Here is a 57,671-nt window from a genome sequence, read left to right as displayed (position 1 = left end):
TAAAGGCTGGCGACTTTCTGCCAGACCTTCGGCTTGAAGAACAGGGTTTCACCCTTGGCCAAGCCGATCAGGCTGTCGTGGTCTTTCACCACTTCAGCCTCGATCAAATCCGTCTGCCCCTCAACCTTCAGCGTCACCCGCGTGGTCGCGCCCAACGGCCGGATATCGCGCACCTCTGCCGCATGGTGATCCTCCAGTTCATGCCTGGACAACGACACCTCATGCGGACGGAACAGCACGTGATTGTCGTCGCTCAGCAGCAAGCGGTTCGAATCGCCGAGGAAGTGATAAACAAAATCGCTGGCCGGGTTTTCGTAAACGTCGCCCGGTGAACCGATCTGCTCGATCACACCCTTGTTCATCACCACGATACGGTCAGCAACTTCCATCGCCTCCTCTTGGTCGTGGGTCACGAACACCGACGTCAGGTTGATGTCTTCGTGCAGACGCGCCAACCAGCGGCGCAATTCCTTACGCACCTTGGCATCAAGGGCGCCGAACGGCTCATCCAGCAGCAACACTTTCGGCTCCACCGCCAAGGCACGGGCCAAAGCGATGCGCTGACGCTGACCACCGGACAACTGCTCCGGATAGCGATCCGACAACCAATCCAGCTGAACCATGTTCAGCAGTTCGTGAACCTTGACCGCGATCTGGCTTTCGCTCGGGCGCTGGTTTTTCGGTTTCATGCGCAGGCCGAACGCGACGTTGTCGAACACGGTCATGTGGCGGAACAACGCGTAATGCTGGAACACGAAACCGACGTTGCGATCACGCACATCGTGGCCGGAAACGTCTTCACCGTGGAAAACGATGTTGCCGTTATCCGGGGTTTCCAGACCGGCAATGATCCGTAGCAGCGTGGTCTTGCCGCAGCCCGACGGGCCGAGCAGCGCGACCAGTTCACCGCTGTGGATGTCCAGGCTGATGTTGTCCAGCGCCTTGAACGCATTGAAATTCTTGCTGACGTTACGCACTTCGATCGACATGAATTATTCCTCCGCGGCGCTGGCGCGCAGGCGGTTGATACGGTTTTCGCTCCACTGCTTGGCCAGCAGGATGAAGAGCGCCAGGATCAGCAACAGGCTCGCCACGGCGAACGCGGCCACGTGGGTGTATTCGTTGTAGAGGATCTCGACGTGCAGCGGCAAGGTGTTGGTCACCCCGCGAATGTGCCCGGAGACCACCGACACCGCACCGAATTCACCCATGGCCCGCGCGGTACACAGCACCACGCCATAGATCAGGCCCCACTTGATGTTCGGCACGGTGACATGCCAGAACATCTGCCAGCCATTGGCGCCGAGCAGTCGCGCGGCTTCTTCTTCCTGCGTGCCTTGTTCCTGCATCAGCGGAATCAGCTCACGGGCCACGAACGGCACGGTGACAAAAATCGTCGCCAGTACGATGCCCGGCAAGGCGAAAACGATCTGGATGTCGTGATCCTGCAACCACGGCCCGAACAGGCCCTGCGCGCCGAACATCAGCACGTAGACCAGACCGGCGATCACCGGCGACACCGAGAACGGCAGGTCGATCAGCGTCACCAGCATGCTCTTGCCGCGGAACGAGTACTTGCTCACGCACCATGCGGCGCTGACGCCGAACACCAGGTTCAGCGGCACCGAAATCAGCACGGCGAACACGGTGAGTTTCAGTGCCGACAGTGCGTCCGGCTCAAAGATCGCGGTGAAAAATGCGCCGAGGCCATTCTTCAAACCCTGCGATACGACGATGAACAACGGCAGCAGCAGAAACAGGAAAAAGACCAGCCAGCCAAGGCCGATCAGGACTCTGCGCGAAGTGGCACTGCCACGGCGTGCAGCGTTGGCCGAAGAGGCGGCCGCAATAGACGATTGGGACATTGTTCGCGCCTCCTTATGGGGTTTCGATGCGCCGCTGCAGCAAGTTGATCAGCAGCAACAGGACGAAGGAAACCACCAGCATCAACACGCCGATAGCGGTGGCGCCGGTGTAATCGTATTGGTCGAGTTTGACCATGATCAGCAGCGGCAGGATCTCGGTTTTCATCGGCATGTTGCCGGCGATGAAAATCACCGAACCGTACTCGCCGACGCCACGGGCGAACGCCAGGGCAAAACCGGTCAGCCAGGCGGGCAGCAGCGCAGGCACGAGGATGTGGCGGAACACCTGCAAGGGTTTCGCACCGAGGCACGCGGCGGCTTCTTCGACTTCACGGGGAATGTCGGCCAGCACCGGTTGCACCGTGCGCACCACGAACGGCAGCGTGACGAAGGTCAGCGCGAGGGTGATACCGAGCGGGGTGTAAGCGATTTTGAAACCGAGGTCAGCGGCGAATTGCCCGACCAGGCCGGCCGGCGCGTACAGCGCGGTCAGCGCGATACCAGCTACGGCGGTCGGCAGCGCGAACGGCAGATCGATCATCGCGTCGATCACCTTGCGCCCCGGGAACGTGTAACGCACCAGCACCCAGGCCAGCAGCGTACCGATGATGCCGTTGATGATCGCGGCACACAGCGCGGTGCCGAAGCTCAGCTTCAATGCCGCCAGCACGCGCGGTGCGGAGATGATCGCCCAGAACTGATCCCAGGTGAGTTGAGCGGCGTGGACGAACATCGCCGCCAGCGGGATAAGCACAATCAGGCTGAGGTACACCAAGGTGTAACCCAGCGTCAGCCCGAAGCCGGGTATGACGGGGGAGATACGACGCGACATAAAAGTCCTTGGTTGTGTGGCGAGGGAGCTTGCTCCCGCTGGACTGCGCAGCAGTCCCTACTTCTTATGAGCGCTGCGCACTCAAGCGGGAGCAAGCTCCCTCGCCACAATGAGTCCGGGGTCTGCTCAGATTACTGCGCCTGATAAATCTGGTCGAACACGCCACCATCGTTGAAGAATTTCGGCTGCGCAGTTTTCCAGCCGCCGAAGTCTTTGTCGATGGTCACCAGATCCAGTTTCGGGAACTGCTGGGCGTATTTGGCGGCGACTTCTTTGTCACGCGGACGGTAGAAGTTTTTCGCGGCGATTTCCTGACCGGCCGGGCTGTACAGGTGTTTCAGATACGCTTCGGCGATCTGCTCGTTGCCTTTTTTCTCGGCGTTTTTGTCGACCACGGCCACTGGCGGCTCGGCGAGGATCGACAGCGATGGCACGACGATGTCGAACTTGTCGGCGCCGCCATCCTCTTTCAGTGCCAGGAACGCTTCGTTTTCCCAGGCCAGCAACACGTCGCCCTGACCGTTGTTGACGAAAGTAATGGTCGAACCGCGCGCACCGGTGTCGAGGATCGGCACGTGCTTGAACAGGGTCTGTACGTATTCTTTAGCTTTGGCTTCGTCACCGCCATTGGCTTTCAGGCCGTAGGCCCACGCGGCGAGGAAGTTCCAGCGTGCGCCGCCGGAGGTTTTCGGGTTCGGGGTGATTACCGAGACGTCGTTCTTGACCAGATCGCCCCAGTCCTTGATGCCTTTCGGGTTGCCCTTGCGTACCAGGAAGACGATGGTCGAGGTGTACGGCGTGCTCGCTTCCGGCAGACGCTTCTGCCAGTCGGCGGGCAGGGTCTTGCCGAGTTTGGCGATTTCGTCGATGTCGCCGGCCAGAGCCAGAGTCACCACGTCAGCGCGCAGACCGTCGATCACTGCACGGCCCTGCTTGCCCGAACCACCGTGGGATTGCTGGATTTTCACGGTGTCGCCAGCGTGATCTTTCTGCCAGAACTTGATGAATTCCGCGTTGTAGTCCTGATACAGCTCGCGCGTCGGGTCATACGACACGTTGAGCAGCTCGTAATCCTTGGCAACGGCAGAACCGGCAAACACAGCACTGGCCAGGGCGGCCAAAGCGTAACGGCGAATCGACGACATGGTGAAAGCTCCTGGAATTCGGGTGGTGGCTTTTTCTTATGTATTTCGGAAATCGTGTTGCCGGTTCAAAGATCGCAGCCTTCGGCAGCTCCTACACACACAGCCCCCTGTAGGAGCTGCCGCAGGCTGCGATCTTTTGATCTTCAACTCAGCCCGGTTGTTTACCGGGTTGCTGCAAACGGAATTTCTCTTTGCGTTCGATCTGCACGACTTGCGCGTTGTGCACAGTGATCTCCACCGCGCCAAATCGCAGATCGCGCAGAGCGCTCTGGATTTCACGCAAAATGGTGGTTTCGTCCTGACCGTCAACGCTGCGAAGGGATGCGCTCATGGTGCTGCTCCTTTGAATGGGATATGCCTGGCAGTGGGCGGCACTGCGTTCGGCGTGGGAGCAATATAAGAGAGGCGCGGATATTCTTAAAAAGACTATTTAAGAATGTTTATATAACTGAAAAACATTATGTGGCGTGGCAAGGGTTTGCAGCCTGTTGAAGCAAAAGATCGCAGCCTTCGGCAGCTCCTACACAATTACTGTAGGAGCTGCCGAAGGCTGCGATCTTTTGATCTTTAACCAATCAATGGTGCGCGCTCCCAATCAATCTCAACCGCTGGAACCGGCCGCCCAAACCAATACCCCTGCCCCAGCTCACATGCCTGCTCCAGCAAAAACACCGCCTGTTCCGCCTGCTCGATCCCTTCGGCGTGCACCTGCATGCCCATGCTGCGCGCCAGCGCGATGATCACCCGGACAATCGCCGCATCATCTTCATCCCACGGTAAACCCGCGACGAAGCCCTGATCAATCTTCAGCTTCTGCACCGGCAAGCGCTTGAGCCGCAACAACGACGAATAACCGGTACCGAAATCATCAATCGCCAGACGAATCCCCAATTCACGCAAGCGGTGCATCTGCTCCAGCGCCACTTCCGGATCGTCCATCACCGCGCTCTCGGTCACCTCCAATTCGAGATACGCCGGATCCAGCCCAGTCTCGCGCAGCACCTGTGCCACTTGTTGATACAGTTCACGCCGCGCAAACAACCGCGACGAAACATTTACCGCGACAAACGACAGCACCACCCCGGCCCGCTGCCACTCGCACATTTGCTGGCAAGCCTGCTGCATCACCCAGGCGTCGATTTCGGCGATCAACCCGGTGCGCTCGGCAATCGGAATGAATTCCGCCGGCGACACCAGTCCACGCTGCGGATGCTGCCAGCGCACCAGCGCTTCTACGCCGATCAGGCGACTGGTTTTCAGGTCATGCACCGGTTGGTAGTAGACGCGCAGCTCTTGCAGCTCCAGCGCCCGGCGCAGTTCGAAAGCGAGTTCGACCCGTTGCTGAGCGTGAGCGGTGAGTTCTTCGGTGTACAAGGCGTAACCGTTGCGCCCGCTGTTCTTGGCTTTGAACAGTGCGGCATTGGCGTTGCGCAACAGTTGTTCCGCGCTCAAGGCATCGCTGGGGAACAGGCTGATGCCGATGCTGGCATTGATGAACAGTTCGTGGCCGTCGATGCAGAACGGTTCTTTGCAGCCATCGAGAACGCGCTGGGCCAGCGCCGCCGCTTGCGCAGGCTGTGGACAACTTTCCGCGAGCACCGCGAACTCATCACCGCCGAGCCGCGCCAGGGTGATGCCGGGGCCGAACAGTTCCTGCAACCGCGCCGCCACCGCTTTGAGTAACCGATCACCGACGTTATGCCCGAGGCTGTCGTTGATCATTTTGAAGAAATCCAGATCGATCAGCAGCAGCGCACAGCCACGTTTGTGGGTCTGCGCAGACGTCAGCGCTTGCTCGGCGCGATCGCTGAACAGCAGGCGATTGGGCAGATCGGTCAATGGATCGTGGTGGGCGAGGCGTTTGAGTTCGTGCTCGGAATCCTTGATCGCGGTGATGTCGGAAAACACCGCCACGTAATGGCTGACCTCACCGCGATCATCGTGAATGACGCGGATGGTTTGCCATTGTGGATATATCTCGCCGCTTTTACGGCGGTTCCAGATTTCGCCGCTCCACTCTTCCTGCGACGCCAACGTGGCAAACATCGCCTGATAGAAACCCGGCGGGTGATGGCCGGATTTGAACAGACTCGGGCGCTGACCGATAACTTCTTCACGCTGATAACCGGTGATCTCGATAAAGGCGCGGTTAACGTGGACGATCAGCCCCTGACGATCGGTGACCAACACGCCTTCGCGGGTGCAATCGAACACGGCCGCCGCCTGCCGCAGACGCTCGCGATCGGCGTGACGCTCACGCAATCGCGCTCCGATGCCGAGAAACTCACACAAACGTGCGCGCGCCAGAAAAATCAGCCCGGCGCTGACCGCCGCAAACAGATAACCGTTGATCAGTTGCCAACGAGCAAGATCGACGGAGTTATCGAAGAAATTGTTTAATAAATAATCAGAACCTTGCAACCAGACAGCGGCAAGCACGAGATAGAGCAGCGCTGCACGCAAGGCATCGCGATAAGTGGCAGACATTCGGCTGTCCATGTCCCTACAAAAAGGTTGGAATTATAGGCCAAGTAACATCCAGCGACTCTTATCTGAAAGGGCGACTGGTTTTATCTGTGTGCTTAGTGATAATGCAACGGCTGTTTTTATCTTTATCGAGGGCCCTATAGCCTATGTGGTACGAAGGTTTTCTTGGCTTGTCGGCCTGGTCTCTGGTCGCGGTCACCCTGCTGATGACCCACGTGACGATTGTAGCCGTCACCGTCTATCTGCACCGTTATTCGGCCCATCGCTCGCTGGAGCTGAATGCTGGCCTGAAACATTTTTTCCGTTTCTGGCTGTGGCTGACCACGGCGCAGAACACCCGCGAGTGGACAGCCATCCACCGTAAACACCACGCCAAGTGCGAAACCGAAGACGACCCGCACAGTCCGGTTATCAAAGGTCTTTCTACCGTGCTGCGTACCGGCGCCGAGCTGTACCGCGCCGAAGCGCAGAACCCGGAAACCCTGCGCATCTACGGCAAGAACTGCCCGGAAGACTGGATCGAACGCAATGTCTACAGCCGTTATCCGCTGCTGGGCGTGGCGATCATGGGCGTTATCGACCTGATGCTGTTCGGCACCATCGGCATCACCATCTGGGCGATCCAGATGATGTGGATCCCGGTGTGGGCCGCTGGCGTCATCAACGGTCTGGGCCACGCTGTTGGCTATCGCAATTTCGAATGCCGCGACGCGGCGACCAATCTGGTGCCGTGGGGCATTCTGATCGGCGGCGAAGAACTGCATAACAACCATCACACCTACCCGAACTCGGCCAAGCTGTCGGTGAAGAAGTGGGAGTTCGACCTCGGTTGGGCGTGGATCAAAGTCTTCAGCTTCTTCCGTCTGGCCAAGGTTCAGCGCGTTGCACCGATCGCCCACCGTGTCGAAGGCAAGGGCAATCTGGACATGGACACCGCGATGGCGATCCTCAACAACCGCTTCCAGATCATGGCCCAGTACCGCAAATTGGTGATCGGCCCACTGGTTCAGCAAGAACTGGCCAAGGTCGATCACTCGGTGCGTCACCAGTTTCACCGGGCCAAGCGACTGTTGTCGCGAGAAACCAGCCTGCTGGAAGACCGTCACCACTTGCGCATCCAGAACATGCTCGAGCACAGCCAGGCATTGAAGGTGATTTACGAAAAACGCCTGGCCCTGCAGCAGATCTGGGTCAAGACCAGCTCCAATGGCCACGACATGCTCGCCGCCATCAAAGAGTGGGTTCACGAAGCGGAAGCCAGCGGTATCCAGTCCCTTCGCGACTTCGCCGGCCAACTGAAAACCTACTCCCTGCGCCCTACCGCCTAAACACCGGCCCCAAGTAGGAGCTGCCGCAGGCTGCGATTTTTTGATTCTGGTTGTTGAATTCAAAAGATCGCAGCCTCGTTTCACTCGACAGCTCCTACAGATGCGCCGCGATGGCCACTTGGCAGGATCCGGTAAAAACCGGGAACTTCGCCCAAAATCCCCTATCTCAAAGACACTTCGCCATCCCGGCGGGCTGTTCTGTGGCCGTTGTCGATTGCGGCACGCCCTTTGAGACTTGTGCCGATGGTCAATAACAACCAAAAAGACTCATCTTTCCCGCAGTGGCCCGAAGCCGCGCAAACCCTGATGGCGCTGATGCACGCCCAGGGCGAAGTCGCCCGTTTGAGCGAACGCGAACAGCTGTTCAGCTCGCTGCTGGTCAGCGTCAACGCGGTGCTTTGGGCGTTTAACTGGGAAACCCGTCAGGTGCTGTACGTCAGCCCCGCGTATGAACGAATTTTCGGCCGTTCCGCCGGCCTTCTCCTCGCCGACTATAACCAGTGGCGCGACAGCATCTACCCCGACGACCTCGAATACGCCGAACGCAGCCTCGCCGAAGTCCTGCACAAAGGTGCGGTGGAAGACCGCGAATACCGGATCATCGCCGCCGATGGCCAGATCCGCTGGCTCAGCGACAAATGCTTCATCAATCGTCAGGACGATAGCGGGCAACCGGTGATCATCGTCGGCATTGCCGAAGACATCACCGAAAAGAAGCAGATGGAAACCGAGCTGCATCGTCTGGCGACCACCGACGTACTCACACAAAGCAGCAACCGCCGACACTTCTTCGAATGCGCCAACCGCACGTTTGAAGAGGCGCGGTTGCAAGGTTCGCCGATGGCGTTTCTGTTGCTGGACATTGATGACTTCAAAGTGATCAACGACAGTTACGGGCATCCCGAGGGCGACAACGTGTTGCAGCGAGTCGCCGAGTGCGGGCGCGGCTCGCTACGACGCGGCGATCTGTTCGGGCGGATTGGCGGGGAGGAATTTGCGGCTGTGTTTCCAGGGTGCGCGCCGGACATGGCGATGCAGGTCGCGGAACGCTTGCAACAGGAGATTCAACGTCTGAGTTTCAACCACGATGGCCAGACCTTCAGCATCACCGTGAGCCAGGGCCTGACCAGCCTCACCGACGAAGATGAAAGCCTCGACAGCCTGTTCGCCCGTGCGGATGCAGCGATGTACGAAGCCAAGCGCCAAGGCAAGAACCGCATTATCTCTGCCTGAACACGAACACAAACCCTGTAGGAGCTGCGGCACGCTGCGATCTTTTGATCTTGTTTTAAAGATCAAAAGATCGCAGCGTGCCGCAGCTCCTACAGGGGAGTTGTGTGAAATGTTATTTGCGCATCCGCATCAGCTCCGGCAAGCCGATCTTGAGCAGCCGTGCCGTGCGGCTTTTCGCCAATTCTTCTATGCCTTCATGCTCGGTCAGGTGCGCCATTTGCGCCGCCATGTTCATCACCAGCGCTTCACGGGAATACACCCCGCCACCGAGTTGATACACCGCCGCAATCAACTCACGCAGCTCCAGTGGCAAACGCCAGCGCGTGCGCAACGCCGAACCATACGCCGCGCCAAACTCAGCCAGCGCCTCGCCGACTTCTTCAAGCTCATCCAGCGCACCACCGGCCTGCTGCCATTCCTGCAAACAACGCAGCAACGCCAGATCACCCAACCGATGCAGCATCCCCGCGCAGTAGCAGCGCTCCTGGTCCAGATCGAGCAAACGCGCCAACGTGCGCGCATATTCGGCAGTGTGCAGCGAAAGCCCCCAATAACGCTCGGCATAATCCGCCAGACACGGATCGCTGAGCCTGGCGCTACGCTTGAGCGCCAGCCCCAGAATCAAATTCATGCTCTGCCCGGTACCGAGCCGGTGCAGTGCCTGCGCCAGTGTCTGCACGGGCGCGCCATGGTGCTGCGCCGCGCTGTTGGCGGCAGCGATCAACACGGCAGTGATCTGCGGATCGGTTTTTATCTCATCTTCGAGCACCTTCAGATCCAGCCCGCCAGGGTTGAGGCTGCGCTTCACCGCCACCTGCACATCGGTCATCAGCGGCGCGCCGTCGGCCTGCTCACGGCGTCGCTCGAGAAACACTGACAACGTCATACCCGGCGCCAGCGCCGGCACTTCGCAGAACACCTCTTCCCCGGCATTGAGCAGCAACCCCTGCAAACGCTGGGTCAGGCTTTCCATGTTCAGCGGTTTGGTCAGGTACGCTGTCGGCGCCAGCGGAATCGCTTCGCGCACGCTGGCGCTGTCGTTGCGGCTGCTCATCAGAATGAACGGCAGCGGCGGATTGCGTTTGCGCTGCCGCACGCTGCGCAGCACGTTCAGACCATCGACGCCGGGCAGCTCCCAGTCGACGATCGCGAGGTCATACGGCACTTCGCTGAGCAACGACATCGCTTGCTGGCCATCGGCGCACAGATCCAGCCGCGCATCGCAACGCACGTTCAGCAGCACTTGTTTGAGCAGGTCGCGCGACCACGGGTCGGCCTCGGCAATCAGCACTCGGGGTACGGCGGGTAAATCAACGGCGGTCATGCGCGCTCTCCCTTGCAATGCCTGAACCTTAGCCAATGCTGGCCTTTCGATACAGTGCTAAAGCCCCGATGTGTTTCAACGGGCGTAAAAAAACCCGCCGAAGCGGGTTTTTTGTCGATCAGGTCACACTGGGTGATCAGAGCTCGGAGAAGCACTCTTCGATGATCGCCAGACCTTTGTCCAGTTGCTCGTCCGGCGAGGTCAGCGGTACGAGGACGCGCAGAACGTTGCCGTAGGTGCCGCAAGACAGCAGGATCAGCCCCTTGTCGCGTGCCTTGGCCACAACCGATGCCACTGCTGCAGCGTTCGGCTTGTGGCTGTCGCCGTTTTCGAACAGCTCGACCGCGATCATCGCGCCCAGCGCACGGACTTCACCGATCACCGGGTACTTGGCCTGGATAGCTTTCAGGCCAGTCACCAGACGCTCGCCGACTGCTTTGCAGCGATCCAGCAGATTCTCTTCTTCGAACACTTCCATCACGGCCAGCGCAGCGGCGCAAGCGATCGGGCTACCGGCGTAGGTGCCGCCCAAGCCGCCTGGAGCAATGGCGTCCATGTATTCGGCCTTGCCGCAGACACCGGCCAGCGGGAAGCCGCCAGCGATGGATTTGGCGAAGGTGGTCAGGTCGGCAGCAACGCCCATCTGCTCCATGGCGAAGAAGGTACCGGTACGGCCAGCGCCGGTCTGTACTTCGTCAGCGATCAACAGGATGCCGTGCTGGTCGCACAGCGCACGCAGACGCTTCATGAATTCCTTCGGCGCGACGTAGAAACCACCTTCACCCTGCACAGGCTCGATGATGATCGCGGCGATGTCTTTCGGCTCGGCGTCGTTCTTGAAGATGCGTTCGATGGAAGCGATCGAATCGTCGATGCTCACGCCGTGCAGTTCGTTCGGGTACAGCGCGCGGAAGATGCCGCCTGGCATCAGGCCCATGCCGGCCGAGTAAGGCACGACTTTACCGGTCAGGCCCAGGGTCATCATGGTGCGACCGTGGTAGGCGCCGGTGAAGGCGATCACGCCGGCACGGCCAGTGGCGGCACGGGCGATTTTCACGGCGTTTTCGACGGCTTCGGAACCGGTGGTAACCAGCAGGGTTTTCTTGGCGAAATCACCCGGGATCTTCGCGTTGATTTTTTCGCAAACTTCTACGTACGGCTCGTAAGCCAGCACCTGGAAGCAAGTGTGGGTCAGCTTGTTCAGTTGTTCGGTCACGGCGGCGATGATTTTCGGGTGCACGTGGCCGGTGTTCAATACAGCGATACCGCCGGCGAAGTCGATGAACTCACGACCTTCAACGTCAGTCACGGTAGCGTTTTTTGCCGACTCAGCGAAGATCGGGTGAATCTGGCCAACACCACGTGGAACAGCTGCGGTACGGCGGGCCATCAGTTCAGCGTTAGTCTTGCTCATTACAGTCCTCATTCGCCGCTCATCGGGCGGCGTTGTTCAAGGATTAAGCGGGAGGAAGCGACGGTGGCAGCATGCGATGATCGACTGCCACGGCGTTCCCGGCCGCAGAGAAAATTCCGGTTTGAAACGACGCAAAGGGACAGCGCTCTCGTGCCCTTTGCGTTTGCAGCGATCTTTGACCGGGCTTAGATGCCCAGGCAGAGGTATTTGATTTCCAGGTAATCTTCGATGCCGTACTTGGAGCCTTCACGGCCCAGGCCCGAGGCCTTGATGCCGCCGAACGGCGCGACTTCGTTGGAGATCAGCCCGGTGTTGACGCCAACCATTCCGTATTCCAGCGCTTCCGCGACACGGAACACACGACCCAGATCGCGAGCATAGAAGTACGAAGCCAGACCGAACTCGGTGTCGTTGGACATCGCGATCACTTCGGCTTCGTCTTTGAAGCGGAACAGCGGCGCCAGCGGACCGAAGGTTTCTTCCTTGGCCACAGCAGCATTTTTCGGCACGTTGGTCAGGATGGTCGGTTCGAAGAAGTTGCCTTCCATCGCCTTGCCACCGGCCAGCACGGTCGCGCCTTTGGCCACGGCGTCAGCAATGTGTTCTTTGACCTTGGCCACGGCTTTTTCGTCGATCAGCGGGCCAGTGGTGGTGCCGTCTTCCAGACCGTTGCCGATCTTCAGTTTGGCCACAGCCACTTTCAGCTTCTCGGCGAACGCGTCGTAGACCGAATCCTGAATGTACAGACGGTTGGCGCAGACGCAGGTCTGGCCGTTGTTGCGGTATTTGGAAATGATCGCGCCTTCGACGGCCTTATCCAGATCCGCGTCGTCGAACACGATGAACGGCGCGTTGCCGCCCAGTTCCAGCGAAACTTTCTTGATGTCCTTGGCGCATTCAGCCATCAGCTGACGACCGATTTCGGTCGAACCGGTGAAGGACAGTTTGCGCACGATCGGGTTGCTGGTCAGCTCGCTGCCGATGTCGCCGGCGCTGCCGGACACCACGCTGAACACGCCCGCAGGAATGCCGGCACGCTGAGCCAGTTCGGCCAGAGCGAAAGCGGAAAACGGTGTTTGCGAAGCAGGCTTGAGCACCATGGTGCAACCGGCAGCCAGTGCCGGGCCGGCTTTACGGGTGATCATCGCGGCCGGGAAGTTCCACGGGGTGATCGCGGCGGTCACGCCGATTGGCTGCTTGATCACGATCAGACGCTTGTCTGGCTGGTGGCCCGGAATCACGTCACCGTAGATGCGCTTGGCTTCTTCGGCGAACCACTCGATGAACGAAGCGGCGTAAACGATTTCGCCCTTGGCTTCGGCCAGTGGCTTGCCCTGTTCGAGGGTCATCAGGCGCGCGAGGTCGTCCTGATTCTCGATCATCAGTTCGAACCAGCGACGCAGCTTGCCTGCGCGCTCTTTGGCGGTCAGTGCACGCCAGGCCGGCAGCGCTTTGTCAGCGGCTTCGATGGCACGGCGGGTTTCGGCGGCGCCCATTTTTGGCACGGTACCGAGGATTTCGCCGGTGGCCGGGTTATTAACCTTGATCGTCTGACCGTTGTCCGCATCGACCCAAGCGCCATCAATGAAGGCTTGCTGGCGGAACAACTGGGTGTCTTTAAGCTGCATGTCGGCTTTCCTTAACAGCACCGCGGCCTGCGCGGAGCAAATTATGATTGTAGAAAGGCGCCTCGCAAGGCTGCCGTCAGGGAAATCAGTGACCGGGTGTGGCGCATCAACCGTGGACGATTCGAACCACCGGCGCTTCAACACCCGCTCAACGAGCGTTTGAAATCTCAAACGGATCGTAGGATCAAAGGGGTCAAAGGACAATAGGTCGTTCGAAAAAAAGAACAAAAACGCCGTTTTTGCCGGATTTTTCAGATCAACGAGCCAAAACCCGTTGCCGCAGCAAAACCATAGATCAACCCCGGGAAAGCGCCAAGCGAGGGTTTTGCAGGACGTTACAGCTTTAAGGAATACAGTGATTTAAGCGAACACGCGCACTGACAAACCCCAGCATGGACGCCCCGAGCCGACCTAGGTATGATGTCGCCCGCTGCACCAGTAGCTCAGCTGGATAGAGTACTGCCCTCCGAAGGCAGGGGTCGTGGGTTCGAATCCCGCCTGGTGCACCATTGATCTAAACGAGAAAGCCCCGGACTGATGAAGTCCGGGGCTTTTTTGTGGGCGATGTTTTTTGAGTAATGAACAAGAGCGAATCGGGCATTTGTAATTCAAGAGCGTACAACCGCCGCCAGTCCCCTCACTCATCGCCGTTGAGGAAGAATTCGGTAATTGCGGTCATGGGGTCAAACACCTACCTTGTGAGCCCCATTTCGATGCCATTGCTGCAGGCGCACCCAAGCTTTTCGATGACCTCCCCGATCAAAAATCCATTTATGCCACGGACGGCAAAGGTGACATGCAAATGATGCAAGGCTATCCAAAACCCTGGCACAGCTATCAACAACAATTAGCGTTGCTCCAATCCCGCGGCATGGCTGTAAGCGATCCGCCGAAAGCCTTGGATTATCTGGAGCGCATCGGCTATTACCGCTTGAGCGGCTACTGGTTCGCCTTTCGCGAGCGCACGGAGATGTGTTGTCCCTTGGATCCGCAGAGCAAGAAACTGTCTAAGTCCAAACCGACGCGTCTGCCGCTCGACACTTTCAAACCTGGAACGACATTTCAGAATGCGGTGGATTTGTATGTGTTCGACAAGAAGTTGAGGTTATTGACGCTGGATGCGCTTGAGCGCGTTGAAATAGCACTGCGAGTGGATATTTCACATGTGCTGGGCAAGCATGAGAAGTTCGCCTACTTGAGACCCGAGCTTTTTCACGAAAGCTTTTCCGTCAGCCTTGATTCGAAGACGGGCCTGACCCGACATCATTCCTGGCTTGGCAAGCATGCCTCATTGATCAGTCGTTCCAACGAGGATTTCATTCGTCATAACAAAGAAAAATATGGACTGCCATTGGCCGTCTGGGTCGCGTGTGAGGTTTGGGATTTCGGCACGCTTTCAACCTTGTACTCAGGCATGACTGAGTCTGACCAAGACGCTATCTCGCAGGCATACGGCATCAGCAACGGAAGAACTTTCGCAAGCTGGCTTCGAAGCCTGAATTACCTTCGCAACGTATGCGCTCATCACAGTCGGTTATGGAACCGAAACATCGTAGATCAACCAAAGCTACCTCCGCCGGAGCAAACCCCAGCCCTGAAAGCCTTTCATGATGACCCACATAAACGCGCCCGGCCGTTCATGCTTTTATGCATGACCCAACATTTGATGAAGGTGATCAATCCGACTTCGAGCTGGGGACGACGTTTACAAGCACTATTGGAAGATGGATTTCCGAATTTGACTCATCTGGATCTTGAGCTGGATCGGATGGGCGTCGATCCGGATTGGAAAAACCGGGACTGGTGAGAAAAAACAAACAAAAAAAACCCCTGAGCAGTCTCAGCGCCGTAGCGCATCAACCGACAGGGGCCGTGTTGGTGCCGATTATAAGGGTTGATAAGACCGAGTCAACCTGACGAATCGGCTCATGAAAAGAGCCCTAAAGGGCTGTTCTATTCCGTCGTCCAATCAAACTCATCATATTCATCGCCATCCTCTTCCCCCTCAACCTCTTCAAAAACCTCGTCTTCATCAACGACGTCTTCTTCCGGCTGGTTCAGCAGAAATTCCTTACGTGCCTCGGTAATAGCGCGCCGCATCTCTTCGCCCTTTTGCGGGCAGTTGAGCAGTTGGGCAATGCGGTCAATTTTCGATGCCACGTTGTCCTCCGGCGTATTGGCAATGCCCCGATAGTGCGCGTTTTTGCGGGGCATTGCCAAATGGCTGAGGTTTACAGGGTCATTTTTCTTGCAACTGTTCGAGTCGGGCGTCGAGATCGACGTTCGGGTAGCGCTTATGCAGGTTATTGAACAGGCTATCGGCGGCCTGCGATTGGCCGGATTCGCGCAGGCGCAGAACTTCGCGCAGTTGTTCGTCGAGACCATTGGGTGGGGCGGCGGCGCGCTTGCTGACCTTGGCTTCATCGGCGCTGATCGCCTGGCTTTGCATTGGCGCGGCCATTTCCATCATCGGCGCGGGCGCGGCTCGGGGCGCTGCCGGGGCGGACAATCGGTGCAGTTGCGCGGAGTCCGCTTCGGCCATCGGCACAGCGAGTTTCGGCGCCGGGGCGTAGTCGTATTGGCGCAGCGGTTCGGGCGAGCGCTGCACCAGCGACAACATCAACGCGACGCCAACGAGGCTGGCGAATGCGACTTGCCAGCGCGGTTTGCGGCAGGCCTGCAACCAGCGTTGCCACAGGCTCAGTTGCACCGCAGGCGTTTCGCGGCGCGCGGTATTGACGATGAACGCGTCGAGATGCGCGGGCGGTTCAGCGTTGTGCTGTTCGCGCACGTGTTTGATCAGCGGATCTTCGGGTGTCTGGCGGGCGTCAGTCATGTGAGTACCTCCTCGGCCAGCAGCCGACGCAGTTTTTGCTGGGCGTAGCGCAAGCGGCTTTTGACGGTTTCCAGCGGTGTTTCGGTGAGGCTGGCGATTTGCGCCAGGTCGAGGTCGCCGTGGGCGCGCAGCAAGAACACTTCGCGCTGGTCGGCGGGCAAGGTTTGCAGGGCGCTTTCGAGGCGCTGGCTGTCGCGGCTGAGGCTCAGCAGTTGCTCGGGATCGCTCGCTTCATCGCTGACCGCGTGAGTTTGTTCGTCATAGCTGTCGTGCAGCGGTTGTTGAGCGCCATGTTTGCGCCAGTGATCGATCAGGCGATTGCGCGCAATCTGGAACAGCCACGTACGAAATGTCGCGCGACCTTGTGGCTGACTGGCGCTGCGGATCAGGCTGAGCCAGGTTTCCTGAAACACCTCATCGGCCAATTCCGGTTTATCGCTCAACCCAAGCAGAAACCGGTACAAACCCTGACGATGGCGGGCGTACAAGATCTCGAACGCCGCGCCGTCGCCCTCGCGATAACGCGCCAGCAGCGATTCATCGCTGCTGGCGGTCGGGCTGTCTGCCGAAGCAAACAGCTGGCTGATAAAACCCTTCAGACGATTCACTTATTCAATCCGTCGTTCAGTGGCCTGCGCATTCGATGCTGTAGAAGTGCGCAGACTCTGCGCCAGCTGCACCAGTTGCACGAACTCGTTGCGCAAGCCGAAACGGTCGTCGCCGCGAGCGCCACGGGCCAGCGTTTCGGTGTCTTTCAGGCTGAAATCGCCGGTGTAACGAGCGTCCTTGAGTTGCTGGGAAAACGCGGCGACCGCAGCGGCAAAGCGTAGATCCTCACTGGCGCTTTTCACCTGATTGGCAATCGGCCGCTCGATCAGCAGACTTTTCCCACCTTCGGGCTGTTGATATCGCACACGCAGCATCGCCAATTCCCCGTTCGCCTCAGAAACCGCTGGCGTCGATTTGCCGTAACGCAGCGGCTCCAACCAACCCTTCTCACCTGTTGGAACAATTTCGTACAGCGCGGTCACCGTATGGCCTGCACCGATTTCGCCGGCATCGACCTTGTCATTGCTGAAATCCTCACGCTTCAACGCGCGGTTTTCGTAGCCGAGCAGACGATATTCGCTGACCTGCGCCGGGTTGAACTCCACCTGCAACTTAACGTTTTTTGCGACCACGGCGAGTGTCGAACCGAGTTGATCGACCAGCACTTTGCGCGCCTCGCGCAGGTTGTCGATGTAGGCATAGTTGCCATCGCCCGCATCGGCCAACTGCTCCATCAAATGTTCATTGTAGTTATCCACCCCAAAACCCAGAGTGGTCAGCGAGATTCCGGTTTTGCGTTTATCCACAGCCATTTGCTTGAGGCTGTCGAAGTCGCTGACCCCGACGTTGAAATCACCGTCGGTGGCCAAGAGGATGCGATTGATGCCTTTGCCGATGAACGCCTGCTGTGCCATTGAGTAAGCCAGCTCGATGCCTGAAGCACCTGCGGTCGAACCGCCAGCGGTTAACTGCTCGATGGCTGTACGAATTTTCGTTTTTTCCCGTCCGGAAGTCGGTTCAAGCACCACTCTCGATTCGCCGGCGTAGACCACCAGCGACACGCGATCCTGATCGCGCAATTGATCGACCAGCAATTTCAGCGTGCTTTTGACCATCGGCAAGCCTTCACGGCGATCCATCGAGCCGGACACATCGACCAGAAACACCAGATTGGCCGGAGGCAATTCCGACACCGCGCGATCGGAAGCCTTGATGCCGATGCGCAGCAAGCGCGTGTGCGGGTTCCACGGTGACGCGGCCAGCTCGGTGGTCACGCCAAACGGCGAGCCATCGCTCGGCGGCGCGTAGTCATAAGGGAAGTAATTGACCATTTCCTCGAGCCGCACCGCACCTTCCGGCGGCAGGCGTCCTTGATTAAGCAAACGGCGGACGTTGGCATAAGCACCGGTATCGACGTCGGCGCTGAAGGTTGAAACCGGGGTTTCGGCGACGCTGTGAATCGGGTTATCGGCCAGCGCTTGATATTGCTCGCGCTGCTCGTCGCGATAGCCTTGTGGATAACTTTCGCTCTGCAGCATCGGCGCGCTGCCCGCGTTGGGCATTTTGTACAACGCGCGTTTAGCGATTGTGCTGTCGGCCATCAGCGCTTCCTGCTGGATCAATTGCGCAGGCTGAGCGGGCGCCAGCACGGCAGCGGATTCCGGATTGGAGGAAACGCCGCAACCGGCCACCGCCAGCAACACACCAACAGCAACGGGCCGCAAGAAATACACAGGACGGGACATGGGGGCTGACCTCGGGGATGAAATTGATCATTCATCCACTGAGACGGGCAGCCCCTTCAGTTCGGGTTAAACGCCGCTGAAAATATTGTCAGCGGTGATAACGCCGCACCGCACTGCTGTTGCGCAGCACGTGACCTTTGATTTTTTCCATCAGTTCGGCGCGGGTCAGACCAGCCGGCAAGGCATCCGGCGCCAGATCAAGGGCGTAGATCTGAATGATGTAGTGGTGCGCGCTGTCGCCCACTGGCGGGCACGGGCCCATGTAATGGGTGTTGCCCTTGCTGTTGGTGCCGCCGACGCCTTCGAACGCGGATTTCGCACCGACACCGGCGGCAATCTGGTGCGTGGTGGCTTTGATGCCGTAGTGAATCCAGTGATCGACGCCCAGACCTTTCTGGCCGTCCGGATCGTGCATAACGATGGCATAGCTCTGAGTACCCGCCGGGCCGGCGTTCCAGCTCAGCGCCGGCGACTGATTCTTGCCACCGCAACCGGCCGCATCGCTGGCCGCTGCCGAGGTGAACAGACGGTTGTCGGAAACACCCGGGATGCTCAGGGTGAAACGCTCCTGGGCCTGCGCCGGAAACTGCACGCAAAGGGCGACGGCAATGGCCGCCAGCCAAGGGTTGAGAGAGGTCAATCGGGTCATTCCGGGAGCACCTTGTGCAGTTGGGCCGTCGTCGGCTTGCAGACTATAGCTGTACCGTTCGTGCGGTGGCACCAGGAAATCGCTGAACCTCGCACCACGGCGCAAACTCGTAAGAGAAATGCCTGTGAGGAAGCCGATTATGTCCCTGCACCGTGTCGCCCGCTTCGCCGATGTCCCTGAAGACCGTGGCCTGCAAGTTGAAATCGGCGACTGCAAGATCGTTTTGCTGCGTGCGGGAGGCCAGCTACGCGCGTTTCAGGGCGAATGCCCACACGCCGGCGCGCCGCTGGCTGACGGCGCGTTGTGTCACGGACGGCTGATTTGCCCGTGGCACAAGGCTGCTTTTCGCGCGGAGGACGGCGCGTTGTGCGAGCCACCAGCGCTCGACAGCCTCAAGCGTTATCCATTGGAATTGCGTGGCGATGAGGTTTGGGTCGATGACCAAGCGCTGGCAGATCCGCACACCCCGCCGGCGGACGATGCGCGCACTTTCGTGATTGTCGGCGCGGGGGCAGCAGGCACCGCGTGTGCGGCGGCCTTGAGGGAAAAGGGTTTTGGTGGTCGCATCGTGATGATCGACCGCGAACCCGACGCCGGTTACGACCGCACCGTGCTGAGCAAATTTGTCCTCGCCGGGGACATGCCGCCGGAAGAAACACCGCCGCTGCGAGATGAAAGTTTCTATAAAGAGCAGCGCATCGAACGCCAGCGAAGCGAAATCACCTCCATCGATGCCGAGACTAAAAGCCTCCATTTCAATGACGGCCAAACGCTGAGCTACGACGCAGCCGTACTCGCCACTGGCGGCGAACCCAACCCTCTGGAATTGCCCGGCGCCGACCTGCCACAAGTTTTCGTCCTGCGCTCAAAAGCCCAGGCCGAACAGATCATGAAAGCGGCCAGCCCCGATCAACGCGCAGTGATCATCGGCGACAGCTTTATCGCCCTCGAATGCGCCTCGGCCCTGCGCCAGCACGGTCTCGACGTCACGGTGCTGGCGCGCCACGAAATTCCTTTCGCGGCGCAATTCGGCGAGGCGGTAGGCAAAGCGATCCGCGCGCTGCATGAAGAAAAAGGTGTGAAATTCATCACCGATCATGAGGCGACAGAGGTCATTGGCGACGGCAAAGTCGAGGCGGTGCTGCTGGACAACGGACTGCGCATTTCAGCCGATCTGGTGCTGGCGGGTATTGGCGTGCACCCGGCGACTGAGGCGTTCGCGTCACTGCCGAGGGAAAAGGATCAATCTTTGCGCGTTGATGACGGCATGCGCGTCACTGAAGGCTTGTGGGCGATTGGCGACATCGCCACGTTCCCGCTGCACGGCCAGCCACAACGCATCGAACACTGGCGCCTGGCTCAGCAACATGCGCGCATCGCGGCGGCCAATATGCTTGGCGGCGAGGAGCATTATCTGGACGTGCCGTTTTTCTGGACGTGGCATTTTGGCAAGAATTACGACTACCTCGGACACGCCGAGCATTGGGATGAAGTCGAGTTTCTTGGCGAGCCGGAGCATCCGCCGTTTATTGGGTTGTTCGGCAGAAACGGCATTCTGGTCGCCGCGGTGGCCTGCGAAAAGGAACGAGCGATGGCAATGCTCGCCGAACGCATGAAACAACCGCTGATGATGGAAGAAGCCTGGGCCCTCATCCGCGACTGACGCCCCCCTGTGGGAGCCGAGCTTGCTCGCGAAAGCGTCGGGTCAGCCACTAACGATCTCGGCTGTGCTGACGTCTTCGCGAGCAAGCTCGGCTCCTACAGTGGATCGTGTGGTTCGCGAATTTTTGATCGTTCCCACGCTCCTGCGTGGGAATGCAGCCCGTGACGCTCCGCGTCACTGGACGCGGAGCGTCCCAAGAGGCATTCCCACGCTCCAGCGTGGGAACGATCGGTCAAGCACTGGGTTACCGGGTCAAAGGCTCGCGATTTTCGTCATCTTCGGCATGCAGAAAGATCACCCGTGGGTGCTCCAGCGGTGCTAGCGGTGCTGGCAATTCGGCCTGTTTGACTGGCCAGAAATGCGTCACCACATGGCTGATGTCGCCATCCTGATCGTTGTGAATGGTCATCACCCCCGGCGTGCGCAATTTTTGGAAACGGTCATCGCACAGCTTGAAGCTCTTGCTCAGCCCTTCATCGTCAATCACCGGCGACGGCAGACGACGCTGGGCGAAGCTGCGACTTTTGCGCTGTTGATAGCGCGCCCAGGAAATCAGCACCACCGCGTTGACCAAGGCAATCCACATGTAGATCTGCAACGTGCCCAGCGCATCGAACGCCGAGTTGTCGATACGCGGCGCGCCCGCATGCGTCTCGATCAACGGCCACAATCCGCGAATCAGCAGATACAGCAGGCCAACCCACGCCAACACGGTGAGGATCACGTCGATCACTACCAGGAATGGCCGCTGGCGAGTCCGGATGATTTTCATTTGATGACCTCTTCTTCGTCGTCGCCGAGCGGTTTGATGCCCCGGTCAGGGCTGACCCAACGCGCACGCTTCTGATGTTGGCCGAACAGTACTTTCGGAAAACTGACCAGCGTGGTCAGCAGGCTGATGAGCCAGAACACCAATGGATACCAGACCACCCAGAACATGGTCTTGCCCAGACCCGGCTCGTAGCGGCGGTCGATGATGATGCTGACCGCGAACTGCACCAGGCAGACAAAGGCCAGCAGCAGACCGGTGAAGGCCGGCGGCATCAGGTGATCCACCGCGATGGCTTCCGGCATGACCACGAATTTGCCAACGCCCCAGAAAATCACCGACAGCAGAAAGGTGAACGCCCAACCGGTCGACAGGCAGTATTCGAACAGCAGTGGCCACAGGTAACGATGGCGGTATTGCCAGATGCCGCGAATGTTTTTGAACAGCACTTCGGCGCCGCCCTGAGCCCAACGCAGACGTTGCTTCCACAGACCGCCGAGGGTTTCCGGCATGAGAATCCAGCACAGCGCGCGCGGCTCGTAAAAGATGCTCCAGTGATCGAGTTGCAGCTTCCAGCTGATGTCGATGTCTTCGGTGATCATGTCCGGGCTCCAGTAGCCCACCCGGTTCAGCGCGGTACGGCGGAACGCGACGATCACACCGGACACGGTAAAGATTCGCCCGAACACCCGTTGCGTGCGTTTGATCAAACCGATAATCGAGGAGAACTCGCCAACCTGAACCCGCCCGACCAGCGTCGAACGTGTGCGGATCCGTGGGTTGCCGGTCACCGCGCCAAGGCGTGCGTTGTCCAGCATCGGCGCAACCAGATAGGCCGCGGTGTTCGGCGCCAGCAGCGCATCACCATCGATGCACACCAGATATTCACTGCGCGCAGCAATTGCGCCCATGCGCAGGGCCACAGCCTTGCCCTGGTTTTCCGCCAGGTGAAGAACACGCAGGCGCGGATCTTCCTTGGCCAACGCGTCGAGTACTTGCGCGGTGTTGTCCTTGGAGCCGTCGTTGATCGCGATGACTTCGATGTTCGGGTAATGCTGAGCCAGCGCCGCGTGGATCGTGTCGGCGGCGTTGTCACCTTCGTTGTAGCAAGGGATCAGGATCGAGATCAGCGGTTCGCCTTCCAGTGGCGGCGGCAGGGTGTCGTCCTTCCATGGCCAGTGACGTTCCCAGTGCAGCCAGAAATACAGGCCACCGGCAATCCACAACCCGGACATGAACAGCGGGTAGAAGAACACGAAGTCCATCAGGAACTGCCCGGTCACCAGGAAGATCAGCCCCAGCGGAACGCCGAGGACGATCGCCAGAACAAGCAGGGCTAACAGTCTATCCAGCATGTTATGGATTCCATTTGTTGGAGAGTGCAGGCCTTACGATTTTCAGGTCTGGCAGGTTGTCGAGGAAGTTATCCGGGTAGTAACCGAAACTGGTCGCGCCCTGACGCTTGAGACGGCCCATCCAGTCCGCCATCACCGCTGCGTCAATGTCGGCCTGGTCTTTTTTCGTCCAGTCCCGCGCCTGCAATTCGAACACGGTGCGATCCAGTGCCCCGGGACGTTTTTTGACGATTTCGACCAGCGCTTCCAGCCACGGCCCGGACTGCGCCTGCGTTTGTTTTTCCATCAATGGCATGGCCATTGGCGCCGTCCAGTCGTAGGTCGCGAGGAAGTCGTCGAGGTTCTGCGCGAACCACGCTTCGCTGGCCGGATTGATCATCGGCTCGGCAAAAATATTGCGCGCGGTCTGCACCTGCGGGCCACGAATGGCGCGGACTTTGGCAGTCAGCTCGTTGGTGAAATCGATGAGGTATTTGCTCTTGAAACGCGTCCAGCGCTGCATCGCCGCCGGATCATCGCGAAGTGCGGCGATCGAACCCGGAAGACCGTTGGCGGCGTAGACCTTCAGCGCCTGCGGGCCGGCGTCTTCGAAATCCGAGAGCACCGCATCGTCGTGATAAATAATGCCGTCGACCGAGGTCAGTCGCGCCACGTCTTCGTAGATTTCACCGATGATCCGCCGCACTTCCGGATCGAACGGCGACAGGCGTTTGTACTGATCCGGATCGACTGACGTGGTGCCGGTTTTCGGATCCCAGCGCGTCACCCGCGGCAGTTTCGAATCGAGGCCGAAACTCAGCACTGGCATCCACGCGAAGACTTTCACGTGAGCGCGAGTACGCAGTTGCCAGGCGACGCGGTCGAACAGGTCGGCGCGCACCGGCAAATGACGGTTGGGGAAATACAGCGAATGCACCAGGCCATCGCCCTTCGGATCGGCAAAGGCTTGCAGGAACACCGTGTTGGCCCCGAGGTCAGCCATGCGCTGCACCAGTTTGCCGAGGTTGATGTCCTGTTGCGCCGGATCCGGATCGTAGACGTTGTCTAGGTCGACGTGCACCACGCGCATGGCGAAATCGGACTGCACCGCGACGACGCTGTTGGCGAAATGCTCGCCGTCAGGATCGGAGGCGACGAGGAAGCGCGGGCTGCTCATCAGGTTGTCGAGGGTATCGAGGCCGTCATCGAGGGTCAGGGCCATTTCATAGCCCTCCTCACCGACCACGGTCAGCGAAGTACCGTCCGCCGTGCCGTACGGCCAGACCCAGACCCGTGGTTTCTTGCCGGTGACCTTGCGGATTTTCTCCGAGATGTTGGTTACGTCGGTGCGGATCCGCGCCTGGAAATCGGCCTCGGATTCATAACGTTTGGTCACCGGATCGTAGCGACGGGTCGCGGCGGCAGGCTGCATGTTGCCCTGCGGGTTGGCCAGAATGCCTTTGTGGTTGGCGTCGGTGTGCGCAGCGATTTCGACCAGACCGGATTTCGAGATTTCGCGCACCTGATCCCAGGTGAGGAAGTCGGAACGCGCACGCGGTGTGCCGGCGAAATCCACCGGCTGGTTCAGCGGCGTGTCGATCCAGCTGCCGACCGGCGCCAGCAGCGCATGCCAGTTATAGGCGCGCAACACCGGCAGCACGCGGGTGTAGAAGCTCGAATAGCCATCGTCGAAGCTGAGCAGAATGGCTTTCGCCGGCAGCTCCGGGCCGCCCTTGCGCGCAGCCATGATCTGGTCGACCGTAACCGGTTTGTAGCCGTTCTCACGCAGCCAGGCGAGTTGCTCGATCATGCGCTCGGTGCGCACCGCTACCACGGCCTGATCGGGATCGCGATCCTCGATATCGTGGTAGGCGATACCGAGTACGTGGTTTTTCGGCCACGGTTTTTCGCTGGCCGCCACCGGGCGCTCGGACGGCGGCGCGAAGGCCGGAGCTTGCTGGGCGCAAGCGCTGATCAACAGCGCTCCCAGCAGAAGGATGAAACGCGAAATCAAAGGCATCTTCAAACTCTTCTAGAAGCGGAAAGTGAGGTCGACGAGCAGACGCAGATCGGTCTCCCGATCACCGTCGTAGGGCCGGTTGATCACACTGAACAAACCGCCCACCTCGAACACGTCGTTCCAGGCATAGCGTTGGCCGTAGCCGAGTAAGGCCATGCCGCCGGTGCCGTGATCACGCTGGCTGTAAGTACCCGCGCCGGCCTGGAATTGCTGACTCCAGGACGTTTCGTAGCGGTGGTAGAGGACGTGGTTGACGTTGACCAGCGGCATCACGCTGAAGTCGGATTTCGGGTTGAAGTACGGCACGTCATCGGATTTCGAGTTGTGGCTGGTGCCGACTTCCAGACCGGCATCGACCTGAATGTTCGGCGCGCTGTAAACGCCCTCGCGACCCGTGAGCAAGGCTTCGACACGGTCGTTGCCGTCGCTGAAGTGCGACGGGCTCACCGACAGGCGCCACTCGCGGCTTTCGTTGGCGCGCCAGCGAATAAAACCGCTGCCGCCGTTGGCCTTGATGTCGCTGTTGAGCGCGCGCAGCGGTGTTTCAGCCGAGAGGTATTCGAGACTGCCGCCGTACTGCCAGTGGTCGTTGATGTCGCGGGCGATCGCCAGACGCGCGCCCTGTTTGTCGCCGTAACCGTAATCGTGATTGGAGACTTCGGCTTCGAGGGTCATGTCGCGGGTGCGCCGCTCCAGACCGACACGCTGGAAGCGATGGTTGCCGGTGCCTTCGGCAAAATCGCCGGTGGCGTAACCGACGCCCGCAAACACACGCCAATCCTCATCAATCGGCGGGCTGTAAATCGTGCTTTGAATACCGAAATCGCGGCTGCCACTGACCGCACCGGCACCGCTGCTGCCGCCACCGTTGGCCTTGCCGCCGTAGGCTTCGACGCGCAGTTCGGACATGTCGTGGACTTCACGCTCACGGGCCAGACGCTGTACCTGGCGGTTGTCCGGATAACGTGCGACGACGTCATCGGTCAGCGCATCCATCTGCCGCCATTCCTGCAATTCCATCGCGGTGTGCGCCTGACCGATTTCCAGGCCCATGTCGCGCGGCACCATGCTCTCGGTTTCCTTGAGCTGCATTTCTGCGCGGCGTGGCCAGTTGCGGGCTAGGTACAAGTCGGCCTGGGCCAGACGCAAACCGGTATTGCCCGGCGCTTGATCGACCAAGGTCTGAAGGCTTTGCTCGCCGTGGGGCAGATCGGAACTGTAGGTACCGGCCTGCGCTGCGAGTTGCTGGGCGTCCATCCATTCATCGTTCGGGTTGCCGACGGGCAAACCCTTGAGTTCGATGCGCGGACGCTGCGATTTGGCGGCGTCTTCGGCGACTTTGCGCGCCTCGTCGGCACGGTCACTTTCCAGCAACGCGTAATACAGCGCGGTGCTGTCTTCGAGGCGGTTGCCGACGTCGGCGTCCGGCGCGGCGAGCACTTGGCGATACAGGTCGGTGGCGATTTCCGGCTCACGCTGATCGAGATAAGACGCCGCGACCCAACGCAATGCGTAGGTCGGAATCTTCACGCCTTCGGCTTGCAGTTTCTGATATTCGGCGATGACGTCGGCGGTACGCGCACGGGCCTTGAGCGCTCCCATGCGGTCGATGCGCCAGCGGGTCACGTCTTCCTTGGCGCTGGCGTCCGGCGTCCAGGTGGCGAGGAGTTTGTCGTAGTCAGCCAGCGCACGATCGGCGATGACATAGCGTTCCTTTTCACTGCGACTGGCCATTTCGGCAAGACGCACACGCTCAGCGGCCAGATCACCTTCGAGGCGACGCAGCGTGACCGGATCAATCAGTCCCGGACGTTGATTGGCCAGGCGCAGCGCGGGCTCTGGCAGACGGGCCTTTTGCAGGGCGACCACGTATTCGCGGGCAACTTCCGGTTTGTTGCCGGCGCGAATAAAGGCCTGATCGTATTCAAACAGCGCGTCGTACTGTTTGCCCGCGCGATTGAGTGCGTAGCCCAGCGCGAGGCGGCGTGCAGGGTCATCGGGTTTGGCAGCCACCAGCGCTTGGGCGCGCGTCACGGCTTGGTCGGGTTTACCGCCATCCGCTTGCGTCAGGGCCAGGCCCAGTTGCAGGTCGGCGTTATCCGGCTCCAGCGCGAGAGCCTTGTTGTAGACCTGAGTCGCCTGATCCCAACGCTTGAGATTGCGATAAGCACGCGCGGTGGCGGTCAGTGCCTGCACCGGCAGCACGCGGTCGCGGCCCTGGGTTTCATAGACTTGCACAACTTCAGCGTCGAGCCCGGCCCAACTGGCGATTTGCAGGTGATCGCTGATCTGCCCGGTGGTCGACTGACCCGGCGGTACCTGACGCAACACCGTCAGCGCAGGCGTGTACTGCCCGGCACGGGCATCGCGCACCATCTGATCATAGGGTGTGTCGGCAAACGCCATGACCGGCCAAAGCAATTGGCTGCACAGCGCGACACGGAACAACGGGCGTAAACCACGATGCAATACGGGAACATCAATACGCGGCATTCGTCAGCATCCTTACATGGCCAGCCGGGTCGCAATGCCCTCCTTGCCCATTCGTAACGGTGGCCGAAACTGACAGCCTCGGCCAAGCTTAGTCAGGCAGTCTTGCATGCAAGCGTAGACCAATATCGAGAACACAATAATTGTTCAGAATCGCCATGGCGGTTCTGCCGAAAAGTCAAAAACCCAAACCCCAGACAGCAAAACGCCCGGCGTCTGTGCGGTACAGAGGCCGGGCGTTGCTATTAAGCGCGCAGAATTACTGCACTTGCGTGACGCCGGCGAACTTGCTCATCAGGAAGCCGACAAACTGCTCAACGGTCATCTTCTGGCCGTTGAATTCGACCTGATTGGCCGCGTAATGCAGCTTGGTCACGACGTTGCTGCCGTCGACGACGGCCAACTGCGAACCGACCGCCATGCCGGCGAACATGTCGGCCGCTTCCTTGGACTGATCAACGATCGCTTTAGCATCGGTCTGGCCGTCGAGTTGCGCCTGCACGCTGAGCAGATCGATCAGCATCGGCTTCGACACCTGAATGTTCAGGTCGAGCAGCGCGATCAGTTGTTTGGCCAGTTGATCCGGTGGCAGATCCATCGATTGCGGCTTGGTCAGGTCGATGACCAGATTGGCCTTGCTCTCACCGTTGGCGGTATTGAACGAGAGGTTTTCCAGCGCAAATTGCGGGCCGGCAGCCAGCAGTTTTTGCAGATCGGCTTTGACTTGCGCGTCTTCCGCTTCGGTCAGGTTCAGCTCTGGCGCTGGCAAGCCTTGCGCGGCAGCCTCGGCGGCGGCTTTTTCGTACGGCTGCAGCTTGGTCTGGTAGATCTGCATCAACGACAGGGTCGACGGGATGTCGAGGTTTTTCAGGCTCATGGCCAGGTTCGCCGAGCCGATTTTCTTGTCGTTGAACGACACTTCGCCAATCTTGTAGTCGGCGCGACCGGAGGCGTTGCTGCCGTTTTCTTCGGTGAGGTTCTTCATTTCGAAGTTCTTCACGCCGAGCACCGACTGCTTCGGCCCGAAGGTCGATTTGCTGCTGGTCAGCTCGATGGTGTTTTCGCCGGTGTAGTAGCCGTAGGTGCTTTTGGCGAGGTTGCTGGCCAGGGTCAGACCGTTGAGCTCGATCTGTACCGGCGCCTGATCTTCAGCCACGGTCACCAGTTTCAGGTTGTCCATGTAGCCGTTGGCCTTGACCTTCTGCGCCTTGGCGTTGGCGGCGATGTCCATGTTCAGGCCGGAGAATTTCAGGCTCGATTTGTCGTCCAGCGCGGTTTCAAACGGCACCAGTTCGAGGGTGCTGTTGGTCGATTCGTCGTAGCCGATGCTGGTCACGCCTTTGAGCGGCGCGGCGCCTTTGGTGGCGGCAAACCATTTTTCGGTGGCGGCGTTTTTTTCCAGCTCGTAGTTGCTGGTGGCCATGACCGGCAGCCATTTCAGCGACAGCAGACGCGAGAACGGCAGCGGGCCGTGTTCGATGTGGTCAACGAAGAGCAACTCGACCGGCGCGTCGCCGAACATCTCGCCTTCGCCTTTCAGGCGATAGTGCGCGGTGCTGGTGAAGGTGTGGCGATCCAGCGACACCAGTTCCAGCGACGCGGTGCCGTTGGAGCCGGCCATGGCGGTTTGCAGTTCTTTGTTGGCGTTGCTGACGGCGTCGTTCAACACGCCTTCGATTTTGGTCCCGGTGTACCAGGCCCCGCCTACGCTGATCGCGCCGATGGCAACAACAATTCCGAGAAGCACGCCTGCTGATTTATTCATGAATGACCTGATCGATTTCCGTGGCTGTGAGTGTGGTCGTCTTCCCTGAACCCGTGACCGGGTTGCGGCTCGACTCCGCTTAATTCAGCGGTGGAGATTAGCACCGGGCGCGGGAAGTGACCCAATGATTAAAGGTGAAAGAGTGTCTATGGACACTCGGGAAAGCAAAAAGATCGCAGCCTGCGGCAGCTCCTACAGGGAAACGCGTTCCAATGTAGGAGCTGCCGCAGGCTGCGATCTTTTGCTGTTCAGGAATACTGAACCTCAATCTCATCCAACTGATGATCAAAGCTCTTCAGCCGCGCCGTCCAGGTATAAACGAGCACTTCAAAATCCCGATCAATCACCGCCCCACCCGGCCCATCGGCGCGTGGGTCGCAGAAATCCAGCTGATAACGCTCACGGGCCATGGCCGTGGCGACATCGGAGAGTTCGCGGGCGTTGTTGAGCCAGTGCCAGCCCTCGCCATCAATCTGCTTGTCGAGTTCCAGGCACTGTTTTTTCAGCGCTTCGAGGCTTTTTTCCAGCGGCGTGCCGGTGAGTTCGCCCATGACTTCGGCGAACGTTCGGCCCGGTTGCCAGTAGCTGCCCCAGAAATACCGGTCGAACACGGTTTCGACCCGGCGCAGGGCGACTTTGGTGTCCCAGATCTGCACCAAGGTCTTGCCACGTTCCAGCTGGCGTTTTTTCACCCGCTGAACCTGTATCGACGCCCACGCCACACCGACGATCGCCATGACCGCGATCAGCGCCGTCACGCTGTCGAGAAAGATCATGGCCTTGTCGATCTGATGGGCCAGCATGATGCCGTAGAAATAGGTGGCCGACAGCAGCACCAGCGCTGCAAGGGCGCACCAGAAGCCGAGAGCGTAAGGGTTTTTCATTATTGGTTTCCCCTAGACCAGCGCTAGCAATGTGCGCTGGAAGGGTGCTTTGCACGGGGCGCCCTTCCAACACTTCAAAGCATAGCAACGGCCTCAGGGTTTGCCGGGGCTTGGAGCGTGCGTTCGTCCGCTTTCCCAACCGCCGCCGAGGGCGAGGAACAAATCGATCTGGCTCATCGCAACTTGAGTGTTGGCGGCGGCCAGTTGCGCGGTGACATCGGTGTAGGTGCGGGTCGCTTGCAGATCCGCCAGGAACGACTCGCGGCCGGCCTGGAAGAAGCGGTGCGTCTGGTCGGCGGCGAGTTTCGCCGACTGCTCGGCATCGGCCAGCGCATCGCGGCGTTGCAGCAGCGCGCTGTACTGCGCGAGGCCGGTCTGGGTTTCGCGAATGGCGTTGAGCACCACGCCGTCGAAGTGCGCCAGCGCGCCTTGGGTGGTCGCTTCGGCTTCACGGATGCGCGCACGGGCGCCGTTGGTCGGCACTTTCCAGCTCAGCGACGGGCCGAAACCCCAGCGATTGGTCGACGGATCACCGAGGTCGTCGATGATGCCGACGGTGCCGATGGTCGCGCCGATGCTGATGTCCGGGTACAACTCGCCAGTGGCGACGCCGATTCCGGCAGTCGCGGCGGCCAGACGTCGTTCAGCCTGACGAATGTCCGGACGACGCTTGAGCAGTGCGGCGCCATCACCGACCGGCACCAATTGAGCGATTTTCGGCAGTTCGGCGCAGGTCGCAGTGCCTGCCGGCAATTGATCGACCGGTTTCGCCAGCAGCATCGACAGTCGGAACAACCCGGCCTGACGCGCCGCTTCATAGCGCGGCATGTCGGCGCGCAGGGATTTGAATTGGGTTTGCGAACGGGTGACCTGGGTTTCGTCGCCACGGCCGGCGTCGCGCAGACGCTGGATCAGCGTGGTGCCTTGCGATTGCAGGTCGAGGGAATGCTGAGCGATTTCGCGTTCTTCGTTGGCCGCGCAGACTTGCGTGTAAGCGCGAACCACGTCCGCGACCAAGGTGATGCGTGCGGTGTCAGCGGCGGCTTGAGTGGCATCGGCGTTGGCCTTGGCGCCTTCGATGCCGCGCTGCAAGGTGCCCCACAGATCGAATTGGTAAGAAGCGCTGATGCCGATGTCGCCGATATTGGCCACCGGGACTTTTTCCGGCAGCAAAAACGCCTGTCCGGATTCCTGCAAACGCTCGGCGCCCATCTTCACGCCAGCGCTCCAGCCACCGGCCGCTTCGGCTTCATCGACCTGAGCGCGGGCGCGTTGCAAATTAGCCGCCGCAACACGCAGATCGGTGTTGGACGCCATCGCTTGCTGCACCAGCTGATCGAGGCGCGGGTCTTTATACAGTCGCCACCAATCCGCCGGCACCGGCGCCGAGACCACAGGCTTACCGTCGACGGCCAGTTCGCCCTGAAAGTCCTTGCGCTGAACCGCCGAATTCTCAGGCACGTGATAGTCCGGCCCGACCATCTGACACGCCGACAACATCACGCCCAACCCGGCGATCATCAGGGCCCTGCTCATTGCGCGGGCTCCTGCTTTTTATCGTCGACCTTCGAGTCTTCGATGATCGATACCGTGGCAGTGCGCCCGGCGATCATGCGGAAATCTTCCGGCACGTCATCAAAAGCGATCCGCACTGGAATCCGCTGCGCCAGCCGTACCCAACTGAAGGCCGGGTTGACGTTCGGCAGCAGGTTGCTGCCGCTGGTGCGGTCGCGGTCTTCGATGCCGGCGACGATGCTTTCGACATGCCCGCGCAATTTCGCACGGTCGCCGATCACACGGATATCCACCGACTGGCCGACATGAATGCCGTCGAGTTTGGTCTCTTCGAAATAGCCGTCGATGTGGAACGAGTTGCTGTCGACCACCGACAACACCGGGCGTCCGGCGGTGACGAATTCCTGCGGACGCGGCGCGCGGTCGTTGACGTAACCGTCGACCGGGCTGCGAATCACCGAGCGATCAAGATTGAGCTGAGCGCTGTCCACCGCAACTGTGGCTTCGGCCAGTGCCGATTGCGCACGGGCCACACGCGACTGGCTTTCTTCCAGTTGCTCGGCCGGCACCAGGTTACCGAGGCCACGGTTACGTTTGGCTTCGCGCTGGGCCTGAGCGAGGGTTTCTTCGCGATCAGCCACAGCCGCTTTGGCCTGACGCAGGGCCAGTTTGAAGCGATCCTGGTCGATGCTGAACAGCACCTGGCCGCGCTTGATCAACTGGTTGTCTTTCACTTCAACCTGTTGGATCAACCCGGATACGTCCGGGGCGATCTGGATGATGTCGGCGCGAATGTGGCCGTCACGGGTCCACGGCGCAAACATGTAATACATCACCATGCGCCAGACGAGGACAACGGCAAAAGTCACGATCAGCAGGGTCAGTACCACGCGACCGATAGTCAAAAACGGTTTTTTCATGTCATCAGGTATCGACTGAGTGAGTCCACGCCGTACAGAAGTACCGCGTAGAGCGCCACGTTGAACAATGCCCGGTGCCAGACCAGACGGTAAAAGTGCACGCGCGTAAGCACGGCATGCACCAACAAAAACAGCACATAAGTGATGCCCATCAACACCAGCAAGGTCGGCAGGAAAATGCCGCTGATGTCCAGATCACCAATCATAGGGGCGCTCCATCGGGCAGCGGTTCTTCGGGCTCGGCGCTGGAAACGAATTCGACGCCGGGCAGCAACGCCAGACGCAAACCGCTCAAGGCGTGCAACAGGTTTAGCCGGGTTTCATCATCGCCGTGGCCATTGAGTGCGCGGCGGGTGCGGTCCAGAGTCATCAGCAGCGGGGCCGGCGCCGGCAAGCGTTCGCCGGCCTTGAGGCAAGCGCGGAAATACTCACCGACTTCACTGACCACCTGCTGCAACAAAGCGTTCGGCGCGCCAGTCACCCGTGGCGTGTAGGCGAGCAAATCGAGCAGGTTCAGACCGACGCGCACTTCGCGCATGGCGATGCCGGTGTCCTGCCCGGTGAGGGCCAGACGCGGCAGGTGCTGCATCAGCCGATCGAGCAACTGCACACCCAATTTGCGGTGCTCGGCAAGGTTGGCCGGCTCGGTCATATGGACGATGTCTTTCCAGCTGAAACGGGTCAGGCGTTTCGCTGCCAATTCGGCACCAAACGGCCGCGCCACCAGCGTCCAGATAAACGCGAACAGCAGACCGATCGGACCCGCCAGGTTGGAGTTCACGAAAGCGAAAAAGTCCGCATCGTAAGCGCCCTGAATACTGATGAACGACGAGGTGTTGACCAGCGTCAGCAGCATGCCGAGGTAGAAGCGCGGCTGCACCGTCAGCGTGCCGACGCAGATAAACGGGATGGAAAACGCCAGCACCAGCATCGGGAAGTCGTGCAGGTTGGGCAGAATCAAAAACAGATAAAGGCTGGCGAACAGCACCGACATGCCAGTCCAGAAAAAGAACCGGTAAATCTGCGGCGCCGGGTCGTCCATCGAGGCGAAGAAACTGCACGCCACCGCCGCCAGAATCACTGCGCTGCCGCCGTCCGGCCAGCCGAGCAGAATCCACAGCACCGAGGCGGTGATGATCGCCAGAATGGTCGAGGCCACCGAGTAGAGCATCAGCCCACGGTCGATAAACGGTGTCAGCCGACCCAATCGCCAATGCCGGTAAACCGCGCGCCAGTTGTCTTGGCGCTCGCAGACAATCGCGTCCTGCAGGCTGCGGCAGTCCTGCCACAAATCGATGAATTCACCGAGACGGTAGATCGAGTTGGAGAACAGCAGTTGCCGGCGATCTTCCAGTGCTTCGGCACTCGGTTGCAGGGCTTCGAGCTGATCTTTCAGCGCTTGCCAGCGGTCGAGATTGGCGTCTTCATGACCGAGCCATTCGCGGGTCGCGACAAGCAGCGGTTCGAATTTTTCCACCAGCTCAGGCGTGCGCCGTTCGAGGGCGTAGAGCGAATCTTCCAGCGCATCGATCACCGGTAATAGATGAATCATGCGCCCGCGCAATTCTTTGGTGTTGCGCACGGTTTGCGGTCGCGAGCCTTCGTGGGGCAACTGACCGATCATCAATTCGAGGCTGTTGAAGTTGGCGACCATGGCCATGCGCAGCGCGGTGACTTCCTCGGGCTGCACGTCGCGACTGAGGAATTTCAGGCTGTAGGTGGTTGCGTCGGCGAACCACTTGCTCACGGCGTCGTTGAACACCGGCGCCAAGCGTCGCGGCCAGAACATTGCGCCGACCACGGCGGCGACGGCGATGCCGAGGAAAATTTCCTCAGTACGCGCCTCGGCCACGTCCCACACCGCCAGCGGGTTATCCACCACCGGCAAGGCAATCAGCGGCAGGGTGTAACCGGCGAGCATCAATGCGTAGCTGTTGGCGGTGCGCAAATGCAGGGACATGAACAGCAGAATCCCCGTCCACAGCGCGATGACCACCACCAGCACATACGGGCTCTGCACGAACATCGGCACGAAAAACACCGCCGCTGCCGCACCGAGAAAGGTGCCGATCGCACGGTATAACGCTTTCGAGCTGGTCGGGCCGAGGAACGGGCTGGAGACGATGTAGACCGTCGCCATCGCCCAATACGGACGTGGCATTTGCATAAGCAAGGCGATGTACAGCGCGATCATCGACGCTGCAAAAGTCCGCACCCCGTAGAACCAGTCCCGGGCCGGCGGAATGCCGGAGAAAAAACCGTTCAAGAATTAACCACCAATGGCGGGTTGGCCGCCTCAAAAGCTCTGAGTACCCGAAGCGTAGCTTCCAGATCGCTCTGGTCGATGCCCTCAAGCACTTCATGACGCAGACGCACCAGTTCGATCTCCACCGCTTGCACCAGTTCACGACCGGAGTCGGTCAGGCTCAAGCACTTGGCGCGGCGATCATGGGCATCTTCGGTACGGCAGACGTAACCCGAATGACACAACTGATCGAGCAGACGCACCAGCGACGGACTTTCCATCCCGGCCGCTTGCGCCACCTGCACCTGCCGCACGCCCTCGCCCAAACGCCCGATCATCAAGAGCGGCACGGCGCAGGCTTCGGAGATTCCATAGTTGACCAGCGTGGTCTGGCAGATCTTCCGCCAATGCCTGGCGGCCACCACCATGGCACTGCTGATGTTCATCTGGAGAGCGTCGAGGGAATCGGACACGGGGAAATGCACACTGTTAGTTTGCTAACTATCAATATCGCATTGGAGGGGAATTTCAGTCAAGTTTTGAAACAAATTGCTCCACTGGTCGCTCGCACAAACTGAAGCTTTCTAAACCATGTGATGACGATGTATATACCTCGTCAGTACCGAAAATCTTGAAGGAATCTGCAGATGTCAAAACAAGCCGTTTTTACAATGAAGCTCGAGCCGGAGCTGCGTGAGCAATTCATGGCTGAGGCGCAGGCATCCCATCGTCCTGCTTCGCAGATCATGCGAGAAATGATGCGCCAGTTTGTTCGCACACAGCAGGAAGCCCGGGAATACGAAGTCTTCCTGCAACGAAAAGTCGACCTTGCAAGAGAATCGATGGCAGCGGGTGAAGGCGTTTCCAACGAGGAAGTTGAAGCGCAATTCGCCGCCAGGCGCAGGCAGGTAGAAAATCAAGGATGAAGATTATCTGGAGTAAAAATGCCGTACAGGATCGCGAAAAAATCTGGGACTACCTTCACGCAGAAAATCCAGGCGCAGCGCTCGACATGGATCGCCGCTTCACCGAAGCGGCTTCACGCCTGGCCCAAAATCCCAAAATTGGCCCGGTTGGTATCATTGCCGGCACTCGCGAATTAATTCCCCACCCCAGCTACCGGCTTGTCTACCAGCCAGATCAGGATGTGATCTGGATTATGGCGCTGGTTCATACGGCACGGGCCTGGCCTTTCCCAAAGTAGCGATTAGCCCGCCCGCCCCTTGCGCAACAACACATTCAACTGATCCACCACCTCCGCCCAATCGGCATCCTCCAGAATCTCATCGCGTAAAAACTGCGCCTGGCTCTCCGTCCAGAAGAACGCATCGGCCAAGTGCAACTCTGGTTTAAGCGGGGAATGGGTGGCGATGAATTGGTCGATGCTGACCGGGTCGTTGTCCAGGCCGAGTTGTTTGAACAGGGAGGGGAGGCTGTGGGTTGGTTGTTCCATTGCTGAGCTCCTTCAAAAATGGGGTGTATGGAAGATTAATCGCGAGCAGGCTCACTCCTACAGGTGCAATGCAATCCCATTGTAGGAGTGAGCCTGCTCGCGATGAGGCCAGCGAGACCACTGCAAATCCTAATGACTCAACTCCCGCACCTCAGCATGCGGCACCATTTTCAGAAATTCCGGCATGCTCATGTGCAGCAGATAATTGTGGTTGCCCGCCTCCAGGTAAATATCTTTCTGCCGCGTCAGCAACGGGTCGATGACCATGTCCAGCCCGTAGGAATCACCCAGCGGCGGCACCGCGCCGCGTTCGCAGTCGTCGAAGATGTGCGCCAGGTTGCTTTCGCGGGTCAGTTGCCATTCGCCGCTGTTGCGCACTTTGCTCAAGTCCAGATGACGACTGGCCGGCAGCACGGCCATCAGGTAATGCCCGTGGTGGTCGTCGAGGATGATCGATTTGGCCACCCGTTCCGCTGGCACGCCGGCGACGCGCGCGGTTTCCAGGCTGCTCGATGAATGTCGATGAGCAACGACGTCATATTCGCAATGCGCCCGGGTCAGGCTGCTTTGCACCTTTTTTGCCATTCGCATGATGCACCTCGGTGTCGCGCGGAAGGTGGTTGCTGTGTTTTGAGTCTAGTTCGACGGGCCGCTGACGAAGGGAAATCCGCTCACCGGACACATCCGCACATTGATCAAAATTCATCCAGAGCAACCCTCAACTAGACTGAAAGAACCCGCCACTGACGCTCATGGAGAGTCACGTGAACAGCCGATGTTGTGCCTTCGCCTTGCTCCTGCTGACAAGCGCATCCGCCTTCGCCGCCGACACCTCATTGCCAGCGATGAGCCCGGTCGGTCTGTGGCTGATCACGCTGGGCATCGTGTTTCTGATCGCCGAAGCCGCATTGCCCAACTACGGGGTGATCGGTCTGGGCGGGATCATCATGTTTGTCATCGGCGCGCTGATTCTGAGCAACGCCGAACTGCCGGTGCCGATGATGATCGGCCTCGGTTTGATCAGCGCTGTGCTGTTGATCGCTTTGCTGATTCGCGCGCTGAAAACCCGTCCGCGCCACGCCGTCAGTGGCGATGCCGGACTGCTCGGCAGCGTCACCGCGATCACCACCGTGCAACCGGGCGACGCGCGTAACGGCTGGATTCAACTGCAAGGCGAACGCTGGCAAGTGCTCAGCGCGACTCCGCTGCACACCGGGCAATCGGTGCGTGTGGTGGGTCGCAAGGGATTGATGCTGGAAGTGGCCGCGACTGACGCGGCGCCGCTCGGAGAGTGATCATGGGTCTGCAAATCGGTTTTGTTGCGCTGCTGTTGTTGGTCATCGCCCTCGCCGGCTCGACGTTCCGCATCCTGCGTGAATACGAGCGCGGTGTGGTGTTCCAGCTCGGACGTTTCTGGCAGGTCAAAGGCCCGGGCCTGATCCTGCTGATTCCGGTGGTGCAGCAAATGGTTCGGGTCGATCTGCGCACCGTCGTCCTCGACGTACCGCCGCAGGACGTGATCACTCGCGACAACGTGTCGGTGAAGGTCAACGCGGTGTTGTATTTCCGCGTGCTCGATCCGCAGAAAGCGATTATTCAGGTTGAGGATTATCTGTCGGCCACCAGCCAATTGGCGCAGACCACTTTACGCGCGGTGCTGGGGAAACATGAACTGGATGAACTGTTGGCCGAACGCGAGCAATTGAACATCGACATCCAGCAAGTACTCGACGCGCAAACCGATGCCTGGGGTATCAAGGTCGCCAACGTCGAAATCAAACACGTCGACCTTAATGAATCGATGGTGCGCGCCATCGCCAAACAGGCCGAAGCCGAGCGGGAACGGCGGGCCAAGGTGATCCACGCCGAGGGCGAATTGCAGGCGTCGGAAAAACTGATGCAGGCTGCGGAAATGCTCGGGCGTCAGCCTGGGGCGATGCAGTTGCGGTATATGCAGACGCTGAGCTCGATTGCCGGCGACAAGAGTTCGACGATTGTTTTTCCGTTGCCGATTGAGTTGCTCAAGGGGATGGCGGATTTGTCCGGCAAGTCCTGAGGAGCAAAAGATCGCAGCCTGCGGCAGCTCCTACAGGGGATCACGTTCCAATGTAGGAGCTGCCGAAGGCTGCGATCTTTTCAGGCACCACGCAATTTTTCCAAAGCTTCGTAGGGCGCTCGCGCACACGTTTGCACACGCGCCTGCAACAGCGCCGAAGCCTCGCGGCGTTTGTCTTCAGCATCGGCAACAAACACTTGCGAAGGCTGTTTCGCATGCTGCGCGGCAGCGGCAAACACCTGCTGAGTCTGCACATCATTCAATCGAAAGAACCGCGCCAAGCGCCCAGCCATCGCATCAGGCAACTCACTGTAATTAACCGCCAAACCGCCGGAACCACGGCAATGCAGCAACCCCGCCTCCAACAACCGCCCCAAACGCCGCGCGATAAAATCTTCACGGCCCTCGAACTGCAACCCATCCTCCAATACGCAATCACCGAGCATGCCCGGCACCATGTGCATGCCCGGACGGCGCAGATGGGAAACAGCAATTTCCAGCGGATCACGATAGAGAAACAGCCACGGCGTGTCCGGGAAACAGGTCTGCAACAGCGGCCATTCACCGATGTTCCAGGCATCAAGTTTGACCACTAAACGCTGTTCAACACCGCGTCGGCGCTGACCATACGCCGAGAGCAAGCCGACGATGGCGGCCCGGCGTTCGGCATCAGGCAAATCACCGCGCATCAACGCATCCAGCGGTGGCGGTTCCGACACCACGATGTGATCGTCGAGTTGCGCGAGCATCTGACTGAGCAAGGTCGAACCGCAGCGCGAAGCGTGCAGAATGAATGCACTCGGGGCGATTCCCGGGCTCTGCGCTTGCCATTCGGTGAGTACCGCCAATGACGTCTGCCGCCGAAACGCCTGATTGAACGGCAGCCGCAACGCGTCATCGACCGCCTCGCGAAAAAACGGCTGATGCAACGGCGTGTCACCGAACCAGCACCAATCCACCTGCCACTGCCCGTCGACCGGCCAGACACGAATCGGCAACCAGCCGTCGAAGCTCAAGCACTCCATTGTTCGTGCCATTGCCGACGACCATTGCGCATCGCCGCAAGCAGTTCCTCGCGAGAAAACCTCAAGCCACGTTCAGCAGCGAGTGCCCGTGCCTGACTGATGAATACCTCAGGATCGTCCAGCGTGCGCAAGGCCAGAGCCAGCGCGACGTCCTCGCTCACCAGCCGCTGAAAACGTTGCAACGCGGTATCCGCCACACCGGGTTGAGGCGTGCTCGACAGGCCTTGGTCGATCATCTGATCAAGCCAGGCACCCGGCCGGCAATCAATGACCAGATGCACCCGCGCCGACGTGTCACGGTTATCCACACGGTGCCGACGGGCAAGGTCGAGAAACCAGCATTCGCCCGCCTGCATGGGCATGCGCTGACCGTCGAGCCAGAAATCGACATGCGGCGGGCTGAGCAATGGAATGTGCAGGCGCCGATCGGCGTCGGGGCCATCGAGGTCATAATCGCGATGCTCGTGAATCTGTCCACCGGGGCCCAGGCGCAGCAAGCGCGCGCTGACGATCTCCAGCGGCAAATCGCGCAGGCCCTGGCGCCAGCGATCATCGTCCAGCCACGGCGCGCGTTGCTGCGGAGCACCGCGCCCGGGCGACAGTTCGGTCAACGCATCGGCTGCCGAAATCAGCGCGACGCCACTCCAGTCACCCGAAAAATACTCGGTGTTGAAGTGACTGCGCCAGGCGTCGTCGGCAATCGCCGCCAGCGCTTGCAGCAACAGCGGCAAATCCACCGTCACCGGCAAACGCGAGAACGCCGGCCGGCTCATTTCCTGGGCAACACCGCGCACTCGCCGAGCCAGGTCAGCAATCGATCAAGGCAGGCTTCGACCGTTTGCGCACCGGTGTCGAGCACCAGCGACGCCTGCGTTGGCGGCTGATACGGTGCCGACACTCCGGTAAATCCAGCGAGGTCACCGCGTCGCGCCCGTGCGTAATGTCCTTTCGGGTCGCGCTGTTCGCAAACAGCCAGAGAGGCGCTGCACCAAACGTCGCGATAGTCCTCACCTAACCGTTGCGCGAACACCTCACGTAGCTCAACCAGTGGCGCAATCATCGCCAAAATCACGATTTGCCCGTTTTCCACCAGCAACGCGGCGAGCTCGCTGGCGCGACGAATATTTTCCTGGCGATCAGCGTCGGTGAATCGCAGATCCCGATTGAGCCCGATGCGCAAACCGTCGCCATCCAGTACCAAGCTTTGCAAACCTCGCCCGAACAACTCGGCGTGCAGCGCCTGCGCCAATGTCGACTTGCCCGCCGCCGGCAGGCCGGTCAACAGAATCGCTGCACCGCGATGCCCATTTCGAACCTCGCGTTGGGTGCGGCTGACACTGGCGCTCGGCGCCAGCACATCACTGCGCCGGAGCATGCGCCACCACTGGCGTCGAGATATCCCCCGCCGCCCAAGCCGATTCACGGTTGGCCAGCGCGGTGGCAATCGACTGCACTTCGGTCGACTGCACCTGATCCGGCAGCGGATCGAGGCCGGCACTGGCGAAGATCTGGCCATACGCATTGCGCAGATCGGCGTACGACAGATCGCGGCGCAGATCCGCTTGCAGGTTGTTCAGCTCGCCCTGAATCAGTTCCAGCTCACCGATCCCTGCTGCCTGATGACGGTTGCGCAACTGGCCGACGATTTGTCCGTCGATGTCCGACAGTTGCTGATTGGTCTTGAACTGGCGCAACGCTTCTTGATAGTTGGCGTTGGCCACATAGAGCTGCGCGAGCACCGCGATCGACATCGCCTGACGCCGCGCGGTGGCGACTTCTTCACCGGCCTTGGCGACGTTGATTGCAGCGGGTGCGGAGATCACGTTGAACAGGTTCCAGGTGATTTTCACGCCGTAATCGGCCCAGCCCTGTTCGACGAGGAACGAGTTGCTGTCGTAATGGCCACCGGCGGAAAACTCCAGGCCTGGCAGCAGGCGCAGCATGGCCTTGCGGGTTTCGGCAGCGCTGATGCGCGTCTGGTAGTCCTGCTCGCGCAGTTCCGGGCGACTGGTCAGGGCTTCCTGCTCCAGTTTCGCCAGATCGACCTTGAGCTCGGGAATCTGATAACCGTCATCAGTGGCCAAGGTCAGGTTGGTGCCCAGCGGCAGGTTGATCAGGGTGGCCAGTTCGGTTTTCGCCAGCGACAACGCGCGGCGCTGCTCTTCCAGTTGGCGGGTCGCTTCGATCAGCGAACGCTGATAACCGAGCGATTGCACCGGATCACCAATACGCTGATCACTCAGGGTCTGGCTGTTGTCGCGGGCGGTCTGCACACGCGCCATCAGGCTGTCGATTTGTTTGAGCAGACGCTCGGCGGCCATCGCTCGCCAATAGGCCGAACGTACGTCCTGGACGATGGTGTTGATCACCTTGCGGCGCCGTTCCTGAACGATCAGGCGCTGGTCACCCTGCTGCTTGGCGCTGATGTAGCTGACGCCGAAGTCGAGGACGTTCCAGACCATGGTCAGGTCGGCAACGTCGCGGTCACGGTCCTGCGAGGTCGATGGTTCAAGAGACTGGGTGCCGGTGCGCACACTCTGGCTGCTGGAGGCGTTGACGTTGTTGCGCCCGACGTACCCGGCGTCCAGCGCCATGCGCGGCAGCATGTCGAAACTGGCGAGGTCGAGCTGCCGCTTGGCCAGCGCTTCCTCCATGATCTTCAAGCGACCTTCGAGGTTGTATTTCACCGCGCGGGCCATGGCCTGGTGCAGGGTCAACGGGCCGCGCAGCGGTTCCTGATCCTTGTACATGCCTTGCAGATCGCTTTTGGCGCGCTGCTCGCTGACGCTGCGTTCAATCGGGTCACTGGTCACTGCACATCCGCTGATCGCCAGCGCCAGCAGGCTGGCGCCGAACAACTTCTGACTTTTCTTCATCCCTGGATCGCCCCTAGGTCCTGCACAGTGTTGAGTAATGGTGAGTTCAGGCCGACATTTCGCTGATGCCGACCTGTTGCAGCGCTGCCGCCAGGTCGTCGACCCGGTGCTGCTCGGTGTCTTTGAGTTGTTGTAGTTGTTGCCCCAGTGTCGGCGCGCCAAACACACCGCGCAGGCCTTGGGAAATATCGCCGGCCTTGAGCGAATGGCTGCCGAATGCGTTCAGCGCATCCCTCTCGGCAGCACGGTCCTGACTGAACAGGCTCGCCAGTGTGCTGCTGGCGAATACGCCGCCATCACCACCGCCAAAACCGAGGAACCCGTGGCCGGAGCCATCGCCGCTGCTGTCACTGCTGCTGAACACTTGCGCGATGTAACTGCGGCTGAGAGCACCGTGATTGATGAAAATATCGCCAAGCGGACGAATGCCGTTGCCGATCACCCGTTGTTCAAACAGCGGCGCAAAGGTCAGCGGTGAACCGAGCTCGCCGGTTGGTGGAGTGAAGATGAACGGCTGCAGCGGCACGTTCGGTGGCGGTGCCGGCACCACCGGGTCGCTGCTGCGAACCAACGGATCCGGGATCACGACACTAGTCGGCGTGGTCGGCACAGTTGGCACGGTGGGCGGCACGACCACCGGCACCGTATTGATCGCGTAGTTGTTGGAACTGCTGACACCGCTGCCGCTGTTGCCGGACGCATCACTGACCCCGGCACTGTTGACGCTGATCGCGTTGTTCGCACTGTTGACGTTGGCGTTTGGTGTCAGGGTGGCGATCCAGGTCTTGCCGCCGTCGCTGCTGCTCAGGTTGGACAAGGTGCCGTTCGCCACCGCGATGTCTGACAGATCGAAACCGCTGACCGCCTCATTGAAAGTAATGGTCACCTGCGAGGTCTGACCGATGCCGATGTTCGGGTTGGCAATGACGACCGTCGCACTCGGCCGCTCGCTGTCGAGCGCGTAGTTGTTCGACACCGCCACTGTGCTGCCGACGTTGCCGGCCAGATCGGTGACATTGCTGGTGTCGAGCGCAATGAAATTGCTCGGGTCGGTGACATTGGCCGTCGGCGTGAAGGTCGCGGTCCAGGTCTTGCCGCCATCGCTGCTGCTCAGGTTGCTCAAATCGCCATTGGTCACGCTCAGGTCGGACAGGTCGAAGTTGCTCACCGCCTCGCTGAAGGTGAACGTCACCGTGGTGGTCTGGCCGATGCCCAAGTGGGGATTGGCGACCACGATATTCACCGTCGGCCGGGTCGCGTCGAGCGCGTAGTTGTTGGAAATCGCAATGCTCGCGCCGAGGTTGCCGGCCAGATCCTGCACACCGGCCGTGTCGACGATGATCAGGTTGGTCGTGTCGTTGACGTTGGCCGTCGGTGTCAGCGTGGCGGTCCAGGTGATGCCGCCATCGCTGCTGGTCAGGTTCGCCAGCGTGCCGTTGGCGACGCTGATGTCCGACAGGTCAAAACCGCTGACCGCTTCACTGAAGGTGATGGTCACCGTGGTGGTTGCACCGATGCCCAGGCGATTGTCGGCGACCACGATGGTCGCGGTCGGCAGCGCCGTGTCGATAGCGAAATTGTTCGAAGCGGTGGTGCCGACGCCGCTGTTGCCGGAGGCGTTGGTCACGCCACTGTTGTCGAGGGTAATCAGGTTGGTGGTGTCGGTGATGTTGGCGGTCGGCGTGAGTGTCGCCGCCCAGGTGATGCCGCCGTCACTGGAGGTGACGTTACTCAGGGTGCCATTGGCGATGGTCAGGTCCGCATTGGTGAAACCGCTGACGGCCTCGCTGAAGGTGATAATCACCGTCGAGGTTTCGCCGGCCTTGAGCGCGGTATCCGCGACGACGATGGTCGCGGTCGGCACTTCGGTCTGCACCGCATAGTTGGCCGAGTTGGTGATGCCGCTGCCGGCATTGCCCGCCAGATCGCTGATGCCAGCGTTGTTGAGCACGATCAGGTTGGTGGCGTCACTGACGCCGATGGTCGGCGTGAAGGTGGCCGTCCAGGTGATGCCGCCGTCGCTCGACGAGACATTGCTCAGCGTACCGTTGGCAACGCTCAGGTCGCTGTTGTCGAATCCGCTGACCGCCTCACTGAAAGTAATGGTGACGAGCGCGGTTTCACCGGGACGCAGATCGGTATCACTGATGACGATGGTGGCGGTCGGGCGCTGACTGTCGATCACGTAGTTGGCCGAATCGGTGGTGCCGCTGCCGGAATTGCCCGCGATGTCAGTGATGCCGGTGTTGTCCAGGGTGATGATGTTGCTGGTGTCGGTGATGCCCGCCGATGGAGTAAACGTCGCCGTGTAAGTGATGTTGTCCGAGGTGCTCAGCCCGGAGAGCGTGCCGTTGGCCACGGTCAGGTCGGCCAGGGTCAAGCCGCTGACGGCCTCGCTGAAGGTGATGGTCACGGTGGTGGTCTGGCCGACGCCCAGCGCTGAATCGGCGAGCACCACGGTGGCGGTCGGGCGCTGGGTGTCGATGGCGTAATTGTTGGAGTTGGTGGTGCCATTGCCGGCGTTGCCAACGGCGTTCTGCACACCGCTGTTGTCGAGGGTGATCAGGTTGCTCGCGTCCGTGATGTTGCTGGTCGGGGTGAAAGTCGCCGTCCAGGTGATACCGCCGTCGCTGCTGCTCACCGCCGTCAGCGTGCCGTTGGCAATCGTCAGGTCGGCATTGTTGAAACCAGTGACGGCTTCGCTGAAGGTAATGGTCACCAGCGACGTTTCGCCGATGGTCAGGCTGTTGTCCGCGACGACGATGGTCGCGGTTGGAACTTCGGTCTGCACCGCATAGTTGGCCGAGTTGGTGATGCCGCTGCCGGCATTGCCCGCCAGATCGCTGATGCCAGCGTTGTTCAGCACGATCAGGTTGGTGGCGTCACTGACGCCGATGGTCGGCGTGAAGGTGGCCGTCCAGGTGATGCCGCCGTCGCTCGACGAGACATTGCTCAGCGTACCGTTGGCAACGCTCAGGTCGCTGTTGTCGAATCCGCTGACCGCCTCACTGAAAGTAATGGTGACGAGCGCGGTTTCACCGGGACGCAGATCGGTATCACTGATGACGATGGTGGCGGTCGGGCGCTGACTGTCGATCATGTAGTTGGCCGAATCGGTGGTGCCGCTGCCGGAATTGCCCGCGATGTCAGTGATGCCGGTGTTGTCCAGGGTGATGATGTTGCTGATGTCGGTGATGCCCGCCGATGGAGTGAACGTCGCCGTGTAAGTGATGTTGTCCGAGGTGCTCAGCCCGGAGAGCGTGCCGTTGGCCACGGTCAGGTCGGCCAGGGTAAAACCGCTGACGGCCTCGCTGAAGGTGATGGTCACGGTAGTGGTCTGGCCGACGCCCAGCGCTGAATCGGCGAGCACCACGGTGGCGGTCGGGCGCTGGGTGTCGATGGCGTAATTGTTGGAGTTGGTGGTGCCATTGCCGGCGTTGCCAACGGCGTTCTGCACACCGCTGTTGTCGAGGGTGATCAGGTTGCTCGCGTCCGTGCTGTTGCTGGTCGGGGTGAAAGTCGCCGTCCAGGTGATACCGCCGTCGCTGCTGCTCACCGCCGTCAGCGTGCCGTTGGCAATCGTCAGGTCGGCGTTGTTGAAACCAGTGACGGCTTCGCTGAAGGTAATGGTCACCAGCGACGTTTCGCCGATGGTCAGGCTGTTGTCCGCGACGACGATGGTCGCGGTTGGCGCCACGGTGTTGATGGTGAAGTTGCCGGAGTTGGTCGTGCCCGTGCCGGCGTTCCCGGCCAGGTCAGCGATACCGGTGTTGGCCAGGGTGATGATGTTGCTGGTGTCGTTGATCCCGCCGGTCGGCGTGAAGGTCGCCGTCCAGGTGATACCGCCATCGGCGCTGCTGACCGGCGTGAGCGTGCCGTTGGGGACGGTCAGGTCGGCGTTGGTGAAACCACTGACCGCTTCGCTGAAGGTAATGGTCACCAGTGTCGTTTCGCCGGCGCTCAGCGCGGGATCGGCGACGACGATGGTCGCGGTCGGCCGCTGGGTGTCGATGCTGTAGTTGTTCGAATCGGTGGTGCCACTGCCGGCATTGCCGGCCAGGTCGGCGACGCCGGTGTTGTCCAGTGTCACCAGGTTGGTGGCGTCGGTGATGTTCGCGCTCGGTGTGAACGTTGCCGTCCAGGTGATGCCGCCGTCCGCGCTGCTGACCGCCGTCAGGGAGCCGTTGGCGATGGTCAGGTCGGCATTGGTAAAACCGCTGACCGCTTCGCTGAAGGTGATGGTCACCAGCGAGGTGTCGCCGATTTTCAAGGTACTCTGCGTGAACACCACGGTGGCGGTCGGCCGCACGGTGTCGACCGCGTAATTGTTGGAATCAGTGGTGCCGCTGCCGGCATTGCCCGCCAGATCCGCGACCCCGGTGTTATTGAGGGTGATCAGGTTGGTAGCGTCAGTGATGCTGCTGGTCGGCGTGAACGTCGCCGTCCAGGTGATGCCGCCATCCGCACTGCTGACTGCGCTCAACGTGCCGTTGGCAATGCTCAGGTCGGCGTTGGTGAAGCCGCTGACCGCTTCACTGAAAGTAATGGTCACCAGCGAGGTTTCACCGATTTTCAGCGCGGTATCGGCGACCACGATGGTCGCCGTCGGCCGTGCGGTGTCGATCGCGTAGTTGTTGGAGTTGGTGCTGCCAGTGCCGGCGTTGCCGGACAGGTCATTGACCCCGGTATTGTTCAGAGTGATCAGGTTGGTGGTGTCGGTGACGCTCGTGGTTGGCGTCAGCGTGGCGGTCCAGGTGATGCCGCCGTCGCTGCTGCTCAGTCCGGTCAAGGTGCCGTTGGCCACCGTCAGGTCGGCGGCGGTGAAGCCGCTCACCGCTTCGCTGAAGGTGATGGTCACCACAGAGGTTTCGCCTGCCGCCAGATTGGTGTCGGCAACGACAATGGTCGCTGTCGGTCGTACGGTGTCGACCACATAATTGGCCGAATCGGTGGTGCCACTGCCGGCGTTGCCGGCCAGATCCGCCACCCCGGTGTTGTCCAGGGTAATCAGGTTGGTGGCATCGGTAATGCTCGCGTTCGGGGTGAACGTCGCCGTCCAGGTGATGCCGCCGTCGGCGCTGCTGACGTTGGTCAGCGTACCGTTGGCAATGGTCAGGTCGGCGTTGGTGAAACCGCTCACCGCCTCGCTGAACGTGATGGTCACCAGCGAGGTGTCACCGATTTTCAGGGCAGTGTCTGCCATCACGATGGTTGCGGTCGGACGTTGGGTATCGATCGCGTAATTGTTGGAATTGGTGGTGCCGACGCCAGCCACGCTGTCGGACACCGCCGTCACCCCGGTGTTGTCGAGGGTGATGAGGTTGGTGGTGTCGGTAATGTTGTTGGTAGGCGTAAAGGTTGCCGTCCAGGTGATACCGCCGTCGGCGCTGGACACATTGGTCAGCGTGCCGTTGGCAATGGTCAGGTCGGCGTTGGTAAAACCGTTTACGGCGCGGCTGAAGGTGATGGTCACCAGCGAGGTTTCGCCGATTTTCAACGCGGTGTCGGCGACCACGATGGTGGCAGTCGGTGGTTCCACGTAAGCGGTGTTCAGCGTACCGCCGTTGTTGTAGATGCCCACCAGCGCACTCGGCGTTGTACCCGTCGAGCCTCCGTTCGACAGACCGCCGCCACCGCTGGCAGCGCCGTTGCCACTGATCGCGGCAAAGTTGCTCGCGGTGATCAGCACCACGCCGCCGTTGTTCCAGATCGCGCCGACGCCGCGACCGCCAGCCCCGCCATCGGCGCCGTTGCTGCCGACCCCACCGCCACCGCCACCGCCGCCACCGGCAGCAATGTTATTGCTGATGACCGAGTTGCCGATGACTTTCAGGGTGCCACTCGCGGCGTTGTAGATACCACCTGCCGCGTTGGCACCGACGCCGCCGACTTTGTCCCAGCCGGAACCACCGCCGCCGCCACCAATGGACAGCGTGCCGTTGCTGGCCGAACCGCCGTTGCCGCCATGGCTGTAACCGGCTCCGGCGCTGCCGCCGTTGCCGCCGACGCCACCGGTGCTGGTGCCGCCACGGCCACCCATGTCGGTCGGACTGTAACCACCGCCATAACCACCGGCATTGGCACCGCCCGCGCCGCCGGCATAGGTGCCGGTGCCCGGGCCAGAAGTACCGCCATGGCCACCGGTCTGGCCACCGATACCCGCACCGCCGCCACCGCCACCGCCGACATAGCCGCCGGTCACACCACCGCCACCACCACCGCCGGAGGCGGCGTTGGCAGTCACCGTCACGTTGTTCAGGGTCAGAGTCCCGGCGTTGAAAATGCCGCCGCCCATGGCCCCCGCAGCGGCTGAACCACCATTACCACCGTTGCCCGCCACCAGGCCTTTGGTGATCACCAGCCCGTCGAGGGTCACGGTGTTGCCGGAGGTCACTTCCACCACGCGAGTCTTGTACTGACCGTCGAGGGTCACGTCGGCGACGCCGTCGTTGTTCAGGTCGCCATCGACGGTGATGCTCTTGTTGATCAGCAATTCAGAGGTGAGCTGGACGGTCATGCCGGAACTGAACGTGACGATGTCACCGTTCTGCGCCGACGCCAGCGCCGCACGCAACGAGCCGACACCCGAGTTGAGGTTGTTGGTCGCCGTCCACGTGGCCAGTCCCCACTGGTATTCGCTCATGGCTTTACTCGACAGCACATTGGCGCTCTCGATGGTGCCGGTGGCGATCTCCAGATCCCAGTCGCCACCCACGCCGGTGCGGTTGTTCGATGCCGCCACATCACGCCCGGTCAACTGCGCCAGCGAGTCGACGAAACTCAAGCCGCGATCGCCCTCGGCGGTGTAGCAACCGTAGATCAGGATGTCGCCGCCGACGTTCATGTCCTTGCCGATCTCGCCAAGAATCGCGCTGCGCTGCGCGACGTTGTCGGCGGACAGATAGCTGTTGCCCAGCCACAAATCACCGGCATTGCCGTGGGCAATGATCTGCACCGAACTGACACCGTGATGTTGATCAAGGTAATCGGCGATCTGCTGCAGGCCGTCCTTGGTAGCGTCGAGCTTGACCACTTGCGTGCCGGGCGCGATCCCTTGCAGCAGGGCGTCAGCATCCTTCACTCGTGAGTCGACGAAGACCACGCTCTGGCCCGGTACGGCAACAGGACTGGCGGCGGGTGCGGCGTCAGCCTGGCCGTGGGTGTCTTTGCTCGCGACCGGGTGATCGGCCGTCGGCGCCTTGGCCGCATCGGCAGCGGTAGGGGCATGGCTATCCGCCTGCGCGGCCGTGTCGGCCACGGTGGCGGCGACGGCACCGTCGAACAGCATGCGCGGCTCCAGCGACATGATCAGCGGCGAGGCCAGCGGACGCTGACCTGCGGTAGCCTGAGACTTGACCTTTGCCCCACCAAAAAGGGTCCACCACATGTTGCTCACCCGAACTCGAACGAAGGTACGTGACGCATCAATGAAAAACGCCGCGATCAACTGATCGCGGCGTCGGACTTCATACGAATGACATTGGCGGCGCTGGCTGAGCCATCGAGCCAAAAGGACAAATCAGCGTATTGCTTGAACAGATCCGGCGGCAGAATCGTGCGCCGTGATTGCAAGGCAACCTTGGGTTTGACCGTGTGCAGGCCGGCCAGGCCAAGGCCCTGGTCGAACGCTGGCGCGTCATAGGCCAGGTGTTCGAAATCGTGCTCGAACCACGGCTCGCCAATAAAGTCGTAGACCAGTCGCAGCACCCGTTCCGGGGCCTGGCTGAGCAGGTCGTAATCGACGATCAGCAACGATTCGGCATGCTCGCCGTAATAGGCTTCCTTGAGCGCCGCCCAGGCAAAACCCACCAAGCGATTGCGCTGGGCCAGGGTTTCGCAGCGGCTGTAAACGGTGTTGCGTTCGGCAGCGTCGCTGAACAGTTTGGTGTTTTCGTAGGGATTGGCGCGATACAGGCGTTCGAGGCTGTCCATCACCCAAGCCACGTTGCGCACGCAGGCAATGACTTTGGCCTGAGGAAACAGATCGCGGATCGCTGGCAGACGCGAGCTCCACTGCCGGTTGGTGTCGAACACCAACGGCTTGTCGGCCTTGTCGGCATAGAAGGATTCGAACAGACCACGTAGCAGGCGCCGACGCATGGCAGTGTCGATCACCGCGCCGTACTCACTGCCGGCGCTGCATTGTTCGAGGACACTGGAAAACAGCGAACCGAGCGGGCTGGTCATGCCGGCATGAAAGCGCGGGTTCTGCAAAAGGATCGCAGAAAGCAGGGTCGAGCCTGAGCGCGGCAAGCCGGAGATAAAGTGGAACTGCTGCAATCCCTTCACCGTAATCAGAAGTCCTTTTGTCCGACAGAGCGTAGTTCAACTAGTAACCCTGCGACTAGTAGTGTTTTGATATCACTCAGAGCAAAAAGAACTAACTGGTTAACTTTTAATCGCGAATAAGCAGATGAATCGTTTTAGTCCCGTCACGGCTCAGTTGGCCGGCGATCTGGCCACGAACAATCGTGCTTGTACGCCGCCCGCGTGAACCTCCGCGCCGACGGTCCAGGCAGGCGGCAGCGGCAGAAATTCCGCCGGATCATCGAACGATCCGACCAGCCAGACCCGGCCATTGCCGTTCAGCTCGGCAAGGCTGTCGAGGTATACATCGGGCGTCACCAACGTGCCAAAACCGTATTCGTTCGGCCGGGTCGGACGGCCATCGGCAGTCGGCGGCGTATAGAGGCGCACCAAGGCGCCGGTGCGATCGTAGTAGACGTAGCTCAAGTACCAGAGCATGTCGCTGGTGACGATGCGATCGCCGGGCTGGAAATGCTGATTGACGTAGTTCACCACCCGGTCGAGCTGGTCATTGCTGTCGACCGTGGCGTTGTTGTTCACACCGACCAGTTCAACCGCCACCAGTGACACCAGCACCGCCAGCGCCAACACCCGCACGCGGCTGTACAAACGGTCGATGGCCAGCGCCGCCAACAGCGGCAGGCCCAGCGCATAAGCGGTCAAGTAGCGTTCGATGAACACCGGCGTGATGAACGACACCGCAAACACCAGCAACAGCGGCACGCCGGTGTACAACGCCAGCAAGACACTGCCCCGCGACACGCTGCGATCACGGATCACCGCCACCGCCGCCAGCGTCAACAGTGCCAGGGGCAAGGCGCCGAACACCGGCAGCGGCAGGTTTTCGCCATCGTCCTGAATCAGCCAGGACCAGATCATCGACGGCAGCGAGCCGAGGCTCACCGGCGGCTCCCAGCCCACGTCCCCGCCCACCTTCAGTTGCTCCATGTGCTGGGTCAGATCGAGCAGATGGGGCAACCAAGGCAGGTACAACACGACGATGGCCAGATTCGCCAGCCACCACGCCGGGCGCTGGATATGCCGGAAGCGATAGCCACGCTGGACCCGGATCAGCGCCAGATAAATCCAGTGGCACAGCGCCGCCAGCACGGCGAAGTAATGGGTGTAGAACGCTGCCGTCATCAACAGCAGGTAAAACAGCAGATAAGCATGACGCTGCGGGCGCCGGATCCAGTAGACCAGCGCCAGCGTCGCGGCCATCAGCAACAGCCCGAGCAGCGCATACATGCGCACTTCCTGGCTGTAGCGCACCGCCGTCGGCAACAGCGCCAGCAGCAGGCCGGCGAAGATCGCGGCGCGGCGGGTGGCCAGTCGATCCACCAGCCAGATGCCCAACCAGACGGCGGCGATCCCGGCGAGGGCGCTGAAACTGCGCAGGGCAAAAATGCCATCGCCGAATAAACCGATCCAGCCGTGCAGCAGCATGAAGTACAGCGGCGGGTGCACATCGTAGGCCGCGTGGCGCCAGATCTCGCCCAGCGAGTAACGCGCCAGCAGCAGACTGGATCCCTCATCGCCCCAGATCGCCGCAGCCGTCAGATCGTAAAAACGCACGGCCGCCGTCAACAACAGGATCGGCAGCAGCCAGTGTTCTCTGACCCAACGAAGCAAGCGCAAACCGGCAAACCACGGCCCTGGTGTCGCGTGCGGATCCTGGGTGTCGCCCACCGGGGTTACTCTGTTCAGCGCCATCGTTTCCTCTCGCCGCACCACATCGCCACGACCGTATGAACCGCAAAAACCTGCCAGTCACTTTAGGTCAGCCGCACAAGCACCGTCGATGCCGGTTTGCCTTTTCACGACATCCGGCAACCTTGCCAATCCGCGTCTACGCTCTGGCGTGGCGTGACCTGGCCACGGAGTGCCAAGGCAACTGCAGCAGCCTGAATTCACTAGCGGCCCGCCGACAACCAATCAGAAGGATGAGGACTTTATGGACGTTTACATGGGCACTGTTCTGACGTTTGCCTTCAACTATGCACCCAGCGGCTGGGCCTTGTGCAACGGTCAGATCATCGGAATCAACCAGAACCAGGCGCTGTTTGCATTGCTGGGGACGGTGTATGGAGGCAACGGCCAGCAGACATTCGGGCTGCCCAACCTGCAAAGCCGCCTGCCGATCTGCCAAGGCAACGGCCCCGGCCTGACACCGAGGGTGATGGGGGAAGTTTCCGGCGCCGAGCAAGTCACCGCCACCCTCAACAATTTGCCGAACCACACCCACACCCTCGCGGGGCTCACGGCCACCACCACCGTGCAACTGGCCAACCCGGCCAGTAACCCGGCGGGCGCGCCGACTGCGACCAACGCCTACATCGGCGCTTCGGGCACCGGGCCGGGCCTGGCGAATATTTTTTCCGACGCTCAAGGCGCATCGCCGGTACCGCTCAAAGGCGCAGCCACCACCATCAGCGGGACCATCACGCCGACCGGCAATGGCCTGCCCCTGCCGATCATGAACCCGTATCTGGTGCTCAACTTCAGCATCGCGCTGAACGGTATTTTTCCTTCGCGCAACTGACCGAACGCCGGGGGAGCCACCTCCCCCGGCACCTCACTTTGCTGGAGCGAGACCATGCTGCAATCGGTTCATAGCCAACATTTCCAGGCACTGCTGGGTCGCGTTGGCACCCTGCATCTGCCCGATGGCAGTGCGCTGCAGATCCACATCGGAGAACTCGAAGAAAAACCGCTGGCGAAAATGCGCTACAGCGAGCGCATGCCATTCTGCGTCGAATTGAGCAGCCTGGAGCCGACTGAATTCATCGACGGTTTGTGTGCCCTGGAGCTGCCGGAACTGGGGCGGGTCGAAGGGATCTTCGTCTCGCGGGTACCCGCGATGGGGCGCGACCCGGCGCTGGCTTACTTCCACGTCACCTTCAACTGACACGGCCATCGTTAAACCAACATCAAAAGCATCGTTGACCTGTAGGAGCTGCCGCAGGCTGCGATCTTTTGATCTTGAGTTTCAGTTTGAAAAAACAGGATCAAAAGATCGCAGCCTGCGGCAGCTCCTACAGGGGGTTATTGGGGGTACCAGACGAGGCGTTCGGCGGCGGGGTTGCGTTCTTCGACGGCAAAACCCAATGCCAGATAATGCCGGCGCGCGTGTGGATTACTGGTCCAGACCACCGTCGCCACCGGGCAACGAATCTGTTGCGCGGCTTTCTGCACGCCTTGCAATACGGCACGGCCGAAGCCCTGGCCGCGCGCCTGCGGGATGAACGCCAGGTACAACACGCGAATTTCATTGGCGCCGAAATCGGTGCTCAGCGCGCCGATAGCGGTGCCGAGTTTTTCCACCACGTAGTGCATGGCGTCGGGGTAGTTGTCGCCCATGCCCTGCTCTTGCACCTGAAACTGATGGGCGACGACTTGCTGCACGTGTTCCGGCTCGCCGTCGATCCATTGCAGATCCGGCCGCGCCGTTTGATAAAGACTTTGCAAAAACGGCCCGTCGGTTGCCCGCGAAGGCCGTACCACCAATCCCTCTGCCGCCACTGCTGCGTTGTCCGTCATCCTGCTCTCCCTAGAAACCGCTTTCCCTGACGCCCAGTGCCGCCACCCGGCGCCACGCCACACCCAGCAGCGATTCGCCGCGGCCCTGCAACACCACCACGCCGCGCAATGGTTGCGTCGGGGTCGAGGCCGTCGTCAATGCACTCAGGCGCACGCCATATTGCGCCTGCACCGGCTCCGCCCGCTGCTGTTGATCGCGACGCACGGCGATCGGCCCGTGGTGATCGGAGGTCAACGCCTCCTGATCGACGTAAGCCACGCCGTTGGTGTCAATTTCATTCAATTGCACGGCGAGCGCCGGGTGCATCGGGTCATCGGCGATGAAACGGCCATTGGCCCCCGGTTTGACTCGCCACAACTCGGCTTCGGCCAGATATCCGCGCAGCCTTGCGCCGTCTTCGACCACCCGAGCCAGCGCATCGCGGGTCGATAACCAGCGCCCGACCGTCATGTTCGGCAGCAGATCGCGCACGCTGCCGGCATGCGGCGCACGCAACAGCAAGCGTTCACGCTGGGCGCTCAAGCCACGGTACTCGGCCACCGCTTCTGCCAGGCGTTGCTCAACGATGCCGGCGTCCGCGGCGGTTTCACTGCGACTGGCCTGGCGGCGCATCAACAACTGCTGAATCTTGATTTCGCGGCGGACAATCGCCAGACGCGATTCGAGATCCGGCGACTCCAGCTCGATCAGCACATCGCCCTGCGCAACCTGCTGCCCATCCGTCACCTTCACCGCTTTGACCCGCGCCGCCGTCGGCGCATGCAAGGCACTGGCGCGTCCGGCCTCAAGCATCGTCGGCAGCTCCACCGAACTGCGCCACGGCACAATCAGCAGCAGCAACAGCCCGAGCAGCGCCAATGCACTGAGCAACACGCGCGGAGCGTGCGCCTGCTCGCGACGGCTCCACCACTGGCGCCACTCACGCATGATCGGCAGAAAGATGAACCACACCAGTTCCACCAGCATCAGGAAGATCCCCAACACCTTGAAGAACAGGTGATAGACCGCCAGCGCGATCCCGAAAAACAACGCCGCACGCCACAACCACGAGCCATACCCCCATATCAGCAAACGCCGTTGCATCTTCGGCGACCAAGGCTCCGGCGCGGGTGCGCCATAGCCAAACAAAAACTCCCGCAGTCGCCAGCGACACAGGGCAAACGCGCGACCCTGCAAGTTGTCGACTTGCCAAAAATCACTGATCAGAAAATACCCGTCAAAGCGCATGAACGGATTGAGGTTGACCACCAGCGTGGTGATCCATGTCGCGCTGGCGAGCATGAACGCCGCCGTGCGGGCGGGACCGTCAGGCAACAACGACCACGCGAGCAATGCGATACACGCCAACAGCAATTCCGCGAGCACACCGCCGGCACCGATCAGCAACCGCGCGCGGCGGTCATTGACCCGCCAGGCGTCGCTGACATCGGTATAGAACATCGGCAGCAAAACCATGAATGCCACGCCCATGCTCTGCACCCGACAGCCCGCACGCTTGGCCATGAACGCATGACCGAATTCGTGGCAAAGCTTGGCGAAAAACAGCGCCACACCGAACGCCATGGCGCCGCCGAGGCTGAACAGGTGGGGAAACGTCCCGACAAAGCGTTGCCAGTCCCGCGACACCAGAAATACGCCCAACGCCAGCGTTGCCGGCAAGCCGTAACGCAGCAGACGCGGACCGAAGCGCTGCAGCCATGGCCAGGCACGATTGAGAAAAGCGTCAGGGCGCCACAGCGGAATGCGGAAAAACAAATATTGATGCAGAAGGATTTGCCACAGACTTTGCTGCTGCGCCAACGCCTTGAGCCGGTAGCTGGCGCGCTGCTGGTCATCGAGCGCGCTGATCAAATCGTGACCGCGAAGAAACTCCAGCAACTGCTCAAGCTCGCTGCCATCCAGCGGCAGGCCGGGTTCGCGATTGGCCGCGCGCAAGACCTGTTCGGCATCGCCCAACGACCAGTGGCGCAACAGGCGCATCGCCGCCGTGCCGAGTTTGAAATAACGTCCGCGCACCGGATCGGCCAGGGTCCAGCGCGGCGAACCGTCCAGGGCCGGCGCCGCGGACGACAATTGCAGGTCGGCACGCAGGCTCGGCAGGTTCATTTACAGGCCCACGCTCTGACGCAGGCCTGCCAATGGCCGACGCAGCAGATACAGCGCCAAGGGCGCGCGATCACCGAAAATCTTCGCCGTACCGCGCAGGCCGATACGCGGCGGCGCCTCGGCGAAGTTGGCGTCGAGCCGGTAAGCGAGTTGCCCGCCCGCCGTCGGTTGCGCTTCGTAAGCCGAGCGTTCCAGCGTGGCGAGATGGCGCTTCAACGGATCGCTGTCGAGAAACAGCGCCACCTCGGCACCGGGCTCAAGGGCAATCGCATCGCCCACGGCCAGTTCGATGCGCAGCTCGGCCTGGCTCGGATCGGCGACTTCCATCAGGCGCTCGCCGGTCTGTACCGGTCTGCCGGTCAAGCGTTCGGCGTCGGCGAACACCGCAATGCCGTCGCGTTCGGCGCGCACTTCGCTGCGGTTGAGCAGCTCGCGGGCGTAGTCGCGTTCGGCGCGTTTCTGTTCGGCGCGGGCGGCGAGCAAATCGACCTTGGCGCTGGATTCCGCGTCGGCAAACGAGCGCTGCGAGTTGGATTTCAATTCCGCCTCGGCCACGCCCAGCGCACGCTCGGCGACATCGGCCTGCGCCTTCAGCGTGGTGCTTTCAAAACGCACCAGCACATCACCGGTTTTCACTGTTTGATTGGGTTTGACCAGAAACTCGGCGATCACCCCGTCCAGCGGCGCCGCCACCACGCGGCCGCCCAGCGGCACCACTTCAGCCGGGGCCAGCACCGATTGGCGCACCGGGATCAACAGCCCGAGCAACAGCACCGCGACCAGCGCCACTTGGCGTTTACGGGTCCAGCGCAACCGCCACGGTTTGCGCGGTTGCAGCGCCAGCCAGGCATGACTGTAGGTGTCGCCCAATTGCGACAGCAGAACTTGCTCGGAAGGGTTCCACGGCACGTCGCGCGCCAGCCACAAACCGCCAAACACCTGAGCGTCGCGGTCGATCAGCGGCAGCCAGAACACCTGCGCCGCCGACAGCGTGCGCCAGTCAGCCTGGATGCTGTCATTCAGCAATTCCGGGGCAATTACCCGCGCCTGCTGCAGCACACCCTGTTTGAACAACTGCGCCACGGCCTGCTCGACGAACGCCACGAACGGCGCGTTGGGCTCCACCGCACTGACCCCGGTGACCGCCTGCACCTTGCCGGCAATCAACAACGCCGCATGACGAAAGCCAAACAGCGCCTGGCCATCGTTGACCAGGCTGTAGGCCAGTTGCGAGGCGTCGCGGGCAGCGCGGGTCTGGCGTTCCAGGTCAAGAAACCTGGCGAATACCTGCTCGGCGCCGCCGCTCACCGGGGCGTTCACTTAAGCTCCGGGAAACGTGCCGTGCCGCTCATGCCGGCCAGCAAGCCTTTGGCTTCGGGGAGTGTGGCGACCAGCAACAGGGTCTGACTGCCCTCATCGATTCGCGCGCCCAGGCGTTTGACGGTGGCATCGATCGGCTGGCCGGTTTCATCGGGAACGAAGCTGAAGGTCTGGCCAGGCTTGAGCCGTGCCATCCACCGTGACGGCACCAGCAAATGAATTTCGAGGGTACGGTTATCGACGACATCAAGCAGCGGTGCGCCGGCCGGCACGCTTTCATAGCGCTGCACTTTACGTTCGACCACTTGCCCGTCAAACGGCGCGACCACGCTGCAGCGCTTGACCTG

General features: G+C 60.7%; 48 protein-coding genes and 1 tRNA gene (2 of these 49 cut by a window edge). 11 read left to right on the top strand and 38 right to left on the bottom strand.

The genetic code is table 11. The annotated features are described in order from the left end of the window. The 6 genes from ACIP66_RS05425 to dibA form a co-directional block, all read right to left on the bottom strand. A protein-coding gene (locus tag ACIP66_RS05425; RefSeq protein WP_053116472.1) for a sulfate/molybdate ABC transporter ATP-binding protein crosses the window boundary here: on the bottom strand, positions 1 to 989 show its 5' portion. 1 nt of this gene lie to the left of the window's left edge; 989 of the gene's 990 nt are visible here — the first part of the coding sequence; its start codon is at positions 987 to 989; the stop codon is cut by the window's left edge — 2 of its three bases fall inside, at positions 1 to 2. Positions 990 to 992: 3 nt separating this feature from the next. Then, positions 993 to 1,865 (bottom strand): sulfate ABC transporter permease subunit CysW, encoded by an 873-nt coding sequence (cysW, locus tag ACIP66_RS05420; protein WP_400646068.1) that lies wholly within the window; start codon positions 1,863 to 1,865, stop codon positions 993 to 995. Positions 1,866 to 1,878: 13 nt separating this feature from the next. Next, positions 1,879 to 2,697: a sulfate ABC transporter permease subunit CysT gene (gene cysT, locus ACIP66_RS05415; RefSeq protein ID WP_008080019.1), complete on the bottom strand. Its 819-nt coding sequence runs from the start codon at positions 2,695 to 2,697 to the stop codon at positions 1,879 to 1,881. A 131-nt stretch (positions 2,698 to 2,828) separates the two neighbouring features. After that, positions 2,829 to 3,842, bottom strand: coding sequence for a sulfate ABC transporter substrate-binding protein (locus ACIP66_RS05410; protein ID WP_008080017.1), 1,014 nt, complete (start codon positions 3,840 to 3,842; stop codon positions 2,829 to 2,831). 148 nt (positions 3,843 to 3,990) lie between these two features. Then, positions 3,991 to 4,173: a sulfur starvation response protein OscA gene (gene oscA, locus ACIP66_RS05405; protein ID WP_034151822.1), complete on the bottom strand. Its 183-nt coding sequence runs from the start codon at positions 4,171 to 4,173 to the stop codon at positions 3,991 to 3,993. A 236-nt stretch (positions 4,174 to 4,409) separates the two neighbouring features. Further along, on the bottom strand, positions 4,410 to 6,329 hold the full coding sequence (gene dibA / locus ACIP66_RS05400) for a phosphodiesterase DibA (protein ID WP_400646066.1): 1,920 nt from the start codon (positions 6,327 to 6,329) through the stop codon (positions 4,410 to 4,412). A 146-nt stretch (positions 6,330 to 6,475) separates the two neighbouring features. Between dibA and desA the strand changes: the two genes are divergently transcribed. Both desA and ACIP66_RS05390 read left to right on the top strand, forming a co-directional pair. Then, positions 6,476 to 7,657 carry a delta-9 fatty acid desaturase DesA gene (gene desA / locus ACIP66_RS05395; protein ID WP_159811956.1) on the top strand — a complete coding sequence of 394 codons (1,182 nt, stop codon included), beginning with the start codon at positions 6,476 to 6,478 and terminating at the stop codon, positions 7,655 to 7,657. A 243-nt stretch (positions 7,658 to 7,900) separates the two neighbouring features. Then, a complete protein-coding gene (locus ACIP66_RS05390; protein ID WP_400646064.1) occupies positions 7,901 to 8,890 on the top strand; it encodes a GGDEF domain-containing protein in 990 nt (329 codons plus the stop codon). Positions 8,891 to 9,002: 112 nt separating this feature from the next. On the opposite strand, the gene ACIP66_RS05385 is transcribed toward ACIP66_RS05390, so the two are convergent. The 3 genes from ACIP66_RS05385 to gabD form a co-directional block, all read right to left on the bottom strand. After that, positions 9,003 to 10,214: a response regulator gene (locus ACIP66_RS05385; protein ID WP_053116467.1), complete on the bottom strand. Its 1,212-nt coding sequence runs from the start codon at positions 10,212 to 10,214 to the stop codon at positions 9,003 to 9,005. Positions 10,215 to 10,350: 136 nt separating this feature from the next. Next, on the bottom strand, positions 10,351 to 11,628 hold the full coding sequence (gene gabT, locus ACIP66_RS05380) for a 4-aminobutyrate--2-oxoglutarate transaminase (RefSeq protein WP_008080000.1): 1,278 nt from the start codon (positions 11,626 to 11,628) through the stop codon (positions 10,351 to 10,353). A 185-nt stretch (positions 11,629 to 11,813) separates the two neighbouring features. Further along, positions 11,814 to 13,256 carry an NADP-dependent succinate-semialdehyde dehydrogenase gene (gabD, locus tag ACIP66_RS05375; protein WP_053116466.1) on the bottom strand — a complete coding sequence of 481 codons (1,443 nt, stop codon included), beginning with the start codon at positions 13,254 to 13,256 and terminating at the stop codon, positions 11,814 to 11,816. A gap of 432 nt (positions 13,257 to 13,688) precedes the next feature. On the opposite strand from gabD, the gene ACIP66_RS05370 reads away from it, so the two are divergent. After that, a tRNA-Arg gene (locus tag ACIP66_RS05370) sits at positions 13,689 to 13,765 on the top strand. Between the two features lie 293 nt (positions 13,766 to 14,058). After that, positions 14,059 to 15,063 (top strand): Abi family protein, encoded by a 1,005-nt coding sequence (locus tag ACIP66_RS05365; protein WP_400646062.1) that lies wholly within the window; start codon positions 14,059 to 14,061, stop codon positions 15,061 to 15,063. A gap of 146 nt (positions 15,064 to 15,209) precedes the next feature. On the opposite strand, the gene ACIP66_RS05360 is transcribed toward ACIP66_RS05365, so the two are convergent. The 5 genes from ACIP66_RS05360 to ACIP66_RS05340 form a co-directional block, all read right to left on the bottom strand. Next, positions 15,210 to 15,476 carry a hypothetical protein gene (locus ACIP66_RS05360; protein ID WP_400646060.1) on the bottom strand — a complete coding sequence of 89 codons (267 nt, stop codon included), beginning with the start codon at positions 15,474 to 15,476 and terminating at the stop codon, positions 15,210 to 15,212. A 19-nt stretch (positions 15,477 to 15,495) separates the two neighbouring features. Further along, on the bottom strand, positions 15,496 to 16,092 hold the full coding sequence (locus ACIP66_RS05355) for a hypothetical protein (RefSeq protein ID WP_400646058.1): 597 nt from the start codon (positions 16,090 to 16,092) through the stop codon (positions 15,496 to 15,498). Next, positions 16,089 to 16,670 carry an RNA polymerase sigma factor gene (locus tag ACIP66_RS05350; RefSeq protein ID WP_400646174.1) on the bottom strand — a complete coding sequence of 194 codons (582 nt, stop codon included), beginning with the start codon at positions 16,668 to 16,670 and terminating at the stop codon, positions 16,089 to 16,091. Before ACIP66_RS05350 ends, ACIP66_RS05355 begins: the two co-directional genes overlap by 4 nt. Positions 16,671 to 16,700: 30 nt before the next feature. After that, the gene (locus ACIP66_RS05345; RefSeq protein ID WP_400646057.1) at positions 16,701 to 18,386 is read right to left on the bottom strand and encodes a von Willebrand factor type A domain-containing protein; all 1,686 of its coding nucleotides are present in this window, start codon (positions 18,384 to 18,386) and stop codon (positions 16,701 to 16,703) included. An 88-nt stretch (positions 18,387 to 18,474) separates the two neighbouring features. After that, positions 18,475 to 19,035: a YbhB/YbcL family Raf kinase inhibitor-like protein gene (locus ACIP66_RS05340; protein ID WP_212546337.1), complete on the bottom strand. Its 561-nt coding sequence runs from the start codon at positions 19,033 to 19,035 to the stop codon at positions 18,475 to 18,477. Between the two features lie 139 nt (positions 19,036 to 19,174). Between ACIP66_RS05340 and ACIP66_RS05335 the strand changes: the two genes are divergently transcribed. Then, positions 19,175 to 20,698 (top strand): FAD-dependent oxidoreductase, encoded by a 1,524-nt coding sequence (locus ACIP66_RS05335; RefSeq protein WP_400646055.1) that lies wholly within the window; start codon positions 19,175 to 19,177, stop codon positions 20,696 to 20,698. A gap of 244 nt (positions 20,699 to 20,942) precedes the next feature. Here the strand turns inward: ACIP66_RS05335 and pgaD are convergent, their stop codons facing one another. The 11 genes from pgaD to ACIP66_RS05280 form a co-directional block, all read right to left on the bottom strand. Continuing rightward, positions 20,943 to 21,470, bottom strand: a complete 528-nt coding sequence (pgaD, locus tag ACIP66_RS05330) for a poly-beta-1,6-N-acetyl-D-glucosamine biosynthesis protein PgaD (RefSeq protein WP_159811945.1) — start codon at positions 21,468 to 21,470, stop codon at positions 20,943 to 20,945. Next, a complete protein-coding gene (pgaC, locus tag ACIP66_RS05325) occupies positions 21,467 to 22,822 on the bottom strand; it encodes a poly-beta-1,6-N-acetyl-D-glucosamine synthase (protein WP_159811944.1) in 1,356 nt (451 codons plus the stop codon). Before pgaC ends, pgaD begins: the two co-directional genes overlap by 4 nt. Before the next feature lies 1 nt (position 22,823). Then, the gene (gene pgaB / locus ACIP66_RS05320; protein ID WP_400646051.1) at positions 22,824 to 24,821 is read right to left on the bottom strand and encodes a poly-beta-1,6-N-acetyl-D-glucosamine N-deacetylase PgaB; all 1,998 of its coding nucleotides are present in this window, start codon (positions 24,819 to 24,821) and stop codon (positions 22,824 to 22,826) included. A 12-nt stretch (positions 24,822 to 24,833) separates the two neighbouring features. Further along, on the bottom strand, positions 24,834 to 27,314 hold the full coding sequence (gene pgaA / locus ACIP66_RS05315; protein WP_400646048.1) for a poly-beta-1,6 N-acetyl-D-glucosamine export porin PgaA: 2,481 nt from the start codon (positions 27,312 to 27,314) through the stop codon (positions 24,834 to 24,836). A 256-nt stretch (positions 27,315 to 27,570) separates the two neighbouring features. Further along, entirely contained in the window at positions 27,571 to 29,076 is a 1,506-nt protein-coding gene (locus ACIP66_RS05310; RefSeq protein ID WP_159811942.1) for a YdgA family protein, read from the bottom strand. A gap of 248 nt (positions 29,077 to 29,324) precedes the next feature. Beyond that, complete coding sequence (locus ACIP66_RS05305; protein WP_400646045.1) at positions 29,325 to 29,960, bottom strand: NADH:ubiquinone oxidoreductase subunit N; 636 nt, start codon at positions 29,958 to 29,960, stop codon at positions 29,325 to 29,327. 93 nt (positions 29,961 to 30,053) lie between these two features. Continuing rightward, positions 30,054 to 31,496, bottom strand: coding sequence for an efflux transporter outer membrane subunit (locus ACIP66_RS05300; protein ID WP_053116452.1), 1,443 nt, complete (start codon positions 31,494 to 31,496; stop codon positions 30,054 to 30,056). Further along, a complete protein-coding gene (locus ACIP66_RS05295) occupies positions 31,493 to 32,395 on the bottom strand; it encodes an HlyD family secretion protein (RefSeq protein ID WP_053116451.1) in 903 nt (300 codons plus the stop codon). Before ACIP66_RS05295 ends, ACIP66_RS05300 begins: the two co-directional genes overlap by 4 nt. Continuing rightward, positions 32,392 to 32,601 (bottom strand): DUF1656 domain-containing protein, encoded by a 210-nt coding sequence (locus ACIP66_RS05290; RefSeq protein WP_007917703.1) that lies wholly within the window; start codon positions 32,599 to 32,601, stop codon positions 32,392 to 32,394. Before ACIP66_RS05290 ends, ACIP66_RS05295 begins: the two co-directional genes overlap by 4 nt. Then, the gene (locus ACIP66_RS05285) at positions 32,598 to 34,661 is read right to left on the bottom strand and encodes an FUSC family protein (protein WP_212546342.1); all 2,064 of its coding nucleotides are present in this window, start codon (positions 34,659 to 34,661) and stop codon (positions 32,598 to 32,600) included. The genes ACIP66_RS05290 and ACIP66_RS05285 overlap by 4 nt, the downstream gene beginning before the upstream one ends. Beyond that, positions 34,658 to 35,086 carry a MarR family winged helix-turn-helix transcriptional regulator gene (locus ACIP66_RS05280; RefSeq protein ID WP_159812031.1) on the bottom strand — a complete coding sequence of 143 codons (429 nt, stop codon included), beginning with the start codon at positions 35,084 to 35,086 and terminating at the stop codon, positions 34,658 to 34,660. Before ACIP66_RS05280 ends, ACIP66_RS05285 begins: the two co-directional genes overlap by 4 nt. A gap of 201 nt (positions 35,087 to 35,287) precedes the next feature. On the opposite strand from ACIP66_RS05280, the gene ACIP66_RS05275 reads away from it, so the two are divergent. Continuing rightward, positions 35,288 to 35,566 carry a CopG family ribbon-helix-helix protein gene (locus tag ACIP66_RS05275; RefSeq protein ID WP_400646040.1) on the top strand — a complete coding sequence of 93 codons (279 nt, stop codon included), beginning with the start codon at positions 35,288 to 35,290 and terminating at the stop codon, positions 35,564 to 35,566. Continuing rightward, on the top strand, positions 35,563 to 35,844 hold the full coding sequence (locus tag ACIP66_RS05270; protein ID WP_158830278.1) for a type II toxin-antitoxin system RelE/ParE family toxin: 282 nt from the start codon (positions 35,563 to 35,565) through the stop codon (positions 35,842 to 35,844). Before ACIP66_RS05275 ends, ACIP66_RS05270 begins: the two co-directional genes overlap by 4 nt. Positions 35,845 to 35,847: 3 nt before the next feature. On the opposite strand, the gene ACIP66_RS05265 is transcribed toward ACIP66_RS05270, so the two are convergent. Then, positions 35,848 to 36,093, bottom strand: coding sequence for a DUF2789 domain-containing protein (locus ACIP66_RS05265; RefSeq protein ID WP_400646037.1), 246 nt, complete (start codon positions 36,091 to 36,093; stop codon positions 35,848 to 35,850). A gap of 129 nt (positions 36,094 to 36,222) precedes the next feature. Then, entirely contained in the window at positions 36,223 to 36,684 is a 462-nt protein-coding gene (locus ACIP66_RS05260; protein ID WP_053116446.1) for an aminoacyl-tRNA deacylase, read from the bottom strand. 173 nt (positions 36,685 to 36,857) lie between these two features. On the opposite strand from ACIP66_RS05260, the gene ACIP66_RS05255 reads away from it, so the two are divergent. Both ACIP66_RS05255 and ACIP66_RS05250 read left to right on the top strand, forming a co-directional pair. Further along, positions 36,858 to 37,388: an NfeD family protein gene (locus tag ACIP66_RS05255; protein ID WP_282353777.1), complete on the top strand. Its 531-nt coding sequence runs from the start codon at positions 36,858 to 36,860 to the stop codon at positions 37,386 to 37,388. A 2-nt stretch (positions 37,389 to 37,390) separates the two neighbouring features. Then, entirely contained in the window at positions 37,391 to 38,149 is a 759-nt protein-coding gene (locus ACIP66_RS05250) for a slipin family protein (RefSeq protein ID WP_007917711.1), read from the top strand. A gap of 80 nt (positions 38,150 to 38,229) precedes the next feature. Here ACIP66_RS05250 and ACIP66_RS05245 read toward each other — a convergent pair whose 3' ends face one another. The 7 genes from ACIP66_RS05245 to ACIP66_RS05215 form a co-directional block, all read right to left on the bottom strand. Beyond that, positions 38,230 to 39,174: a sulfotransferase family protein gene (locus ACIP66_RS05245; RefSeq protein ID WP_400646171.1), complete on the bottom strand. Its 945-nt coding sequence runs from the start codon at positions 39,172 to 39,174 to the stop codon at positions 38,230 to 38,232. Then, positions 39,162 to 39,947 carry an aspartyl/asparaginyl beta-hydroxylase domain-containing protein gene (locus ACIP66_RS05240; RefSeq protein ID WP_159812029.1) on the bottom strand — a complete coding sequence of 262 codons (786 nt, stop codon included), beginning with the start codon at positions 39,945 to 39,947 and terminating at the stop codon, positions 39,162 to 39,164. Before ACIP66_RS05240 ends, ACIP66_RS05245 begins: the two co-directional genes overlap by 13 nt. Further along, positions 39,944 to 40,549 (bottom strand): adenylyl-sulfate kinase, encoded by a 606-nt coding sequence (gene cysC / locus ACIP66_RS05235; RefSeq protein WP_212546345.1) that lies wholly within the window; start codon positions 40,547 to 40,549, stop codon positions 39,944 to 39,946. The genes ACIP66_RS05240 and cysC overlap by 4 nt, the downstream gene beginning before the upstream one ends. Beyond that, complete coding sequence (locus tag ACIP66_RS05230; RefSeq protein WP_158830274.1) at positions 40,533 to 42,050, bottom strand: TolC family protein; 1,518 nt, start codon at positions 42,048 to 42,050, stop codon at positions 40,533 to 40,535. Before ACIP66_RS05230 ends, cysC begins: the two co-directional genes overlap by 17 nt. A gap of 46 nt (positions 42,051 to 42,096) precedes the next feature. Then, on the bottom strand, positions 42,097 to 49,437 hold the full coding sequence (locus ACIP66_RS05225) for an Ig-like domain-containing protein (RefSeq protein WP_400646032.1): 7,341 nt from the start codon (positions 49,435 to 49,437) through the stop codon (positions 42,097 to 42,099). Positions 49,438 to 49,493: 56 nt separating this feature from the next. Further along, on the bottom strand, positions 49,494 to 50,339 hold the full coding sequence (locus ACIP66_RS05220) for a sulfotransferase (RefSeq protein ID WP_159814731.1): 846 nt from the start codon (positions 50,337 to 50,339) through the stop codon (positions 49,494 to 49,496). Between the two features lie 150 nt (positions 50,340 to 50,489). Beyond that, positions 50,490 to 52,070, bottom strand: a complete 1,581-nt coding sequence (locus tag ACIP66_RS05215) for a glycosyltransferase family 39 protein (protein WP_400646030.1) — start codon at positions 52,068 to 52,070, stop codon at positions 50,490 to 50,492. A gap of 241 nt (positions 52,071 to 52,311) precedes the next feature. On the opposite strand from ACIP66_RS05215, the gene ACIP66_RS05210 reads away from it, so the two are divergent. Both ACIP66_RS05210 and ACIP66_RS05205 read left to right on the top strand, forming a co-directional pair. Further along, entirely contained in the window at positions 52,312 to 52,899 is a 588-nt protein-coding gene (locus ACIP66_RS05210) for a phage tail protein (RefSeq protein WP_159814729.1), read from the top strand. A 54-nt stretch (positions 52,900 to 52,953) separates the two neighbouring features. Then, positions 52,954 to 53,265, top strand: coding sequence for a DUF6916 family protein (locus ACIP66_RS05205; RefSeq protein WP_008080325.1), 312 nt, complete (start codon positions 52,954 to 52,956; stop codon positions 53,263 to 53,265). 137 nt (positions 53,266 to 53,402) lie between these two features. On the opposite strand, the gene ACIP66_RS05200 is transcribed toward ACIP66_RS05205, so the two are convergent. The 4 genes in view from ACIP66_RS05200 to ACIP66_RS05185 are tightly spaced (at most 10 nt apart) and all read right to left on the bottom strand, a layout consistent with a single transcriptional unit that may run on beyond the window. After that, positions 53,403 to 53,897, bottom strand: a complete 495-nt coding sequence (locus ACIP66_RS05200; RefSeq protein WP_159814728.1) for a GNAT family N-acetyltransferase — start codon at positions 53,895 to 53,897, stop codon at positions 53,403 to 53,405. Positions 53,898 to 53,907: 10 nt separating this feature from the next. Then, positions 53,908 to 56,004, bottom strand: a complete 2,097-nt coding sequence (locus ACIP66_RS05195; RefSeq protein ID WP_159814727.1) for a biotin/lipoyl-binding protein — start codon at positions 56,002 to 56,004, stop codon at positions 53,908 to 53,910. Next, entirely contained in the window at positions 56,005 to 57,324 is a 1,320-nt protein-coding gene (locus ACIP66_RS05190; protein WP_008080331.1) for an efflux RND transporter periplasmic adaptor subunit, read from the bottom strand. Continuing rightward, a protein-coding gene (locus ACIP66_RS05185) for an efflux RND transporter periplasmic adaptor subunit (protein ID WP_038367377.1) crosses the window boundary here: on the bottom strand, positions 57,321 to 57,671 show its 3' portion. It continues 429 nt past the right edge of the window; only the last 351 of its 780 coding nucleotides appear in the window; the start codon falls outside the window, past its right edge; its stop codon occupies positions 57,321 to 57,323. Before ACIP66_RS05185 ends, ACIP66_RS05190 begins: the two co-directional genes overlap by 4 nt.

The sequence above is a fragment of the Pseudomonas sp. NPDC088429 genome, from assembly GCF_044753305.1.
GTDB lineage: Bacteria > Pseudomonadota > Gammaproteobacteria > Pseudomonadales > Pseudomonadaceae > Aquipseudomonas > Aquipseudomonas rustica.
Note: the sequence above shows the minus strand (reverse complement) of the source record. Positions and strands in the feature narration are given on the sequence as shown.

What these genes read in the sequence shown, in the direction of transcription:
- cysT (WP_008080019.1), bottom strand. Translation starts at nt 2,697, where the DNA reads ATGTCGCGTCGTATCTCCCCCGTCATACCCGGCTTCGGGCTGACGCTG.
- ACIP66_RS05225 (WP_400646032.1), bottom strand. Translation starts at nt 49,437, where the DNA reads ATGTGGTGGACCCTTTTTGGTGGGGCAAAGGTCAAGTCTCAGGCTACC.
- gabD (WP_053116466.1), bottom strand. Translation starts at nt 13,256, where the DNA reads ATGCAGCTTAAAGACACCCAGTTGTTCCGCCAGCAAGCCTTCATTGAT.
- ACIP66_RS05290 (WP_007917703.1), bottom strand. Translation starts at nt 32,601, where the DNA reads ATGATTGGTGATCTGGACATCAGCGGCATTTTCCTGCCGACCTTGCTG.
- ACIP66_RS05210 (WP_159814729.1), top strand. Translation starts at nt 52,312, where the DNA reads ATGGACGTTTACATGGGCACTGTTCTGACGTTTGCCTTCAACTATGCA.
- ACIP66_RS05250 (WP_007917711.1), top strand. Translation starts at nt 37,391, where the DNA reads ATGGGTCTGCAAATCGGTTTTGTTGCGCTGCTGTTGTTGGTCATCGCC.
- ACIP66_RS05200 (WP_159814728.1), bottom strand. Translation starts at nt 53,897, where the DNA reads ATGACGGACAACGCAGCAGTGGCGGCAGAGGGATTGGTGGTACGGCCT.
- ACIP66_RS05310 (WP_159811942.1), bottom strand. Translation starts at nt 29,076, where the DNA reads ATGAATAAATCAGCAGGCGTGCTTCTCGGAATTGTTGTTGCCATCGGC.
- ACIP66_RS05305 (WP_400646045.1), bottom strand. Translation starts at nt 29,960, where the DNA reads ATGAAAAACCCTTACGCTCTCGGCTTCTGGTGCGCCCTTGCAGCGCTG.
- ACIP66_RS05245 (WP_400646171.1), bottom strand. Translation starts at nt 39,174, where the DNA reads ATGGAGTGCTTGAGCTTCGACGGCTGGTTGCCGATTCGTGTCTGGCCG.
- ACIP66_RS05385 (WP_053116467.1), bottom strand. Translation starts at nt 10,214, where the DNA reads ATGACCGCCGTTGATTTACCCGCCGTACCCCGAGTGCTGATTGCCGAG.
- oscA (WP_034151822.1), bottom strand. Translation starts at nt 4,173, where the DNA reads ATGAGCGCATCCCTTCGCAGCGTTGACGGTCAGGACGAAACCACCATT.
- ACIP66_RS05365 (WP_400646062.1), top strand. Translation starts at nt 14,059, where the DNA reads ATGATGCAAGGCTATCCAAAACCCTGGCACAGCTATCAACAACAATTA.
- pgaB (WP_400646051.1), bottom strand. Translation starts at nt 24,821, where the DNA reads ATGCCTTTGATTTCGCGTTTCATCCTTCTGCTGGGAGCGCTGTTGATC.
- dibA (WP_400646066.1), bottom strand. Translation starts at nt 6,329, where the DNA reads ATGTCTGCCACTTATCGCGATGCCTTGCGTGCAGCGCTGCTCTATCTC.
- ACIP66_RS05390 (WP_400646064.1), top strand. Translation starts at nt 7,901, where the DNA reads ATGGTCAATAACAACCAAAAAGACTCATCTTTCCCGCAGTGGCCCGAA.
- desA (WP_159811956.1), top strand. Translation starts at nt 6,476, where the DNA reads ATGTGGTACGAAGGTTTTCTTGGCTTGTCGGCCTGGTCTCTGGTCGCG.
- cysW (WP_400646068.1), bottom strand. Translation starts at nt 1,865, where the DNA reads ATGTCCCAATCGTCTATTGCGGCCGCCTCTTCGGCCAACGCTGCACGC.
- ACIP66_RS05215 (WP_400646030.1), bottom strand. Translation starts at nt 52,070, where the DNA reads ATGGCGCTGAACAGAGTAACCCCGGTGGGCGACACCCAGGATCCGCAC.
- ACIP66_RS05270 (WP_158830278.1), top strand. Translation starts at nt 35,563, where the DNA reads ATGAAGATTATCTGGAGTAAAAATGCCGTACAGGATCGCGAAAAAATC.
- ACIP66_RS05195 (WP_159814727.1), bottom strand. Translation starts at nt 56,004, where the DNA reads ATGAACCTGCCGAGCCTGCGTGCCGACCTGCAATTGTCGTCCGCGGCG.
- ACIP66_RS05345 (WP_400646057.1), bottom strand. Translation starts at nt 18,386, where the DNA reads ATGTCCCGTCCTGTGTATTTCTTGCGGCCCGTTGCTGTTGGTGTGTTG.
- ACIP66_RS05265 (WP_400646037.1), bottom strand. Translation starts at nt 36,093, where the DNA reads ATGGAACAACCAACCCACAGCCTCCCCTCCCTGTTCAAACAACTCGGC.
- ACIP66_RS05230 (WP_158830274.1), bottom strand. Translation starts at nt 42,050, where the DNA reads ATGAAGAAAAGTCAGAAGTTGTTCGGCGCCAGCCTGCTGGCGCTGGCG.
- ACIP66_RS05410 (WP_008080017.1), bottom strand. Translation starts at nt 3,842, where the DNA reads ATGTCGTCGATTCGCCGTTACGCTTTGGCCGCCCTGGCCAGTGCTGTG.
- pgaD (WP_159811945.1), bottom strand. Translation starts at nt 21,470, where the DNA reads ATGAAAATCATCCGGACTCGCCAGCGGCCATTCCTGGTAGTGATCGAC.
- ACIP66_RS05275 (WP_400646040.1), top strand. Translation starts at nt 35,288, where the DNA reads ATGTCAAAACAAGCCGTTTTTACAATGAAGCTCGAGCCGGAGCTGCGT.
- cysC (WP_212546345.1), bottom strand. Translation starts at nt 40,549, where the DNA reads ATGCTCCGGCGCAGTGATGTGCTGGCGCCGAGCGCCAGTGTCAGCCGC.
- ACIP66_RS05205 (WP_008080325.1), top strand. Translation starts at nt 52,954, where the DNA reads ATGCTGCAATCGGTTCATAGCCAACATTTCCAGGCACTGCTGGGTCGC.
- pgaC (WP_159811944.1), bottom strand. Translation starts at nt 22,822, where the DNA reads ATGCTGGATAGACTGTTAGCCCTGCTTGTTCTGGCGATCGTCCTCGGC.
- ACIP66_RS05295 (WP_053116451.1), bottom strand. Translation starts at nt 32,395, where the DNA reads ATGAAAAAACCGTTTTTGACTATCGGTCGCGTGGTACTGACCCTGCTG.
- ACIP66_RS05240 (WP_159812029.1), bottom strand. Translation starts at nt 39,947, where the DNA reads ATGAGCCGGCCGGCGTTCTCGCGTTTGCCGGTGACGGTGGATTTGCCG.
- ACIP66_RS05280 (WP_159812031.1), bottom strand. Translation starts at nt 35,086, where the DNA reads ATGAACATCAGCAGTGCCATGGTGGTGGCCGCCAGGCATTGGCGGAAG.
- gabT (WP_008080000.1), bottom strand. Translation starts at nt 11,628, where the DNA reads ATGAGCAAGACTAACGCTGAACTGATGGCCCGCCGTACCGCAGCTGTT.
- ACIP66_RS05260 (WP_053116446.1), bottom strand. Translation starts at nt 36,684, where the DNA reads ATGCGAATGGCAAAAAAGGTGCAAAGCAGCCTGACCCGGGCGCATTGC.
- ACIP66_RS05335 (WP_400646055.1), top strand. Translation starts at nt 19,175, where the DNA reads ATGTCCCTGCACCGTGTCGCCCGCTTCGCCGATGTCCCTGAAGACCGT.
- ACIP66_RS05340 (WP_212546337.1), bottom strand. Translation starts at nt 19,035, where the DNA reads ATGACCCGATTGACCTCTCTCAACCCTTGGCTGGCGGCCATTGCCGTC.
- pgaA (WP_400646048.1), bottom strand. Translation starts at nt 27,314, where the DNA reads ATGCCGCGTATTGATGTTCCCGTATTGCATCGTGGTTTACGCCCGTTG.
- ACIP66_RS05355 (WP_400646058.1), bottom strand. Translation starts at nt 16,092, where the DNA reads ATGACTGACGCCCGCCAGACACCCGAAGATCCGCTGATCAAACACGTG.
- ACIP66_RS05300 (WP_053116452.1), bottom strand. Translation starts at nt 31,496, where the DNA reads ATGAGCAGGGCCCTGATGATCGCCGGGTTGGGCGTGATGTTGTCGGCG.